The following is a 52639-nucleotide window of genomic DNA, read 5'->3' as shown; positions in this document are numbered from 1 at the left end:
GGGGAGAAGCAAGGGGGCAGGGGTGTGGGGGCAAGTTTGGGGGGCAAGTGAGGGGGCAGGGGAGGGTAGCCTCGGGATATGTCTGCTCCGCTCCGCATCGGCTTCGTCATGCTGCACACCTCGCCCCTCGACGTGCCGGGCACCAAGGACGCCGGCGGCATGAACGTGGTGGTGCGGGCGCAGGCCGACGCGCTCGCCCTCGCGGGGCACGAGGTGACCATCTTCACGCGCCGCAGCGACCCCGCGACACCGCACCGCACCGTGCTCGCCTCCGGGCTCGCGGTCGTGCAGATCGACGCCGGCCCCGCGCGGCTGCTGGCGAAGGGCGAGCACGAGGCGGTGATGGCGCAGTTCGGCGAGCGGCTCGGCGAAGCGGTGCAGCAGGCCCCGGTCGACCTGCTGCACGCCGAGCACTGGTTCTCGGGCATCGCGGCGCTGCCGGTGGCGCGCAGCGCCGGGATCCCGCTCGTGCAGAGCTACCACTCGATCGCGGCGCCCCCCGAGTCGCCGCTCACCGACGGCGAGCGGCCCGAGTCGCCGGGGCGTCTGGCGGGGGAGCGGCGGCTCGCCCGCGAAGCCGATCTCGTGATCGCCGTGAGCGAGGCCGAGCGGCGCACCGTGCTCGACCGGCTCGCCGGCGACCCGGCGCGCGTGCGTGTCGTGCCCCTCGGCGTCGACACCGAGCTGTTCCACCCGTGCACCGAACCGCACGGCGCGGTAGAGCACGACGACGCGGATCGCGGCGCAGGCGAGCGCCCCGAGGCGATCCTCGTGGGCCGTCTGCATCCCCTCAAGGGCTTCGACCTCGCCATCGAGGCCGTCGCCGCGCTGCCGCCCGAGCGGCGTCCGAGCCTGCGCATCGTCGGTGCGGCCCCGCCCGACGGCGACGACTACGTGCGCGCACTGCACGAGGCGGTCGCCCGGCACGGCATGGCCGGTACGACCCTGTTCGAGGGAGCCCTGCCGCGGGAGGAACTCGCTGAGCGCCTGCGCCGCGCCACCGTGATGCTCGTGCCATCGCACTCCGAGACCTTCGGGCTCGTCGCCCTCGAAGCCTCGGCGTCGGGCGTGCCCGTGATCGCGCGCGACACGGGCGGGCTGCGCGAGGCCGTCCTCGACGGCGAGACGGGGCTGCTGGTGCAGGGCGACGATCCGCAAGCGTGGGCCGCGGCGCTCTCCGCGCTGCTCGACGATCCGCAGCGGATCGCCGAACTCGCCCGCCGCGCCCGTCCGTACGCCCTCGACCACAACTGGGCGGCCTCGGCCGAGCGACTGCTCGACACCTACCGCGCGCTGCTGGCGCCCGAGGCGCCCCGAGCACCCGAGGCGTCCGCCCACCGCGGCTGAGCGGTCCCCGGCAGCCTGCACAACGCAGACCGCCCGAGCAACGCAGACCGCCCCGACCGCAGAACGCGGTCGGGGCGGTCTCAGCGCGTGAGCGCGTCGCCTACTTCTCGGCGAGGAAGGCTTCGAGCTCTTCGCGCGCCACGTGATCCGCCTTCTGCACGGGCGGCGACTTCATGAAGTACGCCGAAGCGGCCTCGACCGGGCCCGCCTGACCGAGGTCGAGGGCGACCTTCGCGCTGCGGATCGCATCGATCATGGTGCCCGCCGAGTTCGGGGAATCCCACACCTCGAGCTTGTACTCCAGGCTCATCGGCACATCGCCGAAGCCGCGACCCTCGAGGCGCACGAACGCGAACTTGCGATCCTCCAGCCACGGCACGTGATCGCTCGGGCCGATGTGCACGTCGTCGGCGTCGAGGTTCGCCGAGATGTTCGAGGTCACCGCCTGCGTCTTCGAGATCTTCTTCGACTTCAGGCGGTTGCGCTCCAGCATGTTCTTGAAGTCCATGTTGCCGCCCACGTTGAGCTGGTACGTGTGGTCGAGCGCGATGCCGCGGCTCTCCATGAGGTGCGCGAGCACGCGGTGCGTGATGGTCGCGCCGACCTGGCTCTTGATGTCGTCGCCGACGATGGGCAGGCCCGCCTCGACGAACTTCGCCGCCCACTCCGGGTCGCTCGCCACGAACACGGGCACCGCGTTCACGAACGCGACGCCGGCGTCGAGCGCGGCCTGCGCGTAGAACTTCACGGCCTCCTCGCTGCCGACGGGCAGGTAGCAGGCGAGCACCTCGGCGCCCGAGTCGCGCAGCGCCTGCGCCACGTCCACCGGCTCCGCGGGCGACTCGGTCACCTCGTCGCGGTAGTACTCGCCGAGGCCGTCGAGAGTGGGACCGCGCTGCACGGTCACCCCGAGCGACGGCACCTCGGAGAACTTGATGGTGTTGTTGCGGCCGGCCCAGATGGCCTCACTGAGATCCGCACCCACCTTCTCGGCGTCCACCTCGAAGGCGGCGACGAACTCGAGATCCGAGACGTGATACCCGCCGAGCCGAACGTGCATCAACCCCGGCACCTGGGCGCTGTCATCGGCGTCCCGGTAGTACTCGACTCCCTGGACGAGCGAGCTCACGCAATTCCCGACGCCCGCGAGGGCAACCTTCACCGTCATAGCACCAATTGCTTTCTCTGCTGTTCTTCCCCGTATCATCGGGGCGCACCAAGTTTCGATTTTACTCCTGTTGCTGAATGGCCCGAAATGACGCGGAGCGATCCGAACGTGAAGATCAGCGAAAAGCTGCGCGAAGCGTAGGCTTGACGGGCGGAGCGCGCTCACCGACGGGCGCCGGACGAGGGGTGAGCCGCCGAATGAGCGATACGGGCCTGCACGAGGGGCGGATGGTCGTCGAAACCGCGATCCGCGCCGCCCACGAGGCGGGGGCGATCGCGCTCGACGGATTCCGCGGGCGCGACCTCGGCCTCGACGTCAAGACCGACATGCACGACGTCGTCACCCGCTACGACCGCGCGGCCGAAGCCCATATCCGCGGCGTGATCCTGGAACGCTTCCCCGACTCGGCCATCGTGGGCGAGGAGGAGGGGGAGACGTCGGGGGCGGGGCCGCTCACCTGGTACCTCGACCCCATCGACGGCACCTCGAACTTCGCGCGCGGCATCGCGATGTGGGCGGTGAGCATCGGGGTCGCGGTCGACGGCGAGATGGTCGCCGGGGTGATCTACGACCCCGTCGCCGGACAGCTGTTCTGGGCCGACGATCGGGGCGCCTTCCTCGCCGAGCGGCCGGTGGACGCCGCGGACGCGCTCGCGCGCTGCCGACCGCTGCAGAGTTCCGGATCGACCGCACCGTCGCGCGCGACCGTCGCACTGAACTTCCCGCTCGCCAGGGATCTCGTGCACTTCCCGGAGCTGGCGCTCGAGCAGTACGCCGAGGTGACGCGCACCTTCGCCCAGGTGCGGGGGCTCGGCAGCACCTGCATCGCGCTCGCCTGGATCGCGGCGGGATGGCTCGACGCGACCGTCTCCTTCGAGACGAACCCGTGGGACGTCGCAGCGGGGGCGTTCATCATCCGCCGCGCCGGCGGCGTCTACCGCTCCTACGCGCACGGCGAGATCCTGCCCGAGCGGGGCGACCACCTCGGCCCGCACTACTACGCCGCCGTGGCCGGGGGCGATTTCGAGCTGCTGCACGAGATCATGCGCACGCAGAGCCGCCGCCCCTGAGGGCGGGGAGAGGCCGCGGGCCGGTCACGGGGCGCGGGTCCGGATCCCCGACCCCCGCGCGTATCAGCCGCGGGTGAGCTGCGCCGCGAGCTGCAGCAGCAGCGGCTCCGAGCCGGGACGCCCGATGAGCTGCGCGCCCATCGAGAGCTGCCCGGCACCGTGCGGGTCGGGCACGGCGAGCGTCGGCACCGCGACCGCCGGCAGGCCCGAGACGTTGACCATCGACGTGAACGGGGTCCACTCGCACTGGGCGCGGTAGTCGGCGTCGGCGTCCAAGTCCATGAAGGCTCCGATGCGGGGCGGAGGCGTGGCGAGGCCCGGCGTGAGCACCACGTCGTAGCGCGCCCACTCGGTGCGCAGTCCGGCGGCGATGCCGCGCAGCGCCTCGGCCGCGGCGAGGTGCGTCTCGCGGGGCGTCGCGAGGGCGCGTTCGCGGAACACGCGGGTGAAGGGGGTGAGGCGCGCCTCGGCCTCGGGCGACAGCCCGAGGAGCGAGAGCCCCGCCATCCAGCAGCTCGTGAAGACCTCGGTGTAGCGCGGATCGTATGCGAACCGGGCCTCCTCGACGTGGTGGCCGCGCGCGATGAGGCCGGCCGCAGCGGCCTCGTAGGCGGCGCGCGCCTCGGCGGAGATGGGGGTCGGATGCGCCGACTCGAACGGCGACGCCGTGCTCATGCCGATGCGCAGGCCGGTGAGCGCGTCCGCCGCCCGTACCGCCGCGAGGGCGGGCGCGGGGGAGCCCGTCATCGCGTCGAAGAGCAGCGCGGCGTCCTCGGCGGTGCGCGCGAGGGGGCCGCTCACCACGAGCTTCGGCGCGCCGAAGTCGTCGAGCGGTCCGCCGATCACGTCGGTGGGCACGGTGCCGAGCCCGGGCTTCAGGCCGATGAGTCCGCAGGCGAGGGCGGGGATCCGGATCGACCCGCCGCCGTCGCTGCCCGGCGCGACGGGCAGCAGGCCCGCTGCGACCGCAGCGGCGCTGCCGCCCGACGAGCCGCCGGGCGTGCGTTCGGGATCGAGGGGGTTGCGCGCCGGGGCCGCCACGAGGTTCTCCGAGTAGGCGTTGAGGCCCAGCTCGGGCACCTGCGTCTTGCCGAGCGAGACCGAGCCCGCGGCGCGCAGCACCGCGACGCCCACGTGGTCGTGCTCGGCGACGAGCGCCGGGAGGGCAGCCGTGCCGCGGGTGGTCGGCGCTCCGGCGACCTCGACGAGGTCCTTGTGCGCGAGCGGCAGGCCGTGCAGCGCGGGGAGGGCGCCGGGCACCGCGCGCTCCTCGGCTGAGAGTGCGGCGAAGCGGGCGTCGGCCGCGTCGGCTTCGGCGAGCGCCTGCTCGGCCGTCACCGTGACGAAGGCGCCGAGATCGGGCCGCTCGGCGATGCGGTCGAGGTAGTGCTCGGTGGCGGCGCGAGATGAGAGTTCGCCCGTGCGCAGGGCGGCCTGGAGTTCGAGGGCGGTGCCGGGGAAATCGCTCATGCCGCCACTCTAGGCGCTGTGCTGCGGTTCCCGTAGGGGCCTGCGGTGCTGCCCCTCGCGCTGTCCTCGGGTGCTGCCCGGCTCAGCACCCTTGTTGCGAATGGTTATCAAGAGCTGTTAGTGTGAGACTCGTTCTCATCTAGAAAGTCACTCATGCCCCACGCTTCACGCACTCACAGCCCCCTCAAGATCGCCTCGCTCGGCGCGGCTGCGCTCGCCGCCGCCCTGCTGCTCACCTCCTGCACCGGAACCGCTCAGGGAAGCGACGGATCCGACGGCCTCAGGGTCGTCGCGACCACCACGCAGCTCACCGACTTCGCGGGCCAGGTGGGCGGCGATGACATCGAGCTCACCGGGCTGCTCGCACCCGGCGGCTCCGCTCACCACTTCGACCCGACTCCCGCCGACCTGCTCGCCCTGGGCGAGGCCGATGTGCTCATCGTCAACGGCGAGGGGCTCGAGACCTTCATCGACGGCGCCATCGAGGCGTCGGGATTCGACGGGCGCATCATCACGGCGGCCGACGGACTCGATCCCGAACTGCTGCGCGAGATCACCGCCGAGGGCGGCGAGGCCCACGATCATGATCACGATCACGCCGACGAGGATCACGCCGACGAGGAGCACAGCCACGAGGCCGATGCGGCCGCGGCCGAGAGCGGCCACGCCGAAGAGGGCCACGCCGACCACGATCACGGCGATGTGAACCCGCACATCTGGACCAGCCCCCGCAACGCCTCCGGCATGGTGCGGGAGATCGCCACGGGCCTCGGCGAGGCCGACCCGGCCCACGCCGACGACTACGCCGCGCGCGCCGAGGCGTACTTCCAGCAGCTCGGCGAGCTCGACACCTGGATCACCGCGCAGTTCGAGCGCGTGCCCGCCGCGGATCGGGTGCTCGTGAGCGGCCACGACTCGCTGCGCTACTACCTGCACGACTACGGCATCGCGTTCGCGGGATCCATCCTGCCGAGCTTCGAGGACAATGCCGAGCCGAGCGCGGCCGACATCGACGCGCTGGTGGCCTCGATCAAGGAGCACGGCGTGAAGGCCGTCTTCGTCGAGTCATCGATGAGCCCGAAGCTGGCGCAGGCGATCGCGTCCGAAGCGGGCGTCGAGGTGGTCGACGCCGAGTCCCTCTACGCCGACTCGCTCGGTGCTCCCGGCGAAGGTGCCGAGGGCGGCAGCGCCCCCGGCACCGACACCTACATCGGCGCCACGGTGCACAACACGCGCGTGATCCTGGAGGCGTGGGGGGTCACCCCCGATCCGCTGCCCGCTAGTCTGCAAGGATGACCGCCGCATCCCCCGCAGCAGCAGCCGCGCTCGTCCTCGACGGCGCGGCCTTCGGCTACGCCGGCGTCACGCGCGTCGAACGGCTCTCCTTCGAGGTGCCGCGCGGTGCGGCCGTGGCACTCATCGGCCCGAACGGCTCCGGCAAGTCGACACTGCTGCGCGGCATCCTGGGACTGTCGGATCTCACAGCGGGCAGTGTGCGCGTGCTGGGAGGCGCCCCGGATCGAGCGCGGCGCAGCATCGGCACGCTGCCGCAGGCCGACACCCGCGACACGACGCTGCCGGTGAGCCTGCGCCAGGTCGTGACCATGGGGCTGTACCGCTCGCGGGGCGCGCTGCAGCCGATCGGCCGCGCCGGACGTGCCGCGGTGGCCGAGGCCTTGGAGCGCGTCGGGCTCGACGGGCTCGCGGGGCGCCGCTTCGGCGAGCTCTCCGGCGGCCAGCAGCAGCGCGGCATCCTGGCGCGGGCGCTCGTGTCCGATCCGGAGCTGCTGCTGCTCGATGAGCCGTTCAACGGCCTCGACCGCGAGAACCGCGATGCGCTGCTGCGCCTCGTGCGCGAGTTGCGCGACGAGGGGCGCACGGTGATCGTGTCGACGCACGATCTGGAGATCGCGCAGCAGGCGTGCACGCATGTGCTGCTGCTGGCGAGCGGGCACGCCCCCGATCAGCCGGGCCACCCGGCCGCGTTCGGCCTGCTCGACGAGGCGCTCACGCTCGACGCGGTGCAGCACGCCTTCCAGGACACCACGGTCGAGCTCGACCACCACACCGTCACGACGACGAGAGAGACGGAGTAGTGCTGGCGCGGCTCGCGGGGCTGCTCGCGCCCGCCGGAACCGGCCCACTCGCCGACGCGATCGCGGCGACCCCGCTGGCAGCCGTCTCGCCCGTCGAGGTCTTCGCGCTGCCGTTCATGTGGCGCGCGCTCGTGACGGTCGCGATCCTCGCGGTCGCAGCGGGCGTGGTGGGGCTGTTCATCAGCTTCCGCGAGCTGGAGTTCGTGAGCGACGGCCTGGTGCACGCGGTGTTCCCCGGGCTCGTGGTGGGCTCGGCGCTCGGCGGCGTCGCCGGGGTGCTGCCCGGCGCAGTGGTGGCGGCACTGCTGGCGGCGGTGCTGTTCACGGTGATCGAGCGGCGCGGGATCGGGGCCGACGCGGCGATCGCCGTGGTGCTCACAGGCCTGTTCAGCCTCGGCGTGGTGCTCGTCTCACGGCAGGAGGGGTACGTCTCGCAGCTGCAGGAACTGCTCTTCGGCCGCCTGCTCACGGTGACGTCGGCGCAGCTCTGGCAGATCGCGGTGGTCGCCGCCGCGGCGATCCTCATCGTGCTCGTCACGCGCCGCGCGCAGCTCTTCCGCGCCTTCGACCCCGCCGGCTTCGAGGCGGCGGGGTTCCGCACGCTGCGCACCGATCTCGCGCTGGGGGCGGCGGTGGCGCTGCTCACGGTGGCCGGCGTGCAGGCGCTCGGTGTGCTCATGGTGGTGGCGCTGCTGACGGTGCCGATGGCGGCGGCCCGCCTGATCTCGCGCGGCTTCGCGCTGCTCATCCCGATCGCGATCCTCGTGCCGTTGGCGGCGGGTTTCGCGGGGCTCTGGCTGTCGTTCGAGTGGTCGGTGGGCGCCGGTGCGACCGTGTCGCCGGGCGCCGTGGTGGTGCTGCTGCTCGTCGCCGCATACCTGCTGGCGGCGCTGCTGCGCGCACTGGCGCGCCGCAGCACGCCGGTGCTTCGGAGCTCACGCGTGTCTCGGACCGAACCCTCTGCGTTGCCCCGAGACATCGGTGAGCCCCGAGACATCGGTGAGGCCCGAGACGCGGGGCGGCCGGACCAGGACCAGAGACCGGGCCGGGGGCGCGCATGAGCTATTTCGCGCTCGCCGCGCTCGAACTCACCCTGCTCGGCCTGCTCTCCGGCCTCGCGGGCACGCTCATCGTGCTGCGCCGCCGCTCGTTCTTCGCGGTCGCGCTGAGCCACGCCACCTTCCCAGGCGGCGTCGTCTTCGCGGTGCTGGGGTGGAACCTGCTGCTCGGACAGGCGCTGTTCGCGCTGCTGCTCGTGCTGGTGATTACGCTGCTCTCGCGCATCCCCGGGCAGGGGCGTCAGGTGGCGAGCGGCGTGGTGCTCTCGCTGGGATTCGCACTGGGCACGCTGCTGGCGAGCCTCAATCCGGGGCTCGGAGTGCCGGTCGAGGCGCTGCTCGTCGGGTCGCCGCTCGGAGTGACCGTCGGCGATGTGACGGCGGCCGGGACGGTGCTGCTGCTCGCGGGGGCCGTGCTCGCGATGACGCGGCGCAGGATCCTGTTCCACACCTTCGACCCCGTAGGGTTCGCGGCCGCAGGCTTCCGGGCCTGGCCGGTGGAGCTCGTCGTGGCCGGTGTGGTGGCCGCGGCCGTGGTGGTGGCGATGCCGGCGGTGGGCGCGATCCTCGGGGTCGCGGTGCTCATCGGACCGGCCGCGGCGGCGCGCGCGCTCACCGACCGGATCGAGTGGATACCGCCGATCGCGGCGGGGCTCGGGGTCGCGGGCGGTCTGCTCGGGCTGTGGGCGTCGCGCGAGTTCGGCATCGCCGCGGGCGGATCCGTGGGTGTCGTGATGACGCTGGTGTTCCTCGCGGCGGTCGCGATCCGCTCCCTGCGCTCGCGGCCCGCGCCGCAGGGGTCGAGGGCTCCGAGCCCGCACGAGGTCTGAGCGGGATGTCCCGCCCGGAGGAACTTCGCTACGGTGGAGGGCAGATGCGGGAGACCGCTCGAGAGAGGAGGCGCGCCATGCAGCCGAAACGGAACACGTGGCAGCGCGAGGCGGTGCGTGCGGCGCTGGCCGGTGCGCGCGGTTTCGTGAGCGCCCAGCAGCTGCATCAGGAACTGCGGGACGGCGGATCCACGATCGGCCTCGCGACCGTGTACCGGGCGCTCGCGAGCCTCTCCGAAGCGGGCGAAGCCGACTCCCTGCAGTCGCCGGAGGGTGAGAACCTGTTCCGCTCGTGCACGATGACGGGGCACCACCACCACCTCATCTGCCGCAGCTGCGGCGACACCCGCGAACTCTCCGCCACCGTGGTCGAGGAGTGGACGCGCAAGGTGGGGGCCGAGCACGGCTTCACCGAGATCGAGCACGTCGTCGATCTCTTCGGCCTGTGCGAGCGCTGCCGCGCACGGGCCGAAGAGACCTCCGACTAGGGCGTGTCTCGCGGATCCTCGCCTACTGCGCGCGCCTGTTCGGGGCGCCTCGCTGCGTTGTCGTTGTCAGATTTACATCCAGCAAACCGTCCTCCTCCGCCTTGCGAGGCACCCCGCCCAGGCGCTGCTCGCAACGGCAACGATCCACGAGACACACCCGAGGCCGCGATCACGCCGCCCGGTTCCTCCGCGAGATGATCCGCTGCGCCCGGCGTCGCGCCCGGCGCAGGGCCACGCGCTCCCGGCGCCGCTCGACGAGGGTGTACAGGATCGGCACGAGCACCAGGGTGAGCAGCGTCGACGACACGAGGCCGCCGATCACCACGATGGCGAGCGGGCGCGAGATGAACACCCCGCCGCCCGTGAGACCGAGCGACATCGGCACCAGCGCGAAGATGGTGGCCGCCGCGGTCATCAGAATCGGACGCAGACGCAGGCGGGTGCCGTGCTCGACGGCCTCCTCGAGGGGGGCACCCGCGCTGCGCAGGCGGTTCACGAGGTCCATGAGCACGATCGCGTTCGTGACGACGATGCCGATGAGCATGAGCAGGCCGATGAGTGCGGGCAGTCCCAGCGGGGTGCCGGTGAGCAGCAGGCCGAGGATCGCGCCCGTCGCCGCGAACGGGATCGAGATGAGCAGCACCAGCGGTCCGCGGAAGCTGCGGAAGGTGGCGACCATCACCAGCAGCACTAGCATGATGGCGGCGAGCATCGCGGCGCCGAGCTGCGCGAAGGCCTCGTCCTGCTCGGCGCTGACGCCGCCGAGCTCGAAGCTGACGCCGGCCGGCAGCTGCGCGGTGGCGATGGCGCGCTCGACGGCGGCGTTCGCGGCGTCGAGCTGACCGCTGCGTGGCGTGACGGTGAGCGTGACCTGGCGCTCGCCGTCGGCGCGCGTGATCGTGGGGGCGGTGAGCTCCTCCTCGACGGTGGCGATGTCGGCGAGGGCGATCGCGGTGCCGGTGATGCGGGCCGCCGCCTTCTGCTCGGCCTCGGCCTGCTCCTGCTGCGCGAGCTGATCGGACGCGTCGGCCTGCGCCTGGCGCAGCGCCGAGATCTGCTCGTCGATGCCCTCGATGCCGCTCCGGGCGCCGGCGATCGCGCCCTCGATCGCGGCCAGCTGCTCGGCGCGCTGCTGGGCGGCGCGCTGCGCGGCCTCGTCGGCCGGGTCCGGCTGCGGTTCGGGTACGACGGGCAGGCTCTGCAGCTGGGCGAGCTGCGAGTTCAGCTCGCCCAGCTGGGCGACGAGCTGCGCGCGCTGCGCACCCGCCTCGTTCAGCTGCTTCGCCAGCTCGTCCGAGGCTCGCACGCGCTGGGTCTCGGCCTCCGCCTCGGCCCGCTCCTGGAGGGCGTCGGCGGCGATCTTCTGGGCCTGCGCCGTCTGCTGCGGGGTGACGGGCAGCAGCAGCGAGCCGAGCTGCTCGGCCGTGCGCTCAGCGCCGGGGGTGCGCAGCACGATGTCGCGTTCGCGACCCTCGAACATCATGCGGCCGACGGTCTTGCCCTCGAGCGCGGTACGCACGGCGTCGGCCACGAGGGCGCGGTCGAAGCCGAGCAGCGCGGCGCGATCCTCGTCGAGCTTCACGCGCACCACGGGCTGCTCGCCCGTGAGCTCGCTGCGCACGGACTGCACGCTCGACGAGTCGCCGAGCTGGGCCTCCAGCAGCTCGCTGGCCTGGCGCAGCGCGGCGGGGTCGTTGCCGCGGACCTGCAGGGCGATGCCGCCGCCGCCCGCGCCGCCGACGAAGGCGTCCTGGGTGAGCAGTTGCACGTCTCCGGCGTCGGGCACGCGCTCCAGGGCGCGCTCCACGGCGTCGCCGACGGTCTCCGCGTCGGCGCCGTCTTCGAGCTGCACGTCGTAGGAGATCGCGGTGGGCATGCCCGCGCTGCCGCCGCCCACGGGGATCGAGGTCATCACGTCGCGCACGCCGGGCACCTTGGCGAGCGCGCGCTCGACGGGTTCGGCGGCCGCGACGAGCTGCTCGGCGTCGCCGGTCTGCGGCGGGGTCTGCGTGAGCTGCAGGCTCTCGTTGCCGGAGGAGCCGAGGAAGTCGCTCTGCAGGAACGGGGTCATTGCGAGGGTCGCGACGAGCACGAGAGTCGAGGCGATGAGCGTGATCGCGGGGTGCCGACGGGTCGCGGTCAGGGCTGGCATGAGGGCTCGCTGCAGCCGGTCGGGGGCGGTGCGGGTCTCGGCCAGCTCGTCATCGTGCTCCGGATCCGGATCCTGCGTCCCCGCCGCGCGCGCACCGTGCCCGCGCCGATTCATGAACCAGTAGGCGAGCACCGGCACGATCGTCAGGGCGACGAGCAGCGAGGCGAGCAGCGCGATAGTCACGGTGACCGCGAAGGGCCGGAAGAGCTGCCCGGCGATACCCGAGACGAGCGCGATCGGCAGGAAGACGGCGACGGTGGTGAGGGTCGAGGCGGTGATGGCCCCCGCGACCTGGCGCACGGAGGCGACCACGCCGGCCACGGTGAGCGGCCCCGAGCCGCGGCGCCGGCTGATGTTCTCGATCACCACGATCGAGTCGTCGACCACGCGGCCGATCGCGATGGTGAGCGCGCCGAGGGTGAGGATGTTGAGCGTGTTGCCGCTCCACCACAGCCCGATGAGCGTGATGAGGAGCGACAGCGGGATCGAGACCGCCGCGATCACGGTCGAGCGCCACGAGCCGAGGAAGGCGAGGATCACGAGCACCGCGAAGAGCAGGCCGAGCCCGCCCTCGACCGAGAGATCGTGGATGGACTGCTCGATGTAGGGGGCCTGGTCGAAGATGGTGACGAACTCGGCCTTGAGGCCCGGTGCGACGCGGTCGAGCTCGGCGGTCACGGCGTGGGAGATGTCGACGACGTTGGCGCCGTGCGCGGGGAACACCTGCAGGGTGAGTGCCGGCTTCCCATTGACGCGAGAGATGCTGTCGGCCGGCACGGCCTCCGTGGTGACATCGGCGAAGTCGGAGAGGTGGGCGACGGCGACGGCGTCGTCAGCGCCGGTCGTGGTGAAGGGCAGGGCCGCGATCTCCTCCACCGTGCTGAGGCCGCTGCCCACGGTCACGGAGAGCTCGCCCTGCTCCGACGCCGCCTGCCCCGCGGGCAGCGCCGCGCCGCGGGCCTCCAGGGCGGGCGCGATCTGGGCGGGATCGATCTGCAGCCGCTCGACGTCGGCGGGGCGCAGTGCGATGAGGATCCGCTGCTCCTGCCGCCCAGCGAGCTCCACCTTCTGCACGCCGTTCACGCCCTGCAGCGCCGGCACGACCTCGCGGGCGAGGTCGTCGGCGAAGGCGGCGGAGTCGCCCGTCGTGCCGGCGCTCAGCACCATCGCGGGCATGTCGTCGGCGCCGCCCGAGAACACCTGCACCTCGCTGCCGCTCGGGAACGCCGGCTTCAGGGAGTCCGCGGCGGCGCGGATGGCGCGCAGCGTCTCCTCCTCGCCTTCCTCGAAGGGCCACTCGACCGTGATGTCGGCGGATCCGCTCGCGGTGGTCGAGGTGACGCGGGTCACGCCGGGCACCGCGCGCAGCGCCTGCTCGGTCGGCTCGGTGACGGTGCGGGCTATCTCCTCCGGGGCGAGGCCGGGCGACTGCACCGACACGAACGCGGCCGGCACCTGCATGGAGGGCATGAGCTCCTGCTTGAGCGAGCCCATCGAGATGAGGCCGAGCACGGCGACGGCGACGGTGGCGAGCCCCACGATCAGGCGGTTCTTCAGGCTGGTGCGAGTGAGAAAGGACATGTGCTCTTTCGATGTGAGCGGGCCCGGGCAGGGGAGGCTGCCATCGCCGGGCCTGCTGCGGGCGGATCGCCGCGGCTGCTGCGCGCACGGCTCGGTCGATGTTTCCAGCCTGCCGCGTCGCAGGGGCCGCCGCATCGTCCCCGGGTACTATTTCGGCTCATCCCGAAGGATGATTCGGGGAACCCGGAAGGCCGCCGCGGGCGGCGCGGATCGCGCGGCGCCCGCCGATTCAGGCGCGCGGCGTGATCCAGGTCCACTCGGCGTACTTGGCCGTGCGGCCGTCGCCGCTCGACCGGCCGGTGAGCCGGCGGCGCACCCACGGCACGACGTGCTCGCGGGTGTAGCGCAGCTGCTCGCGCCGGGAGGGTGCCGCGACCGGCGCCGCGTCGAGCACCCAGTCGATCGGTGCGGGGCGGTCGAGCGCGCGCAGCACGTTCGCGGCCACGCGGTGGTGGCCGACCGGCGCCAGGTGCAGGCGGTCGGGGGACCAGTACTGCCGGTTCGCGAGCTCGGGGTCGCTCCAGTTGTCGGCGAAGCGGATGCCGAGCCGCGCGGCGATGCCCTGCGCCTCGCGCACGAGCGCGTCGCCCTTCGCGCGCACGCGTGCCCCGCCGGGCAGGCCGGCGGTGGGGTTCGCTCCGGCGAGCAGCAGCGGCTCGGCCCCCGCGTCGATGACGCGCCGCAGCGCCTGCTCGGTCTCGGCGCTGATCCAGGCGATGTCCGTGCCCGGGCGCAGCATGTCGTTGCCGCCGCCGTTGAAGGTGACGAGGGTGGGGGCGAGAGCGAGCGCCGGAGCCAACTGCTCGGCGATGATCGGGGCGAGGAGACGGCCGCGGATCGCGAGGTTCGCGTACTGGATCGGCCGGCCCGCGGCGTCGGCGAGACCCTGCGCCACGAGATCGGCCCAGCCGCGCACCGAACCGTCCGGCTGTTCGTCGCCGACGCCCTCGGTAAAGCTGTCCCCGATCGCCACGTAGCGGATCGCGGCCCGCTCCTGCTGCTCGTCCACCGCTCCAGCCTACGCCCGCTGCAGTGCGCTCCGGCAGTCCCTCCGGGTCCGGCCGGCAGCGGGGTCGTGCGGCCGGTCCCCGGGCCCGGGCCGTACAGCCGGTCCGATGCGGTCGCTTCGCATGCGTACACTGTCTGCAGCGCTCCGAGCCGGGGCGCGCCCTCGCCGGAGCCGTCGAGCGCCGCGCGATCCGCCCGTCACCGGCCTTGAAGGATCCCATGAAACTGCTCCGCTCCATCCCGCTGCTCGGCTGGATCGTCATCGCGATCGTGCTCGGCATCCTGCTCGGGCCGGTGATGCCGGCCTGGCTCGGCGGCGTGTTCCTCACCTACAACTCGATCTTCTCGGGCTTCCTGGGGTTCGCGGTGCCGCTCATCATCCTCGGCCTCGTGACGCCCGCGATCGCCGAGCTCGGCACGGGCGCCGGCAAGTGGCTCGGGATCACGGCCGCCATCGCCTACGGCTCGACCATCATCGCGGGCCTGCTCGCCTACGCCGTGAGCCGCTGGCTGTTCACGGCGTCGATGACCGGCGGCGGTCTGAGCGAGCTGGGCGACGAGGGCGGTTCGGGCTTCGCTCCCTACTTCAGCGTCACGGCGGCGCCCGACGGGGCGGCGACCGAGATCGTGCTGGCGCCGGTGATCGACGTCATGAGCGCGCTCGTGCTCGCCTTCGTCGTCGGCATCGGGCTCACTGCGTTCCGCAGCCGCGTCCTGTTCCGCGGCGCGGTGGAGTTCCGCACGATCGTCGAGTCGCTGATCCGGCGCATCATCGTGCCCGCCCTGCCCCTCTTCATCTTCGGCATCTTCCTGGACCTCTCCGCGAGCGGCGCGGCGCTCGAGGTCGTCGGCAAGTTCCTGCTCGTCGTGCTCGTCTCCTTCGCGCTGACGCTCGTCGTGCTGCTGCTGCAGTACGCCGTGGCGGGCGCGATGTCGGGCACCAACCCGCTGCGGGCGCTCTGGAACATGCGCGACGCCTACTTCACCGCGCTCGGCACCTCCTCGTCGGCGGCCACGATCCCGGTCACCCTGGCCTCGACGAAGAAGAACGGCGTCTCCGACTCGGTCGCCGGCTTCGTCGTGCCGCTCTGCGCCACGATCCACCTGTCGGGATCGATGGTGAAGATCACCTGCTTCTCGATCGCGGTGCTGCTGCTGACCGGCGGAGACGTGTCGTTCGCGGGGTACTTCCCCTTCATCCTGATGCTCGGCGTGATGATGGTCGCCGCTCCCGGTGTGCCGGGCGGCGCCATCGCCGCCGCGGCGGGCCTGCTCGTGCAGATGCTCGGCTTCGGGGACGCGGAGGTCGGCCTGATGTTCGCGGCCTACATCGCCCTCGACAGCTTCGGCACCGCGACCAACGTGACCGGCGACGGCGCGATCGCGATGATCGTGAACAAGCTGACGCGCGGCAGGCTCGGCGCGCAGGCCCAGCAGGACTCCGATGAGGACGTCGAGCTGATCGACGGCGCGGTGGATCAGCGCCACTCGCTGGGCTGAGCCGGGCGGCGCCGCCGCGCGCTCCGACGCCGCGGCACCCGGCCACGACACGCCCGGGTGTTGCGCGAGTGCCGATCCTCGTCTAAACTCGATCTTTGGCTGTGCGCCGTCCCAGTGCGCAGACCGCGGGAGCCGCTCGGTTCGAGACCGGAATGATTCGTCAAGCCGGGGCTCCTGCAGACAAGAAATCTTGGGTGAGGCCGTCCGGCCTCACGGTATGAGAGGAAACACCATGGCAGCAGTGTGCCAGGTGACCGGCGCCGTTCCCGGCTTCGGTCACAACATCTCGCACTCGCACCGTCGCACCAAGCGCCGGTTCGATCCGAACATCCAGAAGAAGACCTACTACGTGCCGTCGCTCGGCCGCAAGGTGACCCTCACCCTGTCGGCCAAGGGCATCAAGGTCATCGATGCCCGTGGCATCGAGTCCGTCGTGGCTGATCTGCAGAAGCGTGGGGTGAAGTTCTAATGGCGAAGGACAAGGACGTACGTCCGATCATCAAGCTCCGCTCGACCGCGGGCACCGGGTTCACCTACGTGACGAAGAAGAACCGTCGCAACACCCCCGACCGCCTCGTGCTCAAGAAGTACGATCCGGTCATCCGCAAGCACGTCGAGTTCCGAGAGGAGCGTTAATCATGGCGAAGAAGAGCATGATTGCGAAGAACAAGCAGCGCCAGGCGATCGTCGACCGCTACGCGGAGAAGCGCGCTGAGCTGAAGAAGGCCCTCATCGACCCCAACGGGACCGATGAGAGCCGCGAGGCCGCCCGCGTGGGCCTGCAGAAGCTGCCCCGCAACGCTTCGCCGGTGCGCGTGCGCAGCCGCGACGTCATCGACGGCCGCCCCCGCGGCGTCCTGTCGAAGTTCGGCGTTTCGCGTGTCCGCTTCCGGGACATGGCGCACCGCGGCGAGCTGCCCGGCATCACCAAGTCGTCCTGGTAACAGGCTGCAGACGGTACGGCCGCTGAACGCGGACGCCACCGGCTGACGAGCGGGCGCGGATCCTCAGGGATCCGCGCCCGCTTTGCGTTTGCGGGACCTGCAGCCTGGGATTCCGCTCCCTTTTTGGGGGTTTCTGCGATGAAAACGACGCGAGATCCGCAGGATTCCGCCGAATTAGGGTAGATTCGTACGCGATCAACCGATCGGACCCACCCACCGGGCGGGGACACCTGAACCAGATCAGGGGCGGACGCCTCGCGTCGATGCCCTGGAAGGACACAACATGGCACTCAACAAGACTGAGCTCGTTGCCAAGATCGCGGCCGAGACCGGCCAGAGCCAGGCCGCCGTTTCGAGCGTGATCGACGGCCTCTTCGCCGCCGTCTCCGAGACCGTCGCCGGTGGCGACAAGGTGTCGATCCCGGGCTGGATCTCCTTCGAGACCGCGACCACCGCTGCCCGCACCGGCCGCAACCCCCGCACCGGCGAGACCATCGAGATCCCCGCCGGCAAGCGCGTCAAGGTGTCGGTCGGCTCGAAGCTCAAGGCTGCCGTGAAGTAACTTCTTCACCTCGGAAGACCCCGGCCGACGCTCGTCGCCGCCGGGGTCTTCTGCGTCTCCGGGAGCCTCGCCGAGGAGACGCCCGGCTTGCCGCGTTAGGCTGGTTCGGTGCCCCGATATCTGCGCGTGCTCGCTCCTGCCCTCCTGCTCGCGGCGACCCTCGCGGCGCTGCTCGTCGGGCTCGGGATCGGCGGAGCCGCCGACGAGCGCACGCTCGCAGACCCCGGCACGCTCGTGCGCTTCGGCGTGCCGCTCTCGCGCACCCTCGTGAACGTGTCGATGGCGGGCCTCATCGGCGCCGTCGTGATGGCCGTCTGGGCGCTCGCGGGCACCAGCCTCCCGGGCCACGGGGCAAAAGTCCGCACGAGCGCGGCCGACGCGCGCCGCTCCGCGGAGCCGCCCGCCGAGACGCGCGCGGCGATGGACCTCGCCGCAGCCTCGGCCGCCGTGCTCACCGTCGCGAGCGCGGCGACCATCCTCTTCACCTACGTCGACGTCTCGGGTCAGCCGTTCTCCCCGGATCCGCAGTTCGGCGCGGGGCTGGCGATGTTCGTGACCGAGATCGAGCTCGGGCAGCTGTGGATGATCGAACTGCTGCTCGCGGCGGTGACCACCGTGCTGGCATTCGCGATCCGCGGCCGCAGGCTCACCCTGCTCGTGCTCGTCGCCGCCCTGCTCACCACCCTGCCCCTCGCCCAGCAGGGGCACGCCGCGGGCGCCTCGGGGCACGGCCTGGCCGTGAACTCGCTGCTCGTGCACCTGCTCGGGGCCGCGGTGTGGCTGGGCGGCCTGCTCACCCTGATCTTCGTGGCTCGGGTCGTCGACCGGCCGCGGCTCGCGGTGCTCACCGCCCGCTACTCGACGCTGGCGCTCTTCGCTTTCGTGGGCGTGGTGGCGTCGGGCGTGGTGAGCGCCTGGCTGCGCATCGGATCGCTCGACGCCCTGCTCGGCACCGGCTACGGGCAGCTGGTGCTGCTCAAGACCGCGGCGCTCGTGGTGCTCGGCGTGTTCGGGGCCGTGCAGCGCACCCGCCTGATCCCGCGCATCGCGAGCGGGGGCACGCGGGTCTTCGTGTGGTTCGTGCTCGCCGAGCTCGCCGTCATGGGGGTGGCGAGCGGCGTGGCGGGGGCGCTCGGCCGCACGGCCACGCCCGTCGCGCTCGAGCCCGCGCGCGACCAGGGCGGCCGGATCAGCCCGGCCGAATGGCTGACCGGCGATCCGCTGCCCCCCGAGCTCACCTTCGAGAGCTACCTCACCGAGTGGAAGTTCGACCTCGCCTGGGTGCTCGTCTGCGTGTTCGGGGCGGCGCTGTACCTGGCCGGCGTGATCCGCCTCGCCCGCCGCGGCGACCGCTGGCCGGTGGGTCGCACGATCGCGTGGCTGCTCGGCATGCTGCTGCTCTTCTACACGACGAACGGTGCGCTCAACGCCTACGAGCAGTACCTGTTCAGCGTGCACATGCTGGGCCACATGATGCTCACCATGCTCATCCCGCTCGTGCTCGTGCTCGGCGCGCCCGTCACCCTCGCGCTGCGCGCCGTCGAGCGGCGCACCGACGGTTCCTGGGGCGGGCGCGAGTGGATCCTCTGGGCCGTCGCGACCCCCTACTCCAAGATCATCACCCACCCCGCGGTGGCCGCCGTCGTGTTCTCGGGGTCGCTGTGGGTCTTCTACTTCACGCCGATCGCGCGCTGGGCGGCGCAGGAGCACCTGGGCCACCAGTGGATGATCATCCACTTCCTCATCGCGGGCTACCTGTTCAGCCTGTCGATGGTGGGCGTCGACCCCGTGCCCTACCGCTTCCCGTACCCGCTGCGCCTCGTCACGCTGTTCGCGACGATGGCATCGCACGCCTTCTTCGGCGTGACCCTCATGACCGGCGACGGGCTGCTGCTGGCCGACTGGTACGGCGCGATGGGCCGAACCTGGGGGGCGACGCCGCTCGAAGACCAGTCGACGGGCGGCGGGATCGCGTGGGGCATCGGCGAGCTGCCGACGCTCGCGCTCGCGCTCGTGGTGGCCGTGCAGTGGTCGCGCAGCGACGCGAAGGAGCAGAAGCGCAAGGATCGCGCCGAGGAGCGATCGGGCGACGCCGAGCTCCAGGCCTACAACGCGATGCTCGCGGCGCAGGCGGATCGCGACGAGCGGGTGCGGGCCTCGGGTCGGACGACGCCGGGCGCATAGGATCGCGCGGCGGTGCTGCGGCGCCGGCGGGCCCGCGCGGAGGCTCCGCGGTCCCTTCGGCTACGCGCCCGGAGCGCCCTCGTCGGTCACCGTCACATCGGCGCGGTGGAAGTTCAGGTGCGAGCGCGAGGCGGTGGGGCCGCGCTGGCCGAGGTAGCGCGAGAACGTGGCTCCCGCACCGTAGGGCCGGTCGGCGGGGGAGGAGAGCCTGAAGAAGCAGAGCTGGCCGATCTTCATCCCGGGCCACAGCCGGATCGGCAGCGTCGCCACGTTCGAGAGCTCGAGGGTGACATGCCCCTCGAAACCGGGATCGATGAAGCCAGCGGTGGAGTGCGTGAGCAGGCCGAGGCGGCCGAGCGAGCTCTTGCCTTCGAGACGGGCTGCGATGTCGTCGGGCAGCGACACCTTCTCGAAGGTGGATCCGAGCACGAACTCGCCCGGGTGCAGGATGAAGCCCTCCGCGGGGTCGACCTCGATGAGGCGGGTCAGCTCGGGCTGCTCGACCGCGGGGTCGATGACCGCGTACTTGTGGTTGTCGAAGAGTCGGAAGTAGCGGTCGAGTCGCACGTCGACGCTCGACGGCTGCACCATCGAGGCCTCGCTGGGCGTCAGGCCGATGCGCCCGGAATCGAGTTCGGCGTTGATGTCGTGATCGGAGAGCAGCACGCGAACGATTCTATGCGAGGGCGGGCGCCCCGGCGGATCAGCTGCCCGGCGCCTCTTCGGTGAGCACGAAGAGCAGCTCGGTGATGCGATCGCCGAGGTCCTCCGCGCCGCCGTGGGCGCTGCCGCCGGAGATGGCCGCGAGCCGCGCCGATCGGTCGTACAGGCCGTCGAAGGCGGCGAGGGCGCGCTCGACCGGGAGCACGAAGCGACGGCCCGCCGCGTCGACCAGCTTCTCGACGACCTCGGCCAGCTCGCCCTTCAGCGAGTCGAGGAATCCCGCGAAGCCCGGCGGGGCGAGCTCCGGGTCGCGCATCGCGAGGAGCATGAACTCGGACTCGAGCGCGAACCACGCCGACTCTGCCGCGAGCGGCGAGAGGAACTCCTGCACGTAGCCGGCGACCTCGGCGGGTTGCAGGGGCTCGGCGCAGCTCTGGAGGTGGGGGAGGAGGCTTTCGGCGCGCGCGGTCAGCTGCGCCGCGCGCCGCTCGTACTGGTGCTGCAGGGCCGCGAGGAACAGCTCCTCCTTGCTGGAGAAGTTCGAGTAGAACGCGCCCCGGCTGAATCCGGCGCGGCTGCACACCTGCTCGACGGTGGCGCCCTGCAGGCCCTCTTCGGTGAAGACCTCGGCGGCGGCGTCGAGCAGCCGGTTGCGGGTCTCCTGGCGACGAGCGCTGAGTGCCGGGTCCACGGCAGCGCCCGGCGCTGGGGGGTCGACGGCGGAGAACATGCCTGTCATTCTCTCACGCGCATCCGAAGCTGGGAGCCTTCCGATACATCCGTGTATCGGAACGCATACACTGGTGTATCGAAGCGATGCGCCAGTGCATCGAACCATCCCGCCCGCGCCGCCACCGAAAGGCACGCATGTCGACGCTGCTCTACGCCCTCGGACGCTGGGCGACCCGCGCCCGCTTCCTCGTGCTCGCCCTCTGGATCGTGCTGCTCGCGCTGCTCGGCACCGGGGCCGCCCTCTTCGGACAGGGCGCCAACGCGCCCATCACCATCCCCGGCACCGAATCGCAGCAGGCCATCACCGAGCTCGGGCGCACGTTCCCCGAGGTCAGCGGCACCAGCGCCACCATCATCGTGGTCGCGGCCGACGGCCAGCGCGCCGACGATCCGGCCTACGAGCGCATCATCGACGACGCGGCGGCCGAGCTCGAGGGCGTCGAATCCGTCACGGCAGTGCAGACGCCGTTCAGCGAGGAGGCGAGCGGCGGTCTCGCCGACGACGGCAGCGCCGCGCTCATCACCGTGCAGATCGAGGGCGAGGTGAGCAGCGTCTCCGACACCACCGTGGCGGGCATCGAGCGGGTCACCGACGACATCCGGGATCGCCTGCCCGAGGGCGCCGAGACCTCCTACGGCGGCGAAGCGTTCTCCGCCGCCGTGCCCGGGATCAGCCCCACCGAGGCCATCGGCGTCGCGATCGCCTTCGTGGTGCTGATCCTCACCCTCGGCTCGCTCATCGCCGCCGGCATGCCCCTCCTCATCGCGATCCTCGGCGTGGCCGTCTCGATCGCCGGCCTCTTCCTGGTGACGGCGTTCGCCGATCTCACCTCGACCACGCCGATGCTCGCCCTCATGCTCGGCCTCGCCGTGGGCATCGACTACACGCTCTTCATCGTGAGCCGCCACCAGGAGCAGTTGCGGGCCGGCACCGCCGTCGACGAGTCGATCGCGCGCGCCACCGCCACCAGCGGATCGGCGGTCGTGTTCGCGGGCCTCACCGTCATCATCGCCCTCGTGGGTCTGGCCGTGGCCGGGATCCCCTTCCTCACCGCGCTCGGAGTCGCCGCGGCCGCCGCGGTCGCCGTGGCCGTGCTCATCTCGGTGACGCTCACGCCCGCGATCATGGCGATGGCCGGGCTGCGGATCCTGCCGAAGCGGCAGCGGCTCGCACTCGCGGGCGCAGCCGACTCCGCAGCCCCCGCCTCCGCTCCCGCGCCCTCCCGCGCCGACCGCTTCTTCGCGGGCTGGGTGCGCGTCGTCACCCGGCGGCCCCTCGTCACGATCGCCGCCGTGCTCGTGGCGCTCGGCATCGCCGCGGTGCCCGCGCTCGACCTGCGTCTCGCGCTGCCCAACGCGACCTCGCTGCCCGCCGACGACCCGGCCCGCGTCACCTACGAACTCACCGGAGAGCACTTCGGCGAGGGCCACAACGGCCCGCTGCTGCTCACCGGATCGATCATCACCAGCGAGGATCCGCTCGGCCTCATGGCAGACCTCGCCGACGAGGTGCGCGCGGTGCCGGGCGTCGCCGACGTGCCGCTCGCCACCCCCAACCGGGGCGCCGACACCGGCATCATCCAGGTCGTGCCCGAAGAGGGGCCGCACGCCGCGAGCACCACCGAGCTCGTGCACACGCTGCGCGAGCATCACGACGAGTGGCTGGAGCAGTACGGGGTCAGTCTCGCCGTCACCGGCTTCACCGCCGTCGGCATCGACGTCTCCGAGATGCTCATGCACGCGCTGCTGCCCTTCGGCATCCTCGTGGTGGGCCTGTCGCTGATCCTGCTGGCCATGGTCTTCCGCTCCGTCTGGGTGCCCATCAAGGCCACCCTCGGCTACCTGCTGTCGGTGGGGGCCGCGTTCGGCGCGGTCGTCGCCGTGTTCCAGTGGGGCTGGTTCGCCGATCTCTTGCATGTGAGCTCCACCGGGCCCGTGCTGAGCTTCATGCCGATCATCCTGATGGGCGTGCTCTTCGGCCTCGCGATGGACTACGAGGTGTTCCTCGTGTCGCGCATCCGCGAGGAGTACGTGCACGGCGCCGGCGCCCGCGACGCGATCCACCGCGGCTTCGTGGGCAGCGCCAAGGTCGTCACCGCGGCGGCGCTCATCATGTTCGCGGTGTTCGCCGCCTTCGTGCCCGAGGGCGACCCGTCGATCAAGGTGATCGCGCTGGGCCTCGCGGTCGGCGTGTTCGTCGACGCCTTCATCGTGCGCATGACGCTCGTGCCCGCCGTCATGGCCCTCCTCGGCGACCGTGCCTGGTGGATGCCCCGCTGGCTGTCGCGCGTGCTGCCCGCGTTCGACGTGGAGGGCGAGGGCCTGGCGCGCGAGATCGAGCACCGCGAGTGGCCCGCCGAGATGCCGAACGCCGTCATCGCGGCCGAGCGGCTCGCGCTGCATGGCGGCCTGCGGCTGCCCGAGCTGCGGGTCGCGCCCGGCGAGACCCTGCTGCTCGACCCGCGCGATCCGCTCTCCCTGCCGCTCGCCGAAGTGCTCACGGGCCGCGCCCCGATCGTCACCGGCACCGTCAAGGTCGACGGGCTGCTGCTGCCCGAGCGAGCCGCGTCGCTGCGCGCCCGCTCCGCGTGGGCCGCCCCCGAATCGCTGCGCGAGGCGCTGCAGGATCGCCCCGCCATCGTGCTGCTCGACCTGCGGGCGGCGGGCGAGCGACCGCTGCCGCTCTCGCTCGTCGAGAGCGCCCACTCGGCGCTCGCGGCGGCCGGGATCGAAGGCGTTCGCGGATCGCGCCCCGCACCGGCTGTGATCGTGCTCGGATCGCGCGAACTCGCCGAGCGCCTGCTGCTGCGCGACACCGTGTTCGTGCGACCGCCGTCGGCGGCCGGTGATCCGCCCGCACCCGAATCGCGCACCCTGGAAGGAGCCGGCCGATGAGCGCCACCCTCACCCCGCTGCGGGGCCGCAAGCCCGTGCACTGGACTACCCTGCTCGGGCTCGTGCTGGTGCCGCTCACCGTCGCCGCCGTGCTGCTGTGGGGGCTCTGGAACCCCACCGAGCGCCTCGAGACCGTGACGGCCGCCGTGGTGAACCAGGACCAGCCTGTCGAGGTCGACGGGCAGACCGTGCCGCTCGGCCGTGTGCTGGCCGGCGAGCTGATCGGGTCGGCATCCGGCTCCGATTCCGGATCAGGATCCGGATCCGACGCCGAGCGCACCAACTTCACCTGGGTGCTCACCGACGAGGACGACGCCCGGCAGGGTCTCGACGAGGGCCGCTACGCCACCGTCGTGACCATTCCCGAGAACTTCTCGGCCGCGGCGACCTCGCTCTCCGACGGGCCCGACGGCGCGCAGCAGGCCCACATCGACATCGCCGAGAGCGACCGCGGCCGGCTCGTCGACACCGCGCTCAGCGGCATCGTCACCCAGACCGCCACCAGCGTGCTGAACCAGCAGCTCGGCGCGCAGTTCGTGGGCAGCGTGTTCGTGGGCATGAGCGAACTGCACCGCGGCATCGGAGAAGCCGCTGATGGCGCCACCCAGCTCGCGGACGGCGGCGCGCAGCTGGCCGAGGGCGCCGGATCGCTCGCGACCGGCACCTCGCAGCTCGCCGACGGCACCCAGCAGCTCGCGGGCGGTGCCGGGGAACTGGCGAACGGAGCGGGGGAGCTCGCTTCGGGTGCGGCGGGCCTGAGTGGCGGTGCCGCTCAGCTTTCGGCCGGGGCCAGTGGGCTCGCGGGCGGCGTGCGCCAGCTGGCGAGCGGCGATGGGGCCGGCAACCCAGGTCTTGCCGGGCTCGCGACCGGGGTCGAGCAGTACACCGGTGGGGTGAACGAGGCGATCTCCGGGTTGCAGCTCGGGGCTGGTGCGGCAGTCGGGCCCCTGACTCAGCTGCGCGATGCGATCAGCGGGGGCTTGATTCCCGTCGACGACCCGGTGGCGGCCGTTTCCCAGCTCAATGCGCTCATCGAGCAGTTGCAGGGCGCGGCGAGCGGCGCCCCGGAGTCTCCCCTGCAGCAGTTGAAAGACAGCGGCGCCCAGCTCTCAGGCGGTGTGCGCGCCGCCGCTACGGGTGCGGAGGAACTGGCGACCGGAGCCGAACGTTTCGCCGGCGGAGTCGCCGACTTCGCCTCGGGAACCGCGCAGTTCTCGAGCGGCGCCGCAGCACTATCAGCCGGAGCCTCGCAACTCGCCACCGGCACCTCCGAGCTCGCAGCGGGCACCCCGGCACTCGCGGAGGGCGCCTCGCAGCTCGCCTCCGGCGCGGAGCAGTCTGCTGCCGGCGCGCGCGAGCTCGCGGGCGGGCTCGGCGAGGCCGTGAGCGGCATCCCGAACTACACCGAGGCGCAGCGCGACAAGCTCGCCGAAACCGCGATCGCGCCCGTCGAGGCGCGCGGCGGTACCGACGAGCTGTTCAACGCCTCCGGCGTGCCGCTGTTCGCGGGGATCGCGCTGTGGGCGGGCGCGCTCGCGATGTTCCTGGTGCTTGCGCCGCTGTGGCGCCGCACCCGCGAGGCCGCACTCGGCGTCGGGCGGATCACGCTGCGCAGCGCGGTGCCCGCAGTGGCGCTGGGCGCCGTGCAGGGAGCCATGGCCGGCATCGTGCTGCCGATGGCGCTCGGCTACGACTTCGGGCGTGGCTCCGCCTTCTTCGGGCTGGCACTGCTCGCGGGCGTCGCGTTCGCGCTCGTGGTGCAGGGGCTCTCGGCGCTGCTCGGCGGCCTCGGCCGCTTCATCGCCTTCGTGCTGCTGGTGGTGGCCTTCGCGGTGGGCATCGTCTCGACCGTGCCGGGTCCGCTGGCCGCGGTGGGCGATGCGAGCCCGATCGGGGCCGCGCTCGGCGGATTCCAGGCGATCGCCACGGATGCGTCCGGGGCCGGCATCGCAGCGGTCGCGCTCACGCTCTGGGCGCTCGGCGGCCTCGCGCTGACGGCGTTCGCGGTCGCCCGCGTGCGGAAGGCGGCCCGGGCCGAAGGGTAGGCTCGGCCCGCCACCCCTGGTTCCCGCCGGTTCGGCGGCGTAGGGTCGAAGCATGAGTATGCGAGCGATCGTTGCGGAGCGGGCAGGCGGCCCGGAGGTGCTCGAACTGCGGGAGGCGCCCGTTCCTGAGCCCGCGGCAGGGCAGCTGCTCGTGGAGACGGCCGCCACGGGCGTGAACTTCATCGAGACGTATCAGCGCTCCGGCGCCTACCGGGTGAGCTTCCCGTTCACGCCCGGTGCCGAGGCGAGCGGCCGGGTGGTCGCCGTGGGCGAGGGCGTGGAGGGCTTCGCCGTCGGTGAGCTGATCACCACCGCCGAGGCCCGCGCGACGTACGCCGAGCGCTTCGCGGTGCGCGCCGAACGCGCCGTGCACGTGCCCGACGGCATCGCCGCCGATACGGCCGCCGCACTGCCCCTGCAGGGGCTCACGGCCCACTACCTCGCCGTCTCTGCGGCCCAGCCGCAACCCGGCGACACCGTGCTCGTGCATGCCGGCGCGGGCGGGGTGGGGCTGCTGCTCACCCAGCTGCTCGTGCGGCGCGGTGTGCGCGTGGTGACCACCGCCTCCACGCCGGAGAAGCGCGAGCTGAGCCGCGGCGCCGGCGCCGACGAGGTGATCGACTACGGCGGCTTCGCCGAGCGGGTGCGCGAGCTCACCGGCGGCGAAGGCGTCGCCGTCGTCTACGACGGCGTGGGCAGGCAGACCTTCGACGGCTCCCTGCAGGCGCTGCGAGTGCGCGGCGAGCTCGTGCTGTTCGGGGCGGCGAGCGGCCCCGTGCCGCCGTTCGACCTGCAGCGGTTGAACGCGGGCGGATCCCTCTCGGTCACTCGCCCGTCGATGGGGCACTTCCTGCGCACGCCCGAGGAACGCGCCGGCCGGTACCGGGAGCTCTTCGAGGCCATCGCCGACGGCGGCCTCGACGTGCGCATCGGAGCGCGCTTCCCGCTCGCGGAGGCCGCCGAGGCGCACACCGCACTCGAATCCCGTGCCACCACGGGCAAGGTGATTCTCGAACCCTGACGCCCGCCCGGTGCCCGTCGGAGCCGGCCCGATGCGGTGCCGAGCGGGCGACGCCGCCGACCTCAGGGCACGCGCCGGATCCACCCCTCCGTGAGAAACTTCTGCTCGACCAGCCGCTCCGCCGCGTCCCACTCGCCCTCGGTGACCTCGCCGTCGCTGCCGCCGTGCCGCTGCTTGAACACCTCGACCATCTTCTCGATGATCTCCTCGCGGCTCAGCCCGGTCTGACTGCGCAGCGGATCCACCCGCTTCTGCGCGCTCGTGGTGCCTTTGTCGGAGAGCTTCTCGCGCCCGATCCGCAGCACCTGCGTCATCACCGCCGGGTCCATGTCGTAGGCCATCGTGACGTGGTGCAGCACCGCACCGGACCCCAACCGCTTCTGGGCCGCCCCGCCGATCTTGCCCTGGGGGCTCGTGATGTCGTTGAGGGGCTTGTAGTGCGCGTCGATGCCGAGCGCCTGCAGCGCCTCCAGCACCCACTCGTCGAGGTAGGCGTAGGAGTCGGCGAAGCTCATGCCGCGCACCAACTCGCCCGGCACGTACAGCGCGTAGGTGATGCACGCCTCGGGGGCCATGTACATTGCGCCGCCGCCCGAGATGCGGCGCACGATCTGGGCGCCGTGCGCGGCGGCCTGCTCCTCGTCGACCTCGTTCTTCACCGACTGGAAGCTGCCGATGAAGACGGCGGGCGCGTTCCACTCCCAGATGCGCAGCGTGGGGCCGCGCAGCCCCTCGCCGACAGCGGCCGTGAGCACCTCGTCGAGCGCCGCGTTCAGCACGGGGGCCACGGGCGGCTCGTGCAGGATCTGCCAGTCGTAGTCGCGCCAGTGCGCGGCCCCGGTGATGGCGCGCCGGATCGCCACGCCCACGGATCCGGGCGTGAATCCGAGCAGATGCACTTCGGTGGGCAACGCGGCGCGGATCGCCTCGGCGAACTCCTCGATCGTGCTCGACGGGTTCAGCCCTTCGACGGCGCCGTTGATGCATTCGAGCGCGTCGTCGGGTTCGAGAAAGAAATCCCCCGAGAGCTTGAAGCCGCTGATGCGCCCTCCGACCACGTCGAAGTCGACGACCACCAGCTTGCCGCCGGGAACTTTGTACTCACCGTGCATGCTCATGGTCTCAGCGTACGCCCACAGTCGTGCGCGCCGCACTACTCCGCTGCGACGCGGTCCACCACCCAGGTGATGAGATCCGAGTAGACCTCGTCACGGTTGGTCTCGTTGAGCGTCTCGTGCCGTGCATCGGGGTAGATCTTCACGGTGACGTCGCGCACGCCCCGCCTGCGGTAGGCGTCCGCGAGCTGGCGCAGGCCGTCGCCTCGGGTGAGGGGGTCCTCGGCCCCCGACACGATGAGGATCGGCAGGTCGCCCGGGATCCCGGGCCCCGGCTTGCCGAACAGACGCAGCGAGTCGGCCACGCCGAAGAGTCGCGCGATGTCGGCGCCGAAGCAGAGTTCGTCGGCGATGAAGGTCTGCGCGGTCTCGGCGTCGCGGCTCAGCCACTCGAAGCCGTTGGCGCCCTCGGTCTTCCACTTCGCGTTGAGATCGCCGCTCTCCATGTGCTTGAAGGTGCGGAACGCCGAGCCGGAGAGCACCAGAGCGTCCCAGGCCCGCGGGTGCTCGTTCAGAATGCGCTGCGCCATCAGCGATCCCCAGGAGTGGGCGAACATCACGAGCGGCAGGCCCGGGTGCCGTTCGCGGATGATCCCGGTGAGCTGCAGGATCGCGGCCTCCGCCGCGCGCAGGCCGCCGGGTCCGAGGCGGCCGAGCTTCGACAGGTCGCCCTCGTGCTGCCGGCGCCCGGTCTCGCCGTGCCCGCGGTGGTCGTCGGCGTAGACGGTGAAGCCTGCTCCGGTGAGGGCGCGGGCGAACGCGTCGTAGCGCTTGGCGTGCTCGCCGACGCCGTGCGCGATCTGCACCGCGCCGATGGGTTCGTCCGCGGCCCACTCGTACGCGGCGATCTCGATGCCGTGCGCGTCGGTGTAGCTGAACTCGGTGTACCCGTGTGCTTCGGTCATGCACTCATTCTGGTGGGCCGGGCTGAGCGGCACCAGGGCGGGTGTGCGCCGTGGGGCGGCGGCGATAGATATGGGATCTGCCGTTCCGATGCCGATCCGGGCCGGATCGGGCATCGGAACGGCAGATCCCATACCGAAGGCGAGGCGTAGGGTTACGCCTTGCGGTGCACGACCTCGCCGTCGACCATGGTGAGCGCGGCTTCGGTATCGAGCAGCGCTTCGGGGGCGTCGGCCAGCGCGTTCGCCGACCACACCACCACGGTCGCGCGGTAGCCGGCTGCGATGCGTCCCGCCTCGCCCTCCCGGCGCGTCGCGGTCGCCGTGCCGAGCGTGAGCGCTTCGAGGGCGTCGGCAGGGGTGAACACGCGCTGCGGCTGATAGGCCTCGCGGCTGCGATCCAGCGCCGACTTCGCGGTGAGCGCGATGAAGAGGTTGTTCGGCGCCTCGTGGGGAGCGGTGGGCGCGTCGGTGCCGAGCGCGAGCAGCACGCCCGCATCGCGGAACTTGTGCCACGGGAAGCCCGTGTGCGCGCGCTCGTCGCCGAGCACGGCCTGCCAGTTGTCGAGCACGGCGGGGTCGCAGTGCACCGGCTGCATCGACGCGGTCACGCCGAGGGCCGCCATGCGGGCGATGGTGTCGTCGGCCACCGACTCGAGGTGCTCGACGCGCGGGCGGCGATCCGCGCGCGGGCCGTTCACCCGGATGCACTCCTGCACCATGTCGAGCGCGATCGTGCTCGCCTCGTCGCCGATCGCGTGCAGCGCGAGCTGCAGGCCCGCGGCGTCGGCCGCGACCGCGGTCGGCAGCGCGAACTCGCGCTCCCAGATCGGCCCCGGCAGCTCGCCGTTCGCGTAGGGCGCGCGCATCGCCGCGGTGCAGGCGTCGATCACGCCGTCGAGGATGAACTTGACGCCCGCGATGCGCAGCCACTCGTCGCCGTACTGCGCGGCGACCTCGTCGCGGATGCGGGCGACCTCGTCGATCTGCGCGAGGTCGGACGCGAGGTCGCCGGTCGCGGTCAGCATCCAGTGCGCGTTCACGGGGAAGGGCAGGCGGCCGTCGCGGTCGAGCAGGCGGCGGTAGGTCGCGAGGTCGGCGTGGCCGAACGACATCTCGGTGGCTCCGGTGACACCCGTCTCGAGGTACGCGGCGAAGGCGGCGGCGAGGAAGCGATCGCGATCCGCATCGGTGGTGACCTCGTCGAGGTAGCCCCACGCGTACTGCACCGCCGCCGTCTCGATGAGGAAGCCGGTCGCGTCGCCGTTCTCGTCGCGCACGATCTCGCCGCCCACCGGGTCGGGGGTCTCGCGGGTGATGCCCATCGCCTCCAGGGCGGCGGTGTTGGCCCAGACCGAGTGCAGGTCGTTCGCGTCGAGAATCACCGGCACATCGGGCACCGCGGCGTCGAGCACGGCGGCGGTGGGGCGCTCGCCCTCCTCGAAGATGTCGAACAGCCAGCTGGTGCCCAGCACGCGCGGTGCGTCGGGGCTGGCGGCCCGGGCGGCGGTGAGACGCTCCTGCACCTCGGCGACCGTCTTCGCGTCGCGCAACTGCACCTTCGTCAGCGACTCGCCCAGCATGAGCATGTGGGAGTGGCCCTCGATCACCCCGGGCGTCACGAGCGCGCCGCCCAGGTCGACCTCCTCGGCGGCTCCGGCGGCCAGGCGCACCGCGTCGAGGTCGCCTGCCGCGAGGATCCGGCCCTCGCGCACCGCGAAGCTCTCACGGGGAGCGACGGAGGCGTCGCCGGTGAAGACCGACGCGTTGCGGTAGATCGTGGTGGTGGCAGTCAAGGGTGCTCGCTTTCGTGGGTGGAGGGGGGATGCTGTCGATCGTAGCCGCTGGGCACTGCGGGCTCAGGCCTCGGCCTGGACGGCCGGTGCGGGGGATTCGGCTGCGGCGGATCGCGCGAGTGCGCGCTCCGCGCCGACCGAGATCCGCGCGATGACGACCGTCGGGATGATCACGGCGAAGCTGATGAGGCCGGTGATGAGGGTGAAGACGGGAACACCGAACCACTCGATGAACGCGCCGCCGATGAGCGGGGCGAAGCTCGAACCGACGAGGTAGGCGCCCAGCAGCGGCCCGGACCAGCGGCCGCGGGCGTCGAGTCCTGCGGCCGTCGCGACGTAGAGCGTGAACGCGAAGGCGTAGACCGTGTTCACGGCGATGATGAGCGCGGCGAGCAGGGCGGGGTCGGCGGCGAAGCCGATCCAGATCTTGAGGGCGCCGCCGATGGCGAGTGCGATGGCGAGCGGCACCGCCCGGCCGATGCGGTTGCCGAGCACGGTGACGATCAGCATGCCGACGATGCCGCCGGCCGCGGCGAGGCTCAGGGCGAATCCGAGCGGCTGCTCGCCGAGGCCGACCGCCGCGCCGAGCGCGGGCGCCATGGTCCAGATCGCGTCCTCGCTCGTGCCCCAGAGGGGGAAGACCAGCAGGATCACGATGCCGGCGACGGTGATGCGCCGCGGCTCGGCGATCTGCAGGCTGGTGGTCACGTCGGCCGGTTCGGCGTGCTCGGGGGAGTCGGGCAGCCAGGCGGCGAGGGCCAGGCCGACGAGCGAGATGAGGGCGAGGGCGCCGAAGACGCTGCCCTGCGTGATGCCGAGGATCGGGATCGCGGCCAGCACGATCGTGATGAGCACGCGGTTGACGAGGCCGCTGGTGGCCGCCACGCGGTTGGGGTTCCGGAGGGCCGCGATCGCGGCGCCCGAGGTGGAGATCGCGGCGCCGACGCCGGCGCCGCCGACGATGAGGCCCGTCACGGTGATCGCGGGCGAGGGCACGAGGGCCGCGGCGGTGAAGGCGACCACTGCGAGGGCGAGACCGGCCATGGCCAGGGGGCGGCGGGCGCGCCCGGAGGCGAGGCGGGCGGTGGCGAGGCCGACGACTGCGGAGGCCAGCAGGGCCCAGGTGAGCACGTTGCCGCTCTCGATGATGTCGAATCCGAGCGCGCCGAGCGCGGTCATGATGAAGGGTGCGAGGTTCGCCATCATCAGGCTGGCGAGCGCGATGAGGAAGGTCGCGCTGCCGTTGCGCAGCGTCAACGGAAAGCGGGGGTCGGCGATGGGGGTGGCGGTGTGCGTATTCACGGGCTCTCTTCTCCGGCGGCTCTGGCGGGAAAACCGAAATGATTTCGGTTAACGTGAACATGCTGGCTCCTGTGGGAGGATCTGTCAAGCAGGAATGCGAAAGGAGGCTCCGTGGCGAGACCCCGTACCGCGCGACTGAGCCGCGAGATCATCGGTCGCGCCGCCATCGATCTGGTCGAGGACGGCCAGGAACTGCAGCTCGTGCCGCTCGCGCGCCGCCTCGGCGTGAGCGTCTCCTCCCTCTACCACCACGTCGCCGGGCGCGAGGGCGTGATCCAGGCCATGCGCCAGGTGCTCGTCGCGCAGTACATCAGGCCGCTCCCCGATGCGAGCGACTGGCGCCGGAAGATCCGCCAGGAGATCGAACTCACCTGGCGCATGTACGCCGACCATCCGCGGGTCCTGCAGCTCATGCTCACCGTCGTCATCGACGAGCCGGACGTGCTCAGCGTCTACCGCGTGCTCACCGAGGCGCTCGTCGAAGCAGGGCTGCCCGACGATGAGATCCTCACCACCATCGAGGTGATCGACGCGTTCACCTTCGGGGTGACGCTCGACGCGCTCTCGCCTGACGAGATCCTCGATCCCGAACGCGCAGGCGGCATCCTCGCACGGCTGATCCGGGAGCACCCCTCGGGCAGCGAGCGCAACCGACGAGTGTTCGACCGCGGCATCGACCTCCTCATCGCCGGCATCGAGGCGCGGGTGCGCGAGACCCGCGATCGGGAGACCCCCGCGCGGCACTGAGCGGATCCGCCGGTTTCGATCGCGTGCGGCCTGTGTCACGATGGCTGTACCGGGACGCGAGGCGGCCGATCCGCCGCGCGATCGCCGGGCGAGGAGGGCACCATGCGTTTCATGCTTCTGCTGCACCGCCGCGAGTCCGAGTTGCTGCAGCGCACCCCGGAGTGGATCGAGGAGGTCGTCGGATTCCTCGCGCGCTTCGAGGACGAGTTGCTCACCCGATCCGAACTCGAGTGGACCGAGACCCTCGACAGCGACACCCGGGCCGCGGTGATCGGCCCGGGCGGCGAACATCGCGACGGCTGGTACAACGAGGCGGGCAAGCCGCTGCGGCGCCTGTGGGTGGTGCGGGTGGCGGATCGGGCCCGCGCCGAGGAGCTCGCCGCCCAGCTCGCGGGCGAGCTCGACACCTGGGTCGAAGTGCGGGAGTGCCTGCCGGGGGCGCAGCGCCCCTGAGTGCCGGGGCATCGCTCCGGGACCTTCCGCGCCCGCGGACGCGGGAGGGTCAGGCGGGGCGCCGGGTCTGTGCGACGCCCTGCGTGTGCGCCCAGACGACGGCCTGAATGCGGTCGCGCACGCTGAGCTTCTGCAGCACGTTCGAGACGTGGGTCTTGATGGTCGCCTCGCCGAGGAAGAGCTCGCTCGCGATCTCGGCGTTCGATCGACCCTCGGCCATGAGCGCCAGCACCTCGCGCTCGCGCTCGGTGAGCCCGGCGCGGTCGAGCGCGGCAGCGGCGTCGGGTTCGCCCGCGGTGTCGGGCGTCGCCCCGGGGTCAGGGGCACCCGCGCGGGTGGTGAGCGGCCCGGCGGCGCTCGGTGCGGACACGGACGGGGCGGATGCCCCGCCTGAGATGCGCTCGATCACGGCTCGCGTCACATCCGCGCCGAGCAGTGCCTGGCCGGCCGCGAGCGTGCGAACGGCGTCGATGAGCTGTTCCGCGCGCGAGGTCTTGAGCAGGAAGCCGCTGACGCCCGCCGCGAGCGCGTCGAAGAGGTAGGCGTCGTGCCCGAAGGTGGTGAGGATCAGCACGGGCGGACCCTCTGCGCTGGGGCTGCCGAGGATGCGCCGTGCGGCCTCGATGCCGTTCAGCTCGGGCATCTCGACGTCCATGCAGATCACATCGGGGGAGAGGGCGGCCGCGAGCTCGATGGCCTCGACCCCGTTCGAGGCCTCGCCGACCACCTCGATATCGGGCTCCGTCTCGAGGATGATGCGGAAGCCCGAGCGCACCAGCGCCTGATCGTCGACGAGCAGAACCCGGATCACGAGCGCACTTCCGATCCTTCGGCGACCGGCGTCGGCACCGTGCTGGCACTGGCACTGGCACTGGCACTGGCACTGGCACTGGCACTGGCACTGATGCTGGTGCTGGTGTCGATGCCTGTGCGTCCTCCGGCACCTCCGGCGCTTGTTCCGGTTCCGGCACCTGATCCGGTCTCCGGAACGGGCTGCGCTGCAGCTTCGGCGCTCGTGAAGTCGTTCCCGACGGCGCTCCCGACGGCACTCCTGCCGACATTCGGCACCGCCGCCCGCACCAGGAAGCCGCCGGCCTCCGAGCCGGCGCCGGGCTCGCGCCGGCCCGCCTGCACGGTGCCGCCGACCGCGCCGATCCGCTCCCGCATCCCCCGCAATCCGAGCCCCGATCCCTCTGACGGTGCGCCGGCCCGCTGGCGCACGCCATCGTCGCTCACCTCGACCTCGACCGCCTGCTGCTCGAAGCGCAGCCGCACCTCGGCCGAGGCGCCGCGGCCCGCGTGCTTGCGCACATTGGTGAGGGCCTCCTGCACTACGCGGTAGAGGGCCACGTCGACGAGCATCGGCAGCGGGCGCGGCTCGCCCGCCACGATGAGCGTGGTGGGCACGCCTGCGCTTTGCGACTCCGCGACGAGCGTGGCGAGCTGGGCGATGCCGACGGTGCTCGACGCCCCCTCGGCCTCGGGCGTGCGCAGGGTGTGCACGAGCCGCCGCAGCTCTTCGACGGCGGTGTGGGCGCTCTGCTCGACCACTTCCAGCGCGGCAGCGGCGCGGGCGGGATCCCGTTCGATGCTGCGCCGCGCCGCGGCGGCCTGGATGCCCATGACCGAGACGTGGTGCGCGACCACGTCGTGCAGCTCGCGGGCGATGCCGAGCCTGTCGAGGGCCACCGCCTGTGTGGCGCTCGTCTGCCGCTCGAGCTCGAGCTCGCGGCCCTGCGCCTCGAGTCGCGCCTGGGTGCGGGCCGCTCGCCACGAGCGCTCGCCGAAGTAGAAGGCCCCGCCGAAGTACATGAGGTTGGTGATGAGCTGGATCACCGCGAAGGTGGCGTAGGCGGAGAACAGCCCGGAGCGCGACAGCCCCGGGAATGCGTCGGTGTCGGAAGAGGAGATGATGAGTGACAGCACCAGCCACGCGATGAGCGCGCCGCCGATCACGATCCGCGTCCAGACGGAGAGCGCGCGCCGCGGTTCCCAGGCGCCCACCGTGTACAGCGCGATGAAGAGGCAGATGTTGACGATGAGGATCTCGGGCACGGCGAACTGGCCGCAGACGAAGAAGCCGATCGACACCGCTGCGGCGACGGGCACCGGGTAGCGCCGCCGCACGGCGAGCGGCAGCGTCGTGAGCCCGAGGCCGAGCGCCCACACCCACGGCTCCGCGGGCTCGGAGATGAGGCCTGTGCGCTGGTAGAGCAGCGAGGTGGTGAGCGCTGCGACCGCGAGCAGGATCGCGAGCCCGACGTCGCCGCGCAGGCTTGCGGGACTCGGCTGGGGTCGTACCCATGCTGCCGCGCTGTAGTCCGTCATGTTTCCAGGGTAGGGGGAGCCTCCGACATTCCACCTCCACCGCCGGAGGGAGACCGTTCCGCCCCGCGGGGGAGGCGCGATGCCGGAGGTCGCCCGTAGCGTGGAGACAGCTAGGGAAAGGAACGAGACGAGATGATCGAGATCGCAGGCGTCTCCCGCAGTTTCGGGGAGCGCAGAGTGCTCAGCGACGTGAGCTTCGGCGTCGAGGGCGGTCGCATGACCGGCTTCGTCGGCGGCAACGGCGCGGGGAAGACCACCACCATGCGCATCATCCTCGGGGTGCTCGCGGCCGACAGCGGGAGGGTGACCCTCGAGGGCAGCCCGATCACCGCGGCGGACCGCGCCCGCTTCGGGTACATGCCAGAGGAGCGGGGCCTCTACCCCAAGATGAAGGTGCTCGAGCAGCTCGTGTACCTCGGCCGGCTGCACGGCATGAGCGCCGCCGCCGCGAAGGCCTCCGCGAGCGGTCTCGTCGAGCGCCTCGGCCTCGGCGAACGGGCGGGAGACACCCTCGAGAGCCTCTCCCTCGGCAACCAGCAGCGCGCGCAGATCGCGGCGGCGCTCGTGCACGAGCCCATCGCGCTCGTGCTCGACGAGCCGTTCTCGGGCCTCGACCCGATCGCGGTCGAGGTGGTGCTCGGCGTGCTGCGCGACTACGCCGCGCAGGGGGCGCCCGTGCTCTTCTCGTCGCACCAGCTCGACATCGTCGAACGCCTCTGCGACGACGTCGTGGTGATCGGGGACGGCCGTATTCTCGCGTCCGGATCCCGCGAAGACCTGCGCGCCCAGCACTCGGGGCGCGAGTTCGAGATCGAGCTCGCGGGCGCCGCCGCCGACGCCGGCTGGGTACGCGAGCAGCCCGGCGTCTCGGTCACCCACCTCGACGGCGGCTTCGCCCGCTTCCAGGCCGACACCGACGGCGCCGCGCAGTCCGTGCTCGTGCGCGCCGTCGAGCGCAACTCGGCGGAGTCCGCCGTGCGCCGCTTCGGCCCCGTCACCCCGACTCTCGCCCAGATCTTCAAGGAGGTCGTGCAATGACCACGCAGACTCAGACCCGCGCCGCGTCCCGCCCGATCGGCGGCGCGCAGGGCGCCTGGCTCGTCGCCGAGCGCGAAATCACCACCAAGCTCCGCAGCAAGGCGTTCCTGGTCTCGAGCGGTGTGCTGCTGCTGCTCGTGCTCGCCGGCGTGCTGTTCAGCGGGTTCATGGCGAACACGGGCGGGCTCGGCGGCCCGACGAAGGTCGCCGCGGTCGGCGAGGCGTCGACGGCGCTGCAGCCGTTCGCGGGGCACGGCTTCGAGGTGACGGAGGCGCAGGATCGCGCCGCCGCCGAGCAGCTGGTGCTCGACGGCGAGGTGGACGCGGCGGTCGTGCCCGGCGGGGACACCGCGGTCGACCTCACGGTGCTCGCGAAGGACAGCCCCCCGACGGACGTGCTGAGCGCGCTCTCGGCGTCGCCCTCCGTCGAGCTGCTGGCTCCCACCACCGATAACCCCGCGCTCGCCTACATCATCGCGATCGCCTTCGGCGTCGTGTTCATGATGAGCGCGATCACCTTCGGCACCACGATCGCGCAGAGCGTGGTCGAGGAGAAGCAGACCCGGATCGTCGAGATCCTGCTCGCGACCGTCTCGGCCCGCACCATGCTCGCGGGCAAGATCCTCGGCAACAGCATCCTCGCGCTCGCCCAGGTCGTGGCGATCGTGGCGGTGGCGTCGGTCGGCATGCTGGCGACGGGGCAGGATCTGCTGCTCGGCGAACTCGGCACCTCGCTCATCTGGTTCGGCATCCTCTTCGCGTTCGGCTTCGTGCTGCTCGCGACGATGTACGCCGCGCTGGCGACGCTCGTGTCGCGGCAGGAGGACGTGGCCTCGGCGGTGAGCCCCGTGATGTGGCTGGTGATGCTGCCCTACTTCGCGATCATCTTCTTCAACGACAACCCGCAGGCGCTCGCGATCATGAGCTACGTGCCGTTCTCGGCCCCCATCGGCATGCCGATGCGCCTGTACCTCGGCACCGCCGAGTGGTGGGAGCCGCTGCTCTCACTGGGCGTGCTGCTCGTCTCGATCGCGATCGTGCTCTGGATCGGTGCGCGCATCTACAGCAACTCGATCCTGCGCACGGGGGCCAAGGTCAAGCTCAGCGAGGCCATCAAGGGGTAGTCCCCGCCCACGACGGGCCTGGCGGCGATCCGTATGGGATCTGCCGAGGATATGACCGATTCGACCTTGAATCCCATATCTTCGGCAGATCCCATATTTTTGGTCGGGGTCGGGGTCGGGGTCGGGGTCGGGGTCGGGGTCGGGGTCGGGGTCGGGGCTGCTCTGAGTATCCGGCCTCAGTTCACCTCGTCGGGGTGGGATCCGCTGCGGAAGCCGCGATCCAGTCCCGCGATCGTCTCCATCGCCGGGGCATCGAGCTCGAAGCCGAACACGTCGCCGTTGTCGGCGATCCGGGCGGCACTGCTGGCCTTCGGGATCACGACGTTGCCGATCTGCAGGTGCCAGCGGATCGCGAGTTGCGCGACCGAGACTCCGCGATCCCGCGCGAGCTGTGCGAGCACCGGGTCGTCGAGCAGACGCCCCCGGGCGAGCGGTGACCACGCCTCCGTGGTGATCCCGTGCTCGGCGTGGAACTCGCGCAGCTGGCGCTGCTGCAACCAGGGATGCAGCTCGACCTGGTTGACGGCCGGCACCGTCCCGGTCTCGTCGAGTAGCCGCTGCAGGTGCGGGATCTGGAAGTTGCTCACGCCGATCGCTCGCACCCGGCCCTCCGCGCGCAGCCGTTCGAGCGCGCGATACGTCTCGACGAACAGACCCCGGGCCGCGCAGGGCCAGTGGATGAGGAAGAGATCGAGCTGTTCGAGGCCCAGATCGGCGAGCGTGCGATCGAAGGCGCGCAGGGTGCGGTCGTACCCCTGCTCGGTGTTCCACACCTTGCTGGTGACGAAGAGCTCTCCGCGGTCGAGGCCGGCGTCGAGGGCATCGCGGATCCCGCGCCCCACCCCCGCCTCGTTGCCGTAGAACGCGGCGCCGTCGAGGTGGCGGTACCCGGCGGCGAGGGCGAGCCCCACCAAGCGCTCGGCGTCGTCGGCCGGCACCTTGTACAGGCCGTAGCCGAGCTGCGGCATCTCGACGCCCGGGGCGATCGGGATCCGCGGGGCGGGGAGGGGTGCGCCAGCAGTCATGCCTCGACGCTACCGAACGCCGGCCGCGGCGCCCACCCCCGACTCGATCCGCCCCGGGGCGAGCACCCCGATCGAGGGCCGCGATCCGCCCCTCCCATCCGTGTCAGGGGTCGGGAGTAGTCTTGCCGGGTGAACAGCACCCACTCCTCGAACCACCCCGAGATCAGGCCGTGGCCGGCCCTGTGGTCTCTGGTGCTCGGCTTCTTCATGATCCTCGTCGACACCACGATCGTGTCGGTCGCGAACCCCTCGATCATGCGGGGCCTCGACACCACGATGGTGGCGACGCTGTGGGCCACGAGCGCTTACCTGCTCGCCTACGCCGTGCCGCTGCTCATCACGGGCCGTCTCGGCGATCGCTTCGGCCCGCGCCGCATCTACCTCGTGGGTCTGACGGTCTTCACGCTGTCGTCGCTGGCATGCGGCCTGGCCGGCGGCATCGAGACCCTCATCGCGGCCCGCGTGTTCCAGGGCCTCGGCGCGGCGCTCATGACGCCGCAGACCATGGCCGTGATCACGCGCATCTTCCCCCCGCTCGAGCGGGGCTCGGCGATGGCGGTCTGGGGCGTCACGGCCGGTGTCGCGACGCTGGTGGGCCCGATCCTCGGCGGTTTCCTCGTCGATGCCTGGGGCTGGGAGTGGATCTTCTTCATCAATGTGCCCGTCGGCGTCATCGCCTTCGTGCTCGCTCTGCGCTTCGTGCCGGTGCTGCCCACCAACGCGCACCGTTTCGACTGGCTCGGGGTGCTGCTGAGCGCGCTCGGCATGTTCCTGCTCGTGTTCGGCATCCAGGAGGGCGAGAGCTTCGAGTGGGGCACGATCTGGGGCCCGATCACCGTGTGGGGCCTCATCATCGCGGGTGTCGTGGTGCTTGCGCTGTTCGTGCTGTGGCAGCGGGTGCAGCGCGGCGAACCGCTGATCCCGTTGCAGATCTTCCGCGACCGCAACTTCTCGGTCGGCTCGGCGGTGATCGTGACGGTCGGCTTCTCGGTCACCGGCATGTCGCTGCCGCTCATGTTCTACCTGCAGCTGGTGCGCGGGCTCACGCCCACGCAGTCGGCGCTGATGATGGTGCCGATGGCGGTGCTGTCGATCGTGCTGGCGCGCCCCGTCGGGCTGCTCATCGACCGCCGCGATCCGCGCCGTCTGCCCGTGCTCGGCCTGCTGCTCGTCGCCGCCGGCCTGGCGAGCTACGCGCTCATGGCCCGCCCCGAGGTGTCGCTCTGGCTGCTGCTGATCCCGAGTGCGGTGCTCGGCCTCGGCAACGCGTTCATGTGGGGCCCGCTCGCATCGATCACCACCTTCGGGCTCGCGCAGGATCTCGCGGGCGCCGGCTCCGGCGTCTACAACACGAGCCGCCAGATCGGTGCGGTGCTGGGTTCGGCTGCGATGGCCGCCTTCATGGGATCGCGGATCGCGGCCCATCTCGGGTCCGAGGCCGCCGACGCGGCGGGCAGTGTCGGCGGCGGATCCGGTGCGCTGCCCGACGCGCTGCAGGGCGGCTTCACGGCTGCGATGGCCGAGTCGATCCTCATGCCGATGGGCGTGATCGTGGTCGGTGCGATCATCTCGCTGCTGTTCGCGAGGCGCCCGAAGAACGCGCAGCAGGCCGCAGCTCCCGCGGAGTGAGTCGGAAGCCCCTGCGTGCCCGTTCGGGCGCGTCCTGGGATACTCGCCGGGGTGGGCCGTTCGCCCGCCCGAACCCCAACCGGAAGGAAGATCGCGCATGATCGTCGCATTCTCCGTCGCACCGAGCGGCGGCCCGCAGCCTGGTGACTCCGTCTCCGACGCCGTCGCCGAGGCGGTGAAGGTGGTGCGCGCCTCGGGCCTGCCGCACCGCACCAGCAGCATGTTCACCGAGATCGAGGGGGAGTGGGACGAGGTCTTCGACGTCGTCAAGCGCGCCACCGAGGCGGTGATGCCCTTCGGATCGCGGGTGTCGCTCGTGGTGAAGGCCGACATCCGCCCCGGCTACGAGGGCGAGCTCGATGCGAAGCTCACCCGGCTCGAGCGCGCGATCGAGGGCACCGAGAAGTAACCGGGAGCAGCGGGAGAGCAGGAAATGCCGGGGCGGATCCGCACCGCGGTCCCCGACCCGCCACCCCGTAACGCCGCAGCGGCGGCCGCCCGTTGAGGGCGACCGCCGCTGCGACGTCTGGGAGCCGACTCAGGCGTCGATCCGCTTCCGGCGTCGATCGGCGAGCACGAGCCCGCCGCCCGCTGCGATGAGCGCGATCATGGCGGCGATGAGGCCCCAGAGCTCGCCACCCGTGGTCGAGAGCGGATCGTGCCCGCCCGGGGCCGGCGGGGCCGGCGGGGCCGGGGGCACGCCGTCGAACACGTTCGAGACGAGCACCGTCGCGCCGCCGGCTGCGACCACGATCCCGTCACGGCTCGTGCCGGCGCTCTCCTCGCCTGCGATCGTGATGGAGGTCGCCTTCGCGTTGCCGTCTCCGGTCTCGGTGAGCGTGCAGCGCGCGCCCTCGGGCAGCCCGGTCTCGGCGTGCCGCTCGCCGGCGCTGAGGGTGAACCGCTTCGTGATCGGCTCGTTCAGGCCGCGGGCCTCGCAGACCAGCTCGAACGCGTACCGCTCCGATCGGTGCTCTGCTCCCACCGGATGCTCGTCGGCGCTGAGCACCGACTTCTCCACGACGATGCCGCCGAGGGTGTAGGTGTTGCTGAGTCGCAGCTGCGTCTCACCGTCCTCCTGCTCCCGGATGCGCAGCTCGGCGCTCAGCCCGTCCGTCGCCGGGGAGACCCCGGGCTGCGCCTCGATCGAGCGCCCGGTCTCGCCGTGCGCGCCGAGCTCTCCGGCTTCTGCGGCCGTGCAGTCGGCTCCGATGGGCAGTCCCGGCACGGTCGCCGAGCCGTTCTTCGGCACGATCACTGTCGCCGCGTCGCCCAGGTCGAGCGCGATGCGAGCGGGATCCGCGACGCCGCTCGGCACGGTGCACGAGAGCTCGACGGGGAACTCCTCGGGCGCGTGCGCCGCACCGTCGCCGGCGACCTCCTTCGAGATGACGAGCGGGGCCGTCTTCACCGTGACGCCCGCGCGCTGCGGGGTCGAGGGCAGATTCACCCGGTTCCCCGAGGTGTCCCATGCGATCACGCCGTTCTGGTTCCAGGCGAACTGCGGGGTTGCGAACTGCTCGAGCGTCGGGCGGAGGCCCTGCTCTGCGGGGTCGACGACGCGGTTCACCGTCTCGAACTCGAGGGTGACGTCACCGCCGGGTGCGAGCGGCGCCGCGGTCATGTCGATGTTCACGCGGATGCCCGCGATGTCGGCGATGTCTCCGGTGTAGGCATCGATGGGCGTCCACACGTTCGCCGGGTTCGTCGCGGTGTCGGAGCAGGTGGGATCCGCCACCCACAGCGAGCTGCCCGGCACCTCGCCCACGCAGGCGGCGGCGTTCACCGTCACCTCGATGGCCGGTGTCGCGCCCGCCGGCAAACCGCTGAAGCGGAAGATGTCCGAGGCGCTCTCGCCGACGAGCACGGGCCGGAAGGTCGAGCCGCGCTCGGCGCCGCCCGCGAGCATCTTGTCGCCGATCGTCGGCATCATGTCGACGATCGTCATCCGTGCGAGCGGGTTCGTGCCGGTGTTGAAGTGCTGCAGCTTCCAGGTGTCGGTCGCCCCCACCGCCGTGTACGACGCGCAGGGGTTGCGCGTGTAGTCGGAGCCGATGGGCCGGTAGGCGGCCGGCAGGCACTCCTCGCCGGTGCGCACGTTGAGCGCGCCGTGCACGAGATTCTCGCCGAGGGTGTCGACGTACTCGCCGTTCACCGTCTTCGCCGATCCGACGACGGTCCCCGCGCGCGGCTGCACGAAGTTCGTGTTCGAGCAGCGGTACGCCTCGACCGGGGCGGGCGGCTGCTGCCCGAAGTCGTTCGGCTGCTGGCACGCGGCGAGCGGCACGCCGGTCTCGACGGTGACGGTGTTCTGCGCCTGGGTGCCGGTGGGGACCGGCTGGAGCGCGAGCCCGAGCCCGATGGTCATCGTCTCGCCGGGAGCCATGCGGGCGCCCGCGGGCCAGGTGAACACCAGCGACCTGCCGTCGTCGGAGCGCGTGATCGCGACATCCGAGGGGGTGGCACTCAGACCAGTCGCCCCGCTCGCGCCGGGCGTGCTCGTGAAGGTCGGCTGTTCGCCGTCCCAGTCGAGCGTGGCCGGGAGAGTGTCGGTGACGTTCACGATGGGCAGGTAGCCCGTGCCGGTGTTCGTGAAGACGAGCTGCCAGGGCATGTGCACGAGCGGCTCGACCTGGTGGGTGCCGGTGTCGTTCGGGGCGCGTTTGCTCACCCTGAGCGTGTGCGTGCCGGGCCCGAAGCCCACTTCGGCGTCTGCGTCGGCTTCTGCGTCGCCGAACTCGTGATTGTCTGCGACGGCGATCGCGATGTTCTGCTCGCTGTCGCCGGTCCAGTCGACCGCGACGCCCGTGCGCAGGCGCACGGTGAAGCCGAGTGCGGCGGTGCCCCACGACGCATTCCACGAGGTCGCGCCCTGCGGGAACAGCCCGTTCCCTGCCGCACGCGAGAAGTCGACCGCGACGCCCGTGATCGTCGCCGGATCCCCGGTGAAGCCGTCGTACGCCGTCCAGACGCCGTCGACCCGCACCTGCAGCGCCGAGGTGTCGGCGTCCCGGGGGGAGGTGACCGTGCCGAACGACACGAACTCGAAGCGCTGCCAGAACGACGCGGTGTCGTCCTCGATGCGCAGCGTGTTCAGCGGTGCGGTGGAGCCGTTCGGGGTCGCGGTGAGCGCCACGTGCACCGGGTCGGAGGGCGAGGCCTCGATGATCGTGTCGTCGCTCGTCGCGCCGTGCTGCACGGCGACTGTCTTCTGCAGATCGACCCGCACTGCGGCCTTCCGCAGGTCGACGGCGGCCTGGGCGGTGTCGCTCGGCTGCGTTCCGGGTGCGATCACGGCGTCCGAGCCGCGGGCGACCGCGAGGTTCGGCACGCTCACCACGGAGTCGAGATCGCCGCCCTCGACCGGGAGGCCGGTGAGTCGCGACTGCTCGCGCAACTGCACGTCGAGGTGCATGACGAGCTCGCTGCCCACGGTGATGCGGTTGCCGTTCTCCTCGGGGTCGGTGCCTGAGAACGTGGTCGCGATGCCGATCACGTCGGGCAGCAGGGCCGTGAACGCGGGATCCCCGTCGAGCACCTGCCGGAGCGTGAACACTTCCCGGGTGCCGGCGGCGGTGCCGTCGTAGAGCCACACCTCCACCTCGCTGTCCGTGGTGTCGATGAAGGCGGGCAGCGTGCCGTAGCTCACCCCGGTGAGGGTGAAGACGTCGAAGTGATTGCCCGCGCCGCGCACCTCGGCGCCGTAGTCGCGGCCCGCGAACTGGCTCTGGTCGATCGCGACGGGGGCGTCGGGCCGCCGGGTGTCGGCGATGCGGATCTTCGCGAGCCGCATGGCGTCCCTCGCGCCCGTGGGCGCGGTCGAGGCGTTCGACGCCGTGAGCGTGTAGCGGGCGCGCGGGTAGTCGGCCGCGGTGAGCTCGCCGGGGTTCGGAACGGTCATCTCGATGTCGTCCGCGGGCGTGCCGGTGGGGGCGCCGGTCGCGGAGTCGATGGGCTGCACCTGCTTCACGAGGTCCACGTTCGTCGTGCCGTCGAGCACTTGGATCGTGTCCGCCGCGGTGACCGTGTCCGAGGTCGAGTCGCTGTGGATCCCGGTTGCGGCGAAGACGTTCTCGACGCAGCCGTCGGCGGCGCCGACGCAGTTGAAGGTCGTGTCGTGCTGCTTCACCCACTTCACCGAGCCGTCGGCGGTGCGTGCGCGTTCGCGGAGCTGCCAGTCGAGACGGAAGGCGCGGATGTCGGCCGAAGCGGAGACGCCGGTGCCGGCCTTCGGCGCGGTGAGGTCGCCGTTCGCGAATGCGGCCTCGCGCGCTGCCGTGTTCTCGGCGAGCACGAGGCGCACGCCCAGCGTGCTGAGCTGCTGCTCGGGCGTGAGGGTGTAGCCGGTGAAGCCGGTGGCGTTCATCCAGCTGCCGCCGGGGATCGGGGTCACGCTCACCCAGTCGCTGCCGTTGTAGAGCTGCACGTCGGTGACGAGATCCCAGGCGAGCCGGGGGTCGACGGTGCCGGATCCGGCGGATCCGCTCGTGCGGATCGGGCGCACATGGGTGAGGTTGAACGCCTCGAACACGGTGCCTGCGCCGCTCGCGGTGGGTGCGGACGGATCCTGGAGCACGACCGTGCTGTAGCCGGACTCGGTGGCGGCCCAGCGCTGCGTGGTCGAGGTGCGGGCCCCCGACTGCGAGGTGAGCACGTCATCGGCCCAGGCTTTGGATGCCCACATGCCGGTGCCGGGTGCCGGCCCGTTGTCCTGCGTGCCGCGCACGCCGACGATCTCAGTGTCGTCGTCGGTTCCGGTGACGACGCGGCTGTCGAGTTCACCGGTGCCGGTCGCGGAGGCGACGTTCGTGTAGCGCTCTGCCGTGAGGAAGTCGGTCGCGGTCGGCTTGGAGGCGTCGCTCCGCAACGTCGAACGGGCGGTGAACGACAGGTTGGGCTTCACGTAGGTCTTCTGCGAGAGCCCGTTGCTGTTGGTGTACACGAAGCGCACGCCGGTGATGCCGGCGGGGAGCGGATACGCCTCGTTCTCCGGGGGGTTGGTGACGAGCGGGGTCGTCGCCCAGTTGCCGCTTGCGTCGCGGGTGTAGATCTCGAGCGTGGCCTGGGTCGCGGGCTCGGTCGTGTTCACCGGCCGGCTGATCGGGGGGAGGATCTGCGTCGCGTCGAAGGCGTCCCAGAAGGTGCTGACGCCGCTCCACGCATCCTCGACGGTGATCGTGGTGGGCTTGGTGCGACCGCCGCCGGTGGCGGCAGAGGTGTCGAGCTGCACGACGACGTTCTGGCCGGGGAGCACGGTTCCGGGGCCGACGCGCTTGTCGATGGTGACGTCGATCCGAGGGGCGACGAGCGCGAGCGTCGCGCTGGCCTCTTCGGTCGCGTCGGGGAGTCCGGTCTTGGTGCCGGAGACCTCGATGACGTTCGGCAGCGGCTGGGTGCGCGCGCCGGGGGCGACGAAGGCCTCGTCGGAGTTCGTCTGGATGCGGTAGCGCACCTCGGCGGCGGTGTTCGTCGCGATCTTCCCCGCGTAGGTGAGGGAGAAGCCGGTGATGGTCGTGCCGGCGGGCGGGGCGGGCAGCGGGTCGCCCCTCGTCAGCGGGATGGTGGTCGGGCCGCCGTCGTGGAGCCAGGTGAGCTCGGCGGAGGTTGCGCCCTCCGGCCAGATCGCGTCGAGATCGCTGTTGTCGAAGCCGGCGAAGACGAGATCGGAGCCCAGGAACAGCGGATCGGAGCCCGTGCCGGGCTCGGCGATCGTCAGCGTGTCGAGGGTGGTGCTCCGGGGTGCTTCGGGGTTGATGGCGCGGAGTACGACACCCACCGCTTCGCCCGCGGTGACGTCGGCGAGCGCGGTGGTCTCGGAGCCGCCGGGGAGGGGGTAGAAGCGCTTCTGGGCGTCGACCGAGATCGCTTCGGGCGCCACCTCGAACCCGGCCTGCGTCGGCTTCGAGACCGGCGGCTGATCGGGGGCCTCGACCGTGGCGAGCACGGTGTTCGTCGCCGTCCAGCCGGTCGACACGGTCGCGCCGGTGCTGCGGTTCGTGGCGCGCTGCGTCACGGAGAAGGCCTGCGACGCCGAGGCGCCGGGAAGGATGGTCGCTCCGGCGGCGGTGTAGGAGGTGCGCACGCCCGCGATGTCGGAGTTCGGGATCGTCGGGGTCCACGCCACCCAGTTCCAGCTTCCGCCGCTGAGGCGGTAGACCTCGACGGCGGTGCTGTCGGCACCGTCGGGGCGGGCGCTCGTCGGGTCCGCGGGAGCGGTGAAGCCGGCGAAGTCGACGAAGTTGAAGGGGTTGCCTGCGGGCAGCGCGCTCGCCCCCTCGGGTGCGAGCGCCGGATCGGCGGGATCCTGCAGTCGGAGCGCACTGGCGGGAACGTTCGAGGCCTGGGTCGCACCGATGGTGACGGTCGAGGCGGCTCCGGGCTCGTAGCTCTGCGCGGCCGGGCTCCAGCTCTTCGCCGGTGCGACGTCGATCACGATGGGGTTGTCGACCTCGATGATCGCGCTCGACGAGGCCTCGAGCGGCTTCGCACCCGATTTCGCGGTGATGGTCGCGGTGTTCGTGAGGTCGGTTCGGAGCACCGGGTCGTTCGGGGCGAGGCCCTCCGGAACGGTGATCGTGTATTCGAGCACGCCCTGGGCGCCGGTCGGCAGGCCGGTGCCCGCGGTGTTGCCGGTCCCCGCCTGCACCGGCAGCGCGACGCCGACGGTGATCCGCAGCTCCGCGGGGTCGCTCGGGAGGGTGCCGCTCAGGGGCTGGGCGGGGGAGTCGCCTGCGGCGATGCCCGGGAGGTCGAGGGTCACACCGGTGCGCTGGTTGTTGAAGCTCGCACCGAGGTCGCTGATCCGCCATCCCGCGAATGCGGCGGGCAGCGCGTCGACGACGATCGCCGGGCCGTCGGCGTCTTCGTCGTTCGCGAGGAACTCGACACGGTAGGTGACGGAGTCGCCGGGCCGCAGGTCGCGTACCTCTTTCTCCCCGTTCACCGTCTTGCTGATGAGGATCGAGGCCCCCTCCGCCGCGGTCGCCGGCAGCACCTGCCCGCCCACTGCGAGAGTGCCGCCGAACAGCAGCGCCGAGAGCGCCCCCGCGAGCACGCGCATCGCGCGTCGCCCCTTCGGCCGATCCCGATCCGTCCATCCGAGCGCTGTGACTCGCATACCTTGTGTCCCCCTTCGGTACGGTTCGAGCGCACCTCTGCGCTCGAAGCCCGACTCCTGCGCTTGGGAATACTTCTGGGGGAAGCAGCGCAGAAGCCGGGCACAGAGAAGACGGAGATGACCTCGAATCGTGACGCGCGGTTGACAGAATTTTTTTCGGTTGTCGTCTGGAGTGGATTTCCAGGGCGTTGCGCGGATAATCGATGAGGGGGAACCCGGGCGCCGTACATGGCGCGCGGGGGCTTATCTGGGTGCGCGGCGATGGGAATACGTCGCGGATCCGCAACCAGCGGGGGCTTGTGGTGGTGAGCGATCATTGGCGAGTGCGCTCGGATTCCGAGCTGCTCGCGCTCAGTCGTGACGGTGACGACGGGGCGTTCGCCGAGCTGTGGCGACGGCATCGTCTTCCCGGGCTCGCGGCCGCCCGCAATATCGCGCCCTCGCTCGATGCCGACGATCTCGTCGCCGGGGCGTACCTGAAGATCTTCGAGCTCGTGCGCGACGGACGCGGGCCCACCGGCGCGTTCCGCCCGTACCTCTACCGGGTGATCTCCTCGCTCGCGGTGGACGCCTACCGATCGCCGGAGCACGCCGTCGCCGATCTCGAGACGACGCCGGACCTCGCCGGGGAGGCGCCAGGCGAGGAGGCGGCCTTCGATCGCGAGTCTGCGGCCCGGGCCTTCGCGTCGTTGCCCGAGCGCTGGCGGGCGGTGCTCTGGTACACCGTCGTCGAGGGCCTGCCGCCGCGGGAGGCGGCGCCGCTGCTCGGCATCTCGGCGAACGGCGTCTCTGCACTCGCCGCGCGCGCGAGGGAGGGGCTGCAGTCGGCGTGGGTCGAGGAGCACGCAGACATGGAGCTCGCCGACGTCGCCTGCCGCACCGTGCGCCGTCGTCTGCAGAGCTACCAGCGCGGCAAGCTGCCGGCCAAGCAGAGCCGCGAGGTCGGGGCGCATCTCGACGGCTGCGATGCGTGCACCGCGGTGGCTGCCGAGTTCACGGTGCTCAATCGTCAGCTCGCCCTCGTGCTCTCGGTGGTGGTGCTCGGCGGCGGATCCGCGGCCGCGTTCGCGGCGACGCTCGGGGCCGGGTCGGGCGTCTCGGCCGCCGCGGCCGCCGCGGCCGTGAGCGGTGGCGGTGCTGCGGGGTCTGGCGGCGCGGGTGCCGGGGGCTCCGCGGGCGGATCGTCGGGGGGCGCGGGCGGTCTCGGCGGAGTGGTGGTCGCCTCGATCGCCGTGGTCGCTACAGCGGCGCTCGCCGCGGCCGCGGTCGGCGGTGTGCTCCTCGTGAACTCCCTGGCGAGCGGCGGAGTGGAATCGACGGCTCCGGTCGAGGCCGCGCCTTCGGGGGAGTCGGGGTCTGAAGCCGCCGACCGGTCCGGAGACCTCGCTGCCGCAGCCGACGCAGGCGGACAGCAGGCGGATGAGGCGGCGGCGGTCGTGCCGGCGGATCCGCGTCCCGCTCGGGAGCCGCGCACGGAGTCGACGGTTGCGGCGCCGCAGACGAAGCCCGGCGACGGAGTTCCGGGTTCGCCGGCGCCGGCGCCCGTCGATCCCGAGCAGCCGGTCGATCCGACGGATCCGACCGGCCCGCAGCCGGCCGGCCTGCTCCCCGGGGTCGAGTGCTTCACTCCCGACGTCGACGCGGGGCAGTACGTCATCTCGGGGCGGTCGAATGTGCCGGGCTCGGTGGAGCTGCGCTTCCCCGCTGAGCTGGGCGGCGGCACGACGACCGCGGTGACCGGGGGCGACCGGCACTGGTCGTCGGGTGCGGTGTCCGGGCTCGATGCCCTTGTCGGAGGGGCGGCTGCTCTCGAGGCGCGTCTTGTCGCGGGCGCCTCCGCCGGTCCCTGGCTGGGCGTTGCGCTCGTGCAGTGCGGCGGAACGGGGCCCAAGGTCGTCTCCGGGATCAGTGTGACCGGGCTCTGCGCGGCGATTCCCGGCGACCAGCCGGGCACCGTGCGCCTCGACGGTGCGCTCTCCGAGTATGGGGTGGTCTTTGCGCGGCACCGCCTGCTCGGGGTCACCACGCCGATCGTCGATCCGCTGCTCGATGGCGCGTCGGATCTGCGCTACCCGTGGCTCACCTGGCACGGTCTTCTCGCGCGTGCCGGGCTGTGGGCCCCGCACACCTGGTCGGCGACGTTCTCGCTGGATTTCCCGCCCGTATCGGTCGACGACTACAACACCGGTCAGGCGGGCGTGATCGAGCTCCGCGTGCAGACTCCGGGCTTCTGGAGCGGGGGATCGGGCACGACGTCGACCTGGCTGCCGGTCGACGCGCTCGTCGAGTGCGGGCCGTAGCGGCGGCGCACGGCTGCTGCGTCTCCCGCGGCCGCTGTGCTTTCCCGCGGCCGCTGCGCCTCCCCGCGGCTCCGCCGGCAGCGGACGCGCCGCGTGAATGTCGGTGGTTGCGGGTAGTCTCCGAACCATGAGTATGGGCGGTGGCATGGGAGGCGGGCGCGGGTCGCGCGTGTCCGCCGGCGACGCGGCGCGCCAGCGCGAGATCAACGAGGCGGCCCCGCAGATCCCGGGTCTCGGTCCGCGCATCGCGGCGCTCTTCTCGCCGTACCGCTGGCAGCTCGCGGTGATCATCGTGCTGGTGCTGATCTCCGCGGCGCTCGGCATCCTGCCGCCGCTCCTCACGCAGCGCGTGTTCGACGACGGCCTGTTCCCGCCAGACGGGGCGCCGAATCTCGAGCTGCTGTCCTGGCTGGTAGCGGGCATGATCGCGGCCTTCGTGCTGTCGTCGGCGATCGGCATCGTGCAGACGCTCTTCACCGCGCGCGTGGGCAACCGCGTGATGGGCGACCTGCGGGTGCGGCTGTTCGCGCACCTGCAGTCGATGGAGCTCGGCTTCTTCACCCGCACCAAGACGGGCGTGATCCAGTCGCGTCTGCAGAACGACGTGGGCGGCGTCGCCAACGTGCTCACCAACACCGTCGCGAACATCATCGGCAACACCGTCACGGTGATCGCGGCGGCGGTCGCGATGCTGCTGCTCAGCTGGCAGCTCACCCTCATCGCGGTCGTGCTGATGCCGATCCTCGTGATCGCGCAGCGCCGCGTGGGGCAGGTTCGCGCCCGCATCGCGGGCCGCACCCAGGAGTCGCTGTCCGAGATGACGGCCATCACGCAGGAGGCCCTCTCGGTCTCGGGCGTGCTGCTCGCGAAGACCTACTCGCGGCAGCGCGCCGAGACCGAGCGCTACGCCGCCGAGAACCGCAGGCAGATCGAGCTGCAGGTGCGGCAGACCATGAGCGGCCAGGTGTTCTTCGCGCTCGTGCAGGTGTTCCTCTCGGCCGTGCCCGCGATCGTCTACCTGGTGTCGGGGTGGATCATCGCTCGCGGGCAGGGCGAGGGCTTCGATCCCGGCATCACGGCCGGCACCATCGTCGCGTTCACCACGGTGCAGTCGCGACTGCTCTTCCCGCTCATGGCGCTCATGCGCATCGCGCTCGACCTCCAGACCTCGAAGGCGCTCTTCGCGCGAATCTTCGAGTACCTCGACCTCGATCCCGCGATCACCGATGCCCCCGACGCCCGCGAACCGTCGGACGCCCCCGGCCGAGCGGGCCGGGTGGAGTTCGACGGGGTCTCGTTCCGGTACCCCGACGCCGGGGCGCAGCAGCGGCCCACGCTCGACGGGGTGACGTTTCACGTGGAACCGGGCGAGTTCGTGGCCTTCGTGGGCGCCTCGGGATCGGGCAAGACCACGATCGGTTCACTGATCCCGCGCCTCTACGACGCGAGCGCCGGCACCGTGCGCTACGCGGGCGACGACGTGCGCGAGCTGCGCCACGAGGCCCTCGTCGACCGCATCGGCGTAGTGACGCAGGAGCCCTACCTCTTCCACGCCTCCGTCGCCGCGAACCTGCGCTACGCGAAACCCGACGCGTCGCAGCAGGAACTGGAGGCGGCCGCGAGGCTCGCCAACATCCACGACACCATCGCCGGCTTCGCCGACGGCTACGACACCGTTGTGGGGGAGCGCGGCTACCGGCTGTCCGGCGGCGAGAAGCAGCGCATCGCCATCGCCCGAGTGCTGCTCAAGAACCCGCGGGTGCTCGTGCTCGACGAGGCGACCAGTGCGCTCGACACCGTGAACGAGCGGGCCGTGCAGCGCGCCCTCGACGACGCGCGCAGCGGACGCACCACGATCGCGATCGCCCACCGGCTCTCCACGGTCGTCGACGCCGACCGCATCTACGTGGTCGGCGGCGGCCGCATCCTCGAACAGGGCACGCACCACGAACTGCTGCTGCGCGACGGCGCCTACGCCGAACTCTACGCGCAGCAGAGCTGAGGGGGCTTGGGTGCGGCATCCGGGCGCCCCCACCCTGCCCCGCGAGCTCTGCCCTTGCCCTACCCCGCGAGCCCTGCCCCCCGTGTCGCTCCGCCGAAAGGCGGATTTCGCATGCGGATCGGCGATCCACCATGCGAAACCCGCCTTTCGACGCCGGGTTCCCCGGTGGGGCAGCCTGGAGCCTGCGCGGGGTTCTCCGCGCAGCGGCGCCGACCGGGAGTAGGATCTTCGCGTGCGCCCCATCACCCAGTCCAGCAAGTTGGCGGGGGTGCGCTACGACGTGCGCGGCCCGATCCTGCAGGAGGCCGAGCGCCTCGAGCGCGAGGGGCACGAGATCCTCAAGCTCAACATCGGTAACCCTGCCCCCTTCGGCTTCGAGGCGCCGCCCGAGATCGTGGAGGAGCTGCGGCGGATCCTGCCCACCGCTCAGGGCTACAGCGACTCCCGCGGCATCCTCGCCGCCCGCGAGGCCGTCGCCCGCTTCTACGCTGAGGAGGGCGTTGCGGGTGTCGGCCCCGACGACGTGTTCATCGGCAACGGCGTGAGCGAGATGATCTCGCTCGTGCTGCAGGCCCTCGTCGACGACGGCGATGAGATTCTCGTGCCGGCCCCCGACTACCCGCTGTGGACGGCGCAGGTGACGCTCTCGGGCGGCCTCGCCGTGCACTACCCCTGTGATGAGTCGAACGGGTGGATGCCGGATCTCGAGGCGATCGAGCGCCTCATCACCCCGCGCACCACGGGCATCGTGCTCATCAACCCGAACAACCCCACGGGCGCCGTCTACTCGGCCGAACTGGTGCGCGGTTTCGCGGCGCTCGCCGAACGGCACGGCCTCGTGCTGATGGCCGATGAGATCTACGAGCGCATCCTGTACGACGGCGCTGTGCACGAGCACGCCGCGCTGCACGTGCGTGACACGCTCTGCCTCACGTTCAGCGGGTTGT

At 71.8% G+C, this 52639-nt stretch carries 39 protein-coding genes (1 of these 39 running past the window's edge); 25 read left to right on the top strand and 14 right to left on the bottom strand.

Features of this window, described 5'->3' with window-relative positions; translation table 11 throughout:
• The first annotated feature begins 78 nt into the window (after positions 1-78).
• Entirely contained in the window at positions 79-1347 is a 1269-nt protein-coding gene (locus H629_RS0105090) for a glycosyltransferase (protein WP_024356220.1), read from the top strand.
• Positions 1348-1447: 100 nt separating this feature from the next.
• Here H629_RS0105090 and H629_RS0105085 read toward each other — a convergent pair whose 3' ends face one another.
• Positions 1448-2515 carry an inositol-3-phosphate synthase gene (locus tag H629_RS0105085; protein WP_029746589.1) on the bottom strand — a complete coding sequence of 356 codons (1068 nt, stop codon included), beginning with the start codon at positions 2513-2515 and terminating at the stop codon, positions 1448-1450.
• 197 nt (positions 2516-2712) lie between these two features.
• Here H629_RS0105085 and H629_RS0105080 point away from each other — a divergent pair, with 197 nt between their 5' ends.
• Positions 2713-3585: an inositol monophosphatase family protein gene (locus H629_RS0105080; RefSeq protein WP_029746588.1), complete on the top strand. Its 873-nt coding sequence runs from the start codon at positions 2713-2715 to the stop codon at positions 3583-3585.
• A gap of 63 nt (positions 3586-3648) precedes the next feature.
• On the opposite strand, the gene H629_RS0105075 is transcribed toward H629_RS0105080, so the two are convergent.
• Positions 3649-5055: an amidase gene (locus tag H629_RS0105075; protein ID WP_024356217.1), complete on the bottom strand. Its 1407-nt coding sequence runs from the start codon at positions 5053-5055 to the stop codon at positions 3649-3651.
• A 153-nt stretch (positions 5056-5208) separates the two neighbouring features.
• Between H629_RS0105075 and H629_RS0105070 the strand changes: the two genes are divergently transcribed.
• From H629_RS0105070 to H629_RS0105050, 5 genes are all read left to right on the top strand, one after another.
• A complete protein-coding gene (locus H629_RS0105070; RefSeq protein ID WP_024356216.1) occupies positions 5209-6351 on the top strand; it encodes a metal ABC transporter substrate-binding protein in 1143 nt (380 codons plus the stop codon).
• A complete protein-coding gene (locus H629_RS0105065; RefSeq protein WP_024356215.1) occupies positions 6348-7151 on the top strand; it encodes a metal ABC transporter ATP-binding protein in 804 nt (267 codons plus the stop codon). The genes H629_RS0105070 and H629_RS0105065 overlap by 4 nt, the downstream gene beginning before the upstream one ends.
• A complete protein-coding gene (locus tag H629_RS0105060) occupies positions 7151-8212 on the top strand; it encodes a metal ABC transporter permease (RefSeq protein WP_240471044.1) in 1062 nt (353 codons plus the stop codon). Before H629_RS0105065 ends, H629_RS0105060 begins: the two co-directional genes overlap by 1 nt.
• On the top strand, positions 8209-9039 hold the full coding sequence (locus H629_RS0105055; RefSeq protein WP_024356213.1) for a metal ABC transporter permease: 831 nt from the start codon (positions 8209-8211) through the stop codon (positions 9037-9039). The genes H629_RS0105060 and H629_RS0105055 overlap by 4 nt, the downstream gene beginning before the upstream one ends.
• Before the next feature lie 77 nt (positions 9040-9116).
• Positions 9117-9527 (top strand): Fur family transcriptional regulator, encoded by a 411-nt coding sequence (locus H629_RS0105050; RefSeq protein WP_024356212.1) that lies wholly within the window; start codon positions 9117-9119, stop codon positions 9525-9527.
• 169 nt (positions 9528-9696) lie between these two features.
• Here H629_RS0105050 and H629_RS0105045 read toward each other — a convergent pair whose 3' ends face one another.
• Both H629_RS0105045 and H629_RS0105035 read right to left on the bottom strand, forming a co-directional pair.
• A complete protein-coding gene (locus H629_RS0105045; RefSeq protein WP_029746586.1) occupies positions 9697-13260 on the bottom strand; it encodes an efflux RND transporter permease subunit in 3564 nt (1187 codons plus the stop codon).
• A 229-nt stretch (positions 13261-13489) separates the two neighbouring features.
• A complete protein-coding gene (locus H629_RS0105035; protein ID WP_024356211.1) occupies positions 13490-14269 on the bottom strand; it encodes an SGNH/GDSL hydrolase family protein in 780 nt (259 codons plus the stop codon).
• A gap of 218 nt (positions 14270-14487) precedes the next feature.
• On the opposite strand from H629_RS0105035, the gene H629_RS0105030 reads away from it, so the two are divergent.
• The 6 genes from H629_RS0105030 (at position 14488) to H629_RS0105005 (ending at position 19458) form a co-directional block, all read left to right on the top strand.
• Positions 14488-15768: a dicarboxylate/amino acid:cation symporter gene (locus tag H629_RS0105030; RefSeq protein WP_024356210.1), complete on the top strand. Its 1281-nt coding sequence runs from the start codon at positions 14488-14490 to the stop codon at positions 15766-15768.
• A 232-nt stretch (positions 15769-16000) separates the two neighbouring features.
• Positions 16001-16237, top strand: coding sequence for a 50S ribosomal protein L28 (gene rpmB, locus H629_RS0105025; protein WP_024356209.1), 237 nt, complete (start codon positions 16001-16003; stop codon positions 16235-16237).
• Entirely contained in the window at positions 16237-16404 is a 168-nt protein-coding gene (rpmG, locus tag H629_RS0105020; RefSeq protein ID WP_017884003.1) for a 50S ribosomal protein L33, read from the top strand. The genes rpmB and rpmG overlap by 1 nt, the downstream gene beginning before the upstream one ends.
• Positions 16405-16406: 2 nt before the next feature.
• On the top strand, positions 16407-16712 hold the full coding sequence (gene rpsN / locus H629_RS0105015) for a 30S ribosomal protein S14 (protein ID WP_024356208.1): 306 nt from the start codon (positions 16407-16409) through the stop codon (positions 16710-16712).
• A gap of 283 nt (positions 16713-16995) precedes the next feature.
• A complete protein-coding gene (locus tag H629_RS0105010) occupies positions 16996-17274 on the top strand; it encodes an HU family DNA-binding protein (RefSeq protein ID WP_017884001.1) in 279 nt (92 codons plus the stop codon).
• A 108-nt stretch (positions 17275-17382) separates the two neighbouring features.
• Positions 17383-19458 (top strand): bifunctional copper resistance protein CopD/cytochrome c oxidase assembly protein, encoded by a 2076-nt coding sequence (locus tag H629_RS0105005; RefSeq protein WP_024356207.1) that lies wholly within the window; start codon positions 17383-17385, stop codon positions 19456-19458.
• A 60-nt stretch (positions 19459-19518) separates the two neighbouring features.
• Here the strand turns inward: H629_RS0105005 and dcd are convergent, their stop codons facing one another.
• Positions 19519-20124 (bottom strand): dCTP deaminase, encoded by a 606-nt coding sequence (gene dcd / locus H629_RS0105000; RefSeq protein WP_024356206.1) that lies wholly within the window; start codon positions 20122-20124, stop codon positions 19519-19521.
• Positions 20125-20161: 37 nt separating this feature from the next.
• A complete protein-coding gene (locus H629_RS0104995) occupies positions 20162-20851 on the bottom strand; it encodes a TetR/AcrR family transcriptional regulator (protein WP_024356205.1) in 690 nt (229 codons plus the stop codon).
• A 137-nt stretch (positions 20852-20988) separates the two neighbouring features.
• Between H629_RS0104995 and H629_RS0104990 the strand changes: the two genes are divergently transcribed.
• The 3 genes from H629_RS0104990 to H629_RS0104980 are packed head-to-tail and all read left to right on the top strand — an operon-like array spanning position 20989 to position 26814.
• Positions 20989-23748 (top strand): MMPL family transporter, encoded by a 2760-nt coding sequence (locus H629_RS0104990; RefSeq protein WP_024356204.1) that lies wholly within the window; start codon positions 20989-20991, stop codon positions 23746-23748.
• The gene (locus tag H629_RS0104985; protein ID WP_024356203.1) at positions 23745-25793 is read left to right on the top strand and encodes a YhgE/Pip family protein; all 2049 of its coding nucleotides are present in this window, start codon (positions 23745-23747) and stop codon (positions 25791-25793) included. The genes H629_RS0104990 and H629_RS0104985 overlap by 4 nt, the downstream gene beginning before the upstream one ends.
• Positions 25794-25851: 58 nt before the next feature.
• Complete coding sequence (locus H629_RS0104980) at positions 25852-26814, top strand: quinone oxidoreductase family protein (protein WP_036084404.1); 963 nt, start codon at positions 25852-25854, stop codon at positions 26812-26814.
• Positions 26815-26876: 62 nt separating this feature from the next.
• Here the strand turns inward: H629_RS0104980 and H629_RS0104975 are convergent, their stop codons facing one another.
• The 4 genes from H629_RS0104975 to H629_RS0104960 form a co-directional block, all read right to left on the bottom strand.
• Positions 26877-27926 carry a lipoate-protein ligase LplAB gene (locus tag H629_RS0104975; protein WP_024356201.1) on the bottom strand — a complete coding sequence of 350 codons (1050 nt, stop codon included), beginning with the start codon at positions 27924-27926 and terminating at the stop codon, positions 26877-26879.
• 41 nt (positions 27927-27967) lie between these two features.
• Positions 27968-28834: an alpha/beta fold hydrolase gene (locus tag H629_RS0104970; protein WP_024356200.1), complete on the bottom strand. Its 867-nt coding sequence runs from the start codon at positions 28832-28834 to the stop codon at positions 27968-27970.
• 152 nt (positions 28835-28986) lie between these two features.
• Positions 28987-30627 carry an amidohydrolase gene (locus H629_RS0104965; RefSeq protein WP_024356199.1) on the bottom strand — a complete coding sequence of 547 codons (1641 nt, stop codon included), beginning with the start codon at positions 30625-30627 and terminating at the stop codon, positions 28987-28989.
• A 63-nt stretch (positions 30628-30690) separates the two neighbouring features.
• Positions 30691-31929, bottom strand: a complete 1239-nt coding sequence (locus H629_RS0104960) for an MFS transporter (RefSeq protein ID WP_024356198.1) — start codon at positions 31927-31929, stop codon at positions 30691-30693.
• A gap of 111 nt (positions 31930-32040) precedes the next feature.
• On the opposite strand from H629_RS0104960, the gene H629_RS0104955 reads away from it, so the two are divergent.
• Both H629_RS0104955 and H629_RS0104950 read left to right on the top strand, forming a co-directional pair.
• Positions 32041-32676 carry a TetR/AcrR family transcriptional regulator gene (locus H629_RS0104955; protein WP_024356197.1) on the top strand — a complete coding sequence of 212 codons (636 nt, stop codon included), beginning with the start codon at positions 32041-32043 and terminating at the stop codon, positions 32674-32676.
• Positions 32677-32778: 102 nt separating this feature from the next.
• A complete protein-coding gene (locus tag H629_RS0104950) occupies positions 32779-33129 on the top strand; it encodes a YciI family protein (RefSeq protein ID WP_024356196.1) in 351 nt (116 codons plus the stop codon).
• Positions 33130-33178: 49 nt separating this feature from the next.
• Here the strand turns inward: H629_RS0104950 and H629_RS0104945 are convergent, their stop codons facing one another.
• A complete protein-coding gene (locus H629_RS0104945; RefSeq protein ID WP_024356195.1) occupies positions 33179-33940 on the bottom strand; it encodes a response regulator in 762 nt (253 codons plus the stop codon).
• A complete protein-coding gene (locus tag H629_RS0104940) occupies positions 33937-35457 on the bottom strand; it encodes a sensor histidine kinase (RefSeq protein ID WP_024356194.1) in 1521 nt (506 codons plus the stop codon). The genes H629_RS0104945 and H629_RS0104940 overlap by 4 nt, the downstream gene beginning before the upstream one ends.
• Before the next feature lie 132 nt (positions 35458-35589).
• Here H629_RS0104940 and H629_RS0104935 point away from each other — a divergent pair, with 132 nt between their 5' ends.
• Positions 35590-36495: an ABC transporter ATP-binding protein gene (locus H629_RS0104935; RefSeq protein WP_024356193.1), complete on the top strand. Its 906-nt coding sequence runs from the start codon at positions 35590-35592 to the stop codon at positions 36493-36495.
• Complete coding sequence (locus H629_RS0104930) at positions 36492-37619, top strand: ABC transporter permease (RefSeq protein WP_024356192.1); 1128 nt, start codon at positions 36492-36494, stop codon at positions 37617-37619. The genes H629_RS0104935 and H629_RS0104930 overlap by 4 nt, the downstream gene beginning before the upstream one ends.
• A gap of 176 nt (positions 37620-37795) precedes the next feature.
• Here the strand turns inward: H629_RS0104930 and H629_RS0104925 are convergent, their stop codons facing one another.
• On the bottom strand, positions 37796-38644 hold the full coding sequence (locus H629_RS0104925; RefSeq protein ID WP_024356191.1) for an aldo/keto reductase: 849 nt from the start codon (positions 38642-38644) through the stop codon (positions 37796-37798).
• 129 nt (positions 38645-38773) lie between these two features.
• Here H629_RS0104925 and H629_RS0104920 point away from each other — a divergent pair, with 129 nt between their 5' ends.
• Positions 38774-40273, top strand: coding sequence for a DHA2 family efflux MFS transporter permease subunit (locus H629_RS0104920; RefSeq protein ID WP_024356190.1), 1500 nt, complete (start codon positions 38774-38776; stop codon positions 40271-40273).
• Positions 40274-40370: 97 nt separating this feature from the next.
• Positions 40371-40682, top strand: a complete 312-nt coding sequence (locus H629_RS0104915; RefSeq protein WP_024356189.1) for a thiamine-binding protein — start codon at positions 40371-40373, stop codon at positions 40680-40682.
• 129 nt (positions 40683-40811) lie between these two features.
• Here the strand turns inward: H629_RS0104915 and H629_RS13980 are convergent, their stop codons facing one another.
• Complete coding sequence (locus H629_RS13980) at positions 40812-47390, bottom strand: DUF5979 domain-containing protein (RefSeq protein WP_152485645.1); 6579 nt, start codon at positions 47388-47390, stop codon at positions 40812-40814.
• A 323-nt stretch (positions 47391-47713) separates the two neighbouring features.
• Between H629_RS13980 and H629_RS14450 the strand changes: the two genes are divergently transcribed.
• The 3 genes from H629_RS14450 to H629_RS0104890 form a co-directional block, all read left to right on the top strand.
• The gene (locus H629_RS14450) at positions 47714-49690 is read left to right on the top strand and encodes a sigma-70 family RNA polymerase sigma factor (RefSeq protein WP_051137802.1); all 1977 of its coding nucleotides are present in this window, start codon (positions 47714-47716) and stop codon (positions 49688-49690) included.
• 133 nt (positions 49691-49823) lie between these two features.
• The gene (locus tag H629_RS0104895) at positions 49824-51692 is read left to right on the top strand and encodes an ABC transporter ATP-binding protein (RefSeq protein WP_024356186.1); all 1869 of its coding nucleotides are present in this window, start codon (positions 49824-49826) and stop codon (positions 51690-51692) included.
• 232 nt (positions 51693-51924) lie between these two features.
• Positions 51925-52639: the 5' portion of a pyridoxal phosphate-dependent aminotransferase gene (locus H629_RS0104890; protein WP_024356185.1), read on the top strand. Its footprint extends 512 nt past the window's final position; the window shows 715 of its 1227 coding nt (coding positions 1-715); it begins with the start codon at positions 51925-51927; the stop codon falls past the right edge of the window.

The organism is Leucobacter chironomi DSM 19883 (assembly GCF_000421845.1).
Lineage (GTDB): Bacteria > Actinomycetota > Actinomycetes > Actinomycetales > Microbacteriaceae > Leucobacter > Leucobacter chironomi.
The sequence above is the reverse complement of the archived record's forward strand: the minus strand, read 5'-3'. Positions and strand labels throughout refer to the sequence as shown.

What these genes read in the sequence shown, in the direction of transcription:
- H629_RS0104990 (WP_024356204.1), top strand. Translation starts at nt 20,989, where the DNA reads ATGTCGACGCTGCTCTACGCCCTCGGACGCTGGGCGACCCGCGCCCGC.
- H629_RS0105090 (WP_024356220.1), top strand. Translation starts at nt 79, where the DNA reads ATGTCTGCTCCGCTCCGCATCGGCTTCGTCATGCTGCACACCTCGCCC.
- H629_RS0105085 (WP_029746589.1), bottom strand. Translation starts at nt 2,515, where the DNA reads ATGACGGTGAAGGTTGCCCTCGCGGGCGTCGGGAATTGCGTGAGCTCG.
- H629_RS0104940 (WP_024356194.1), bottom strand. Translation starts at nt 35,457, where the DNA reads ATGACGGACTACAGCGCGGCAGCATGGGTACGACCCCAGCCGAGTCCC.
- H629_RS0105065 (WP_024356215.1), top strand. Translation starts at nt 6,348, where the DNA reads ATGACCGCCGCATCCCCCGCAGCAGCAGCCGCGCTCGTCCTCGACGGC.
- H629_RS0104935 (WP_024356193.1), top strand. Translation starts at nt 35,590, where the DNA reads ATGATCGAGATCGCAGGCGTCTCCCGCAGTTTCGGGGAGCGCAGAGTG.
- H629_RS0105075 (WP_024356217.1), bottom strand. Translation starts at nt 5,055, where the DNA reads ATGAGCGATTTCCCCGGCACCGCCCTCGAACTCCAGGCCGCCCTGCGC.
- H629_RS0104975 (WP_024356201.1), bottom strand. Translation starts at nt 27,926, where the DNA reads ATGCACGGTGAGTACAAAGTTCCCGGCGGCAAGCTGGTGGTCGTCGAC.
- H629_RS0104995 (WP_024356205.1), bottom strand. Translation starts at nt 20,851, where the DNA reads ATGTTCTCCGCCGTCGACCCCCCAGCGCCGGGCGCTGCCGTGGACCCG.
- H629_RS0105055 (WP_024356213.1), top strand. Translation starts at nt 8,209, where the DNA reads ATGAGCTATTTCGCGCTCGCCGCGCTCGAACTCACCCTGCTCGGCCTG.
- H629_RS0104930 (WP_024356192.1), top strand. Translation starts at nt 36,492, where the DNA reads ATGACCACGCAGACTCAGACCCGCGCCGCGTCCCGCCCGATCGGCGGC.
- H629_RS0104925 (WP_024356191.1), bottom strand. Translation starts at nt 38,644, where the DNA reads ATGACTGCTGGCGCACCCCTCCCCGCCCCGCGGATCCCGATCGCCCCG.
- H629_RS0105010 (WP_017884001.1), top strand. Translation starts at nt 16,996, where the DNA reads ATGGCACTCAACAAGACTGAGCTCGTTGCCAAGATCGCGGCCGAGACC.
- H629_RS0104980 (WP_036084404.1), top strand. Translation starts at nt 25,852, where the DNA reads ATGCGAGCGATCGTTGCGGAGCGGGCAGGCGGCCCGGAGGTGCTCGAA.
- H629_RS0104970 (WP_024356200.1), bottom strand. Translation starts at nt 28,834, where the DNA reads ATGACCGAAGCACACGGGTACACCGAGTTCAGCTACACCGACGCGCAC.
- H629_RS0104950 (WP_024356196.1), top strand. Translation starts at nt 32,779, where the DNA reads ATGCGTTTCATGCTTCTGCTGCACCGCCGCGAGTCCGAGTTGCTGCAG.
- rpsN (WP_024356208.1), top strand. Translation starts at nt 16,407, where the DNA reads ATGGCGAAGAAGAGCATGATTGCGAAGAACAAGCAGCGCCAGGCGATC.
- H629_RS0105050 (WP_024356212.1), top strand. Translation starts at nt 9,117, where the DNA reads ATGCAGCCGAAACGGAACACGTGGCAGCGCGAGGCGGTGCGTGCGGCG.
- H629_RS0104915 (WP_024356189.1), top strand. Translation starts at nt 40,371, where the DNA reads ATGATCGTCGCATTCTCCGTCGCACCGAGCGGCGGCCCGCAGCCTGGT.
- rpmG (WP_017884003.1), top strand. Translation starts at nt 16,237, where the DNA reads ATGGCGAAGGACAAGGACGTACGTCCGATCATCAAGCTCCGCTCGACC.
- H629_RS0105030 (WP_024356210.1), top strand. Translation starts at nt 14,488, where the DNA reads ATGAAACTGCTCCGCTCCATCCCGCTGCTCGGCTGGATCGTCATCGCG.
- H629_RS0104895 (WP_024356186.1), top strand. Translation starts at nt 49,824, where the DNA reads ATGGGCGGTGGCATGGGAGGCGGGCGCGGGTCGCGCGTGTCCGCCGGC.
- H629_RS13980 (WP_152485645.1), bottom strand. Translation starts at nt 47,390, where the DNA reads ATGCGAGTCACAGCGCTCGGATGGACGGATCGGGATCGGCCGAAGGGG.
- rpmB (WP_024356209.1), top strand. Translation starts at nt 16,001, where the DNA reads ATGGCAGCAGTGTGCCAGGTGACCGGCGCCGTTCCCGGCTTCGGTCAC.
- H629_RS0105070 (WP_024356216.1), top strand. Translation starts at nt 5,209, where the DNA reads ATGCCCCACGCTTCACGCACTCACAGCCCCCTCAAGATCGCCTCGCTC.
- H629_RS0105045 (WP_029746586.1), bottom strand. Translation starts at nt 13,260, where the DNA reads ATGTCCTTTCTCACTCGCACCAGCCTGAAGAACCGCCTGATCGTGGGG.
- H629_RS0104985 (WP_024356203.1), top strand. Translation starts at nt 23,745, where the DNA reads ATGAGCGCCACCCTCACCCCGCTGCGGGGCCGCAAGCCCGTGCACTGG.
- H629_RS0105080 (WP_029746588.1), top strand. Translation starts at nt 2,713, where the DNA reads ATGAGCGATACGGGCCTGCACGAGGGGCGGATGGTCGTCGAAACCGCG.